The organism is Streptococcus tangpeifui, from assembly GCF_011038795.1.
GTDB lineage: Bacteria > Bacillota > Bacilli > Lactobacillales > Streptococcaceae > Streptococcus > Streptococcus tangpeifui.
Window position 1 is genome coordinate 1 of record NZ_JAAKDU010000011.1, and the last position, 57671, is coordinate 57671.

Here is a 57671-nt window from a genome sequence, read left to right on the forward strand (position 1 = left end):
ATTACTTTTTTTATTTTTATTCCCATTCATAATGCTTGCGAGTCTCTCGCGAAAACTCGCAAATAGCTCGAGTAGTGATTTTGGTGTGGAATTTAGCCTAGAATGAGAGCCTGTTGACATGAACTGTCAATTGGCCAGAGGACTTAAAGCTACTTGGCACAGGATTTCTTAAATTTTATGTGACTGTGTATCTTGTTCTAGCCATTGATACAATCAACCATTGACGTCAAAATCCTTTAAGAGACTCAAGTTGAGTTATGGTAACTGCAGCAAAGTTCAAAAGTCCGTGGAACTCTTACAAAATAAAATAAAAAGGATGATAAATCTTCTTGAAGTGTTGCGCTTCTCTCACAAAATCATCAACCCTTAAGCTGATGTATCCGAAATTTATCGATGAAGTTCTGATGCTCTTTAATATTTAAAATTGAGTTTAAATTTTACAATGGAGTCTTTTATCATTACCCTCAGTTTCATTATTAAGGTAGCTGCCATCCACTTGTGCACCATACTGCTAATATGCCACCAACTTAATGCTGTATAAGCTATATAAAAATAGAAAGAACTCAGGATTGTTGTCCCAAGCTCTTTCTATTTTATACACAAACTAGTTATAAAGACTGCCTCAGAATCCTCGTACAACGACAAAGCAGACTCGGAACCCTATACCTTCGCTTATTTTATCAGCTCAATTTTTTACTTTTAAGTTGGGTTCAAAATACCCACTTTTTTCTTTGAACTACTTAATGATTTTACCTCTTACTTATTTAACGCTGCAGCCATTGTAGCAGCTACTTCATTTTCAAAGTCGTTAGAAGCTTTTTCAATTCCTTCACCAACTTCAAAGCGAGCAAATTCAGTGACTTTAGCGTTTACTGAATCAAGATAAGCTTCAACAGTCTTGCTGTCGTCCATGATGTAAACTTGAGCAAGCAATGTATATTCTTGGTCAACCTTAGTGTTATCTAGCTTGAAGCGATCCATCTTACCTGGAATAATTTTATCCCAGATTTTTTCTGGTTTGCCTTCAGCCTGCAATTCAGCCTTGATATCTGCTTCTGCCTGAGCAAGAACTTCATCAGTCAATTGACCTTTAGAACCATACTTCAAGTGTGGAAGCGCTGGCTTGTTAACCATTGCACGGCTCTCATTGTCCTGGTCAATCTTGTGGTTCATTTGAGCTAATTCGTCATGAATAAATTGTGGGTCCAGTTCCTTGTATGATAAAACTTTTGGACTCATTGCAGCGATGTGCATTGAGATTTGTTTAGCCAAGGCTTCATCGCCACCTTCAATAACGGAGATAACTCCGATACGACCACCATTGTGTTGGTAAGCACCAAAGTGTTGAGTATCTGTTTTTTCCAAAACTTGGAAACGACGGAAAGAGATCTTTTCTCCAATTGTGGCTGTTGCATTAACATAAGCATCAGCCAAGCTTTCACCTGAAGCCAGTTTAATATTTTGGGCAGCATCGTTATCAGCAGGTTTTTGTTCTGCGATAGCTTTAGCTGTTTCATTTACCAATTCAACGAACTGAGCGTTTTTCGCCACAAAGTCTGTTTCAGCATTAACTTCAACAACTGCAGCTACGTTACCAGCCACATAAACACCGGTCAAACCTTCAGCAGCAACACGGTCAGCTTTCTTAGCAGCCTTTGCCATACCCTTTTCACGAAGCAATTCAATGGCCTTATCCATATCACCATCAGTTTCAACCAAGGCTTTCTTAGCGTCCATAACGCCTGCACCTGATTTTTCACGCAATTCTTTAACCAGCTTAGCTGTAATTTCTGCCATGAGTTTTCTTCCTCCAAATTTATATGATGAAAGAAAGGGACGAGGGCTAGGCCGGCCCCGCCCCTTTCGTAGTTTTACAATAATGGGACAATTCAAAGCGATTATCTATGAATCAATTTGAATTGCAATAGTACTAAAATCCTAATGAAAAAGAAACATACGTTAGAGCCCTGCTTTTAAAACTATGCTATTTTGATATAAACAGTCTTAAAAACCAGAATTTTCCCTCAGTTTCCTATCATACAGATTTTTAATGTTTTCTTTACTTGTTATCGCCTTCGACAACTTCAACTAGTTCTTCAAGAGATTCAGTTGAGGCAGCCTGTTCAGCCATCTCTTCTTCAACTGAGTTGTCTTCACCTTGCTTACCTTCAATAATGGCATCAGCCAACTTAGAAGTAATTAATTTGACAGCGCGGATAGCATCATCGTTTGCCGGGATGATTACATCGATGTCATCTGGATCAGTGTTAGTATCAACCATAGCAACAACTGGAATGCCAAGCTTTTTAGCTTCTTTAACAGCAATTTGTTCTTTATGTGGGTCAACAACATACATCACATCCGGAATACGCGGCATATCTTCAATACCGCCCAAGAATTTTTCAAGACGCGCACGTTGCTTGTTAAGAAGGGCAACTTCTTTCTTAGGGAGTACTTCGAAAGTACCATCAGCTTCCATTTGTTTGATCTCTTTCAAACGACGAATACGCTTTTGAATAGTATCCCAGTTAGTCAAGGTACCACCCAACCAACGGTGATTAATATAGAATTGACCAGCACGAGTTGCTTCTTCAGCGATTGCTTCAGCAGCTTGCTTTTTAGTACCTACGAACAAGATAACAGCATCGTTAGCAGCTGCGTCACGAACAAAATCATAAGCTTGGTCTGCTAACTTAACAGTTTGTTGCAAATCAATAACATGGATACCGTTACGTTCTGTGAAGATGTACTTAGCCATCTTAGGGTTCCAGCGACGAGTTTGGTGACCAAAGTGAACACCAGCCTCAAGCAATTGTTTCATTGAAATTACTGACATGAGTAGTTTCTCCTTTTGTTTTTTTCCTCTCTTGGATTTCAACTCGCAAATCCACCTCCAAGGCAACAGAGCCACGATTCATCCAAGATGAGTATTATCGCCGATTGCGACTCTGCTATCATAGCAAAAATCTCACTTATTTGCAAGTTATTAACTATCTTTCTACATTTGGAAATCTTCAAAGAGACTATAAATTTGGTCTCGTTGATGAATAGCCATCTTAAGATAGATATTATGAATATGTGCCTTGACTGTTCCGATGGATAGGTAAAGGCAATCGGCAATTTCCTGATTATTTTTATGCTCGAGTAAGAGTTGACAAATTTCACACTCTCTGTCTGTCAATCTATAGTAACTGAAAAATTGTTCCTCTTTCTTTGTTAATTGATTGATATTCCCATTAGCCAGATGTTTTTTCTTGGGATAATCGAATAAGAAGTAATGATTAGCGATCAGACAAATAAAAATGTCCTCAGAGAAATTTCGATTCTGAATTTTGATGTTCAAGGAGTGGTAGCTATCAACATGTTTAAGGAAGATTCTGGTCGAGGATGGCGCAAGGTTGTTCCCTCGCCTTTGCCTATCTCCATTAAGGAAAGTCCAATTATTGAAGACCTCCTAAATCTTGGAATAGTTACAATAGCTGCTGGAGGGGGCGGAGTTCCCGTTGTCCGAACAGACACAGGAGATCTACAAGGAATAGAGGCCGTAATTGATAAAGATTTTGCCAGTCAAACCCTAGCTGATCTCATTGATGCTGATTTATTAATAATCTTAACTGGGGTGGATTATGTATATATCAATTTCGGCCAAAGTAATCAAATGCCACTGGAACAAGTAACAACATCTGAATTGATGAACTATATTGATCAAGGACAATTCGCTGCTGGCAGTATGCTACCAAAAGTGTCTTCAGCTATTCTTTTTACTGAAAACAATTCTAAGCGACAAGCCATCATTACTTCTTTTCAAAACCTTGGTCCAGCCATTAAAGAAGGGGCAGGAACTTGGATTGTTAAAGGCTAGATATAAATTTAACATTTAAAATCCATCATTGTAATCGTTAATATTCACTCTGCCGTCTACTTGACGAAGTGGCATTTTTAAGATAGAATAGTCTTCGTTATTAGGCGGTATAGCCAAGTGGTAAGGCACGGCTCTGCAAAAGCTTGATCGTCGGTTCAAATCCGTCTACCGCCTTAATATTTATATTCCAAATACCCTAAACCTGTGGTTTAGGGTATTTGAGTCTTGTTTTTTTATTTCTTTTTATTAAGATTAAGTTAAATTTTTGCTTTTTTGCAAATTTTTCTTGCCTTCTATTTGTGCCTCTAGTATAATACAATTTAAGGAGATATAAATGATTATGAAAAAATTGACCTATCTAACCTTGTTAACGGCGGTAGCAACAATTTTAGCTGTTATCATCAATCCTAACCGGGCTAAGACTAGTGCTACTGCTATTACGACTAATCAAGAATCGACTAGTCAGGCAGTGAGTCAACCGGCAGCAAGCAGCAATGAGGCTGTTCAACTGGAGACGACCATTGTTAAAGCTAAGCCTGGTCAATATAAGACCAAGGAGGGAGCTCAAGTTACAGTCAATGAAAATCAAACCCTTAAAGCTAATTATCAAGACGGTTCAGTATTAACTACTTATGCTGATAATACTTATGATTTCAAGACTAAAGATGGGGCTGAAGCAAGAACCTATGCAGATGAAACTTACTTCCTAACCACTGCTACGGGAATTTCTTTGACAACTTACGAAGACGGCTCCTATCAGGTCAACCTAGCAGATGGGACGACCTTGGATCCTTCCAATTCAACAGGACTTACCAGCCTGCAAAGTCAATATAACTTACCCAGAATTGACAATTACAATAAAAAGGTTAGAGACTTGGTAGATGAACTCAACCAACAATAAAATTTAAAAATGCTCAGCTTTTGGCTGGGCATTTTTCTATGATTAAAGTGATAATCTAGAACAAGTCGGGTTAAGTCAGCAAAGCTGCATTAGGTCTTGCGCCTACTGATAGAATCAGCTAAATTAAAATTCTTTCTTCTTGGCATTTAAAAGTGCGATGGCCTGCGATACACAATGAATCTGGGCTGACAGATACTGATGTAACGCTATAAGTCATTAAAAGTTGTTCTTTTAGGGCTCTATAATTTCTGTAGTGGGTAACTCCACTTAGGAAGTTATAGGGCTTTTTGAGTACAAAAAAAGTCCCCCAAGACTTATAATGAAAAGCGTTCAAACAACTCATTAGAAAGACTCTTATGGAACACCTCAATCATACCACACAACTCATCGGAATCAAAGATAAAAATATTACCTTAAATCATGTCATTAAGCACAATACTCATATCGACGTCATGGCAACTCTTGCCTATCCCCCTCCGAAATGCAGACATTGCAGAGGAAAACAGATCAAATACGATTTCCAAAAGCCTTCTAAAATCCCCTTTATCGAAATTGGTGGCTTCCCTAGTCTCATTCGTTTGAAAAAGAGACGATTTCAATGCAAAGTCTGTCGTAAAGTCACTGTATCTGAAACCAATCTTGTTAAGAAAAATTGCCAAATTTCTGAGATGGTGAGACTGAAGGTGGCTCAGCTATTACTCAATAGAGAAGCTTTAACCCATATCGCTTCTAAGTTGGCTGTCTCTACCTCTACCGTCTATCGCAAGCTCAACCAATGTCATTTCCAAGAGGATTACGCCACGTTACCAGAAGTTCTCTCCTGGGACGAATTCTCTTATCAAAAAGGCAAACTAGCTTTCATCGCTCAAGATTTCAAGACCAAGAAAATCATCACTATTCTCGATAACAGAAGACAAGCAACCATTCGAAATCATTTCTTTAAGTACTCTAAGGAAGCCAGAAATAGGGTCAAAGTCGTCACGGTCGATATGTCCGGAAGTTACATTCCTCTCATTAAACGACTATTTCCTAAAGCTAAAATTGTCCTCGATCGCTTTCATATTGTCCAGCTCATGAGTCGTGCGCTCAATCAAACAAGAGTTCAGATCATGAATCAATGGGATAAGAAATCCCTTGAATACCGCGCTCTTAAATATCACTGGAAGCTCATTCTAAAAGATAGCCGGAAACTTTCTTTTAACACTTTCTACTCTCGGACTTTTAGAGAAACGCTGACGCCTAAACAATGTCTCAATAAGATGATAGTCAAGCTAGTCCCTGAACTAAAAGGCTATTATGACCTTTACCAGCTGCTCCTTTTTCACTTGCAGGAGAAGAATACCAAGCAATTTTTTGACCTCATCTATGATACGTTACCGTATCTCAATCACACCTTCAAAGTTGCTTTGAACACTGTCAGTCGCTATAAGGATTTTATTACCAATGCCATTGAACTTTCTTATTCTAACGCCAAGTTAGAAGCTACTAACAAACTCATCAAAGACATCAAGCGCAATGCGTTTGGATTCAGAAACTTCGACAGCTTAAAAAAACGCATTTACCTCGCTTTGAACATAGAAAAAGAGAAGACAAAATTTATCTCCTCTCGTGCTTAGCTATAAGTCACCCACTACGGTTGACAAAGAGCCTCTTTTAGATACAAAGAAAGAACCTGACCAAATGGTCAGGCACTTCCCGGAGATTATGAAAAAGAAAAGTTTATTTAGGATTAACTACAGTATAATTGAGATCACTTAAAATGGCCTTAATAACTGTTACTGAGTGAGAAAAAATTTACCAAATAAGAATTCGTTCCTCTGGAGCTCGCCACATGCCATCACCTTCTTTGATTTCAAAGGTACTAAAGAAGTCATCAAAGTTAGCCACTTGGACATTAGTACGGAGCTTACCTGGAGCATGAACATCAATGGAAATCAGGAGTTGTAGGTATTCTTCCCTTGCCTTCATCCGCCAGATGGTAGCAAAGTTAATGAAATAATCCTTGGCTGAAAAATCTGTATCCTTTTTAGCTGCTTCTAAAGCACAGGCCAGACCGCCTAAGTCAGCAACATTCTCTGAGACAGTTAACTTTCCATTAATCTTGCCGCCAGCAAAGTCAATACCGTCAAACTGTTTAACCACCTTATCTGTGCGCTTTTGGAAAGCTGCATAATCTTCTTCAGTCCACCAGTTCTTGAGACTGCCGTTTTCGTCAAATGAAGCGCCATTGGTATCAAAAGCGTGGGAAATTTCGTGAGCGATGACAGCTCCGATACCACCGTAATTAGCCGATGAGCTTTGCTCCAGTGAGTAAAATGGCGCTTGCAGGATAGCTGCTGGAAAAACAATTTGATTCTGCTGTGGATCATAGTAAGCATTGACCATGTGGGCAGGCATGTGCCACTCACTGCGGTCTACCGGCTGGTTCCACTTGCTCCAAGCATGGGCAATAGAAATTTGAGCCAGCTTTTGAGCATTTTCTACCAGAGACAAGTTTTCATCAATAACCTTTTTCTCGTAGGTTTCTGGTAATTTTTCAGGGTAGCCAATGTGTGGCGTAATAGCATTGAGCTTGGTGATAGCCTTGTCAATCGTAGCCTTTTGGAGCCAATCATTCTTAGATAAACGCTCTTTGTAAACTTCAATCATGGTTGCAACCTTAGTTTCTACGTCGGATTTGGCTTCAGGAGAGAATTTTTCACCAGCATACCAGAGGCCGATAGCTTGATTATAAGGTGTTTGGGCCAAATAGTAGGCTGCTTTTTTCTTGTCCATGGCTTGCGGAGTCCCTGAAAGGGCACGCCCAAAGGCTCCTGACATCACACGAATCTCATCGGTTAGGTAGGAATTATAAGAAAAGGCTGCAGAGCGAACCAAAACAGCCTTAAGGGCCGGCCAGTTAGCTTGACTGTAATAGTCTTTTGCAAAATTAGTCCAGAAGCGTTCTTCAGGTACAATAACTTTGTCTGGAACTTGGCCTAAGATATCCATAAAGATAGCATCTAGAGGCAATTCAGGAGCTAACTTGGTGAAATCGGTCCAGCTGTAAGGATGGTAAAGCTTAGCATACTCTGAAGATTCCTCGTTAGAGAGAATGTACTTGGCCAATTTAGCATCAAGCTCTAAAATCTTGTCCAGCATGTCAGCAATCTCTTGATTTGAGAAACCAAACTTAGGCAGGAGATCTTCTTGGCATTTGCGCCATAAGGCGAGGAGTTCCTTGCCCTTCTCATTACCTTCTGCGTAGTAGGTGGTATCTGGCAGGATAGTTCTTGGTGCTTCTGCCCAGAGAACATTAGTTCTAGCATCCATAAAATCAGGTGAAACACTGAATGGCAAGAGATTGGGATTGCCCTGCATTTCTAGTTTACCAGCGTCTTTGGCGAATTCCGAAAAAGAATTATAATCCTGATACTCTTCAATCAAAGGCAAAACAGGAGCTACACCTAGAGCCTCGCGTTGATCATAGTCGGCTACTAATTTGTGGAACTTAACAAAGTTAGTTAGAATCTGGTCGCTAGGTAAATTTTTACCCGCTAACCACTCATCTGTGGTCGCCAACATCAAAGCTTCAATCTCATCGGACAGATCAGAAAAACCGCCAGTACGGGGCTTATCATCGGGAATCACAGCCGTCTTTTCCCATTCACCATTGACCGCTTCAAAAAAATCATCTTGTAAACGTACCATAATAATCTCCTTTAATTTATCAATGGCTCTATTGTAACAAAAATGTCCCAAAATTAGGACTTTTGATCATTTGTACCTATTACATCTTCTTTGCAATCAAAAATAGACTATAGCCTGTCAGGAGGAATAAACCCAAAACCAAATAAGGGACTGAAATTTGGTGTGTATCGCCTACAGACAAAAGTCCATAAACACCATTGAAAGTAATAGGAATACGATTAACGGCAGCATAAAATAGGACACAGATGAGGACAGACCCTCCCGCTCGGCGTAAAGCGGCTAGCCACAATGCCATAAAGAGCACACTGACAAAAAATACCAAGAAAGAATTTTGCCCTCTATCCAACCACCACAAGGGCAGATGCCAAATCGTCCAAATCACAGCTACCAAGAATGTTGCTAAGGGAACATGCATGACTTTTTCCAATTCCGGCTGCAAGAAGCCACGCCAACCAGGCTCTTCGTTGCCACCTCCAATTAGGGCAATAATAATGATATTGATCGCCCAATCAATCGGCAACAACCATAACGGGGCATGACCGACAGGGTCACCGCCTGATAACAAAAACGAGCTTAAGATCAATAATCCAATAAAAGGTAACAAAAGTTTCCAAGAAGTTATAGTTCCTGAGAATAGAAAACGTGGAAGGTCCCTCCATGTCAGATTAAGAGCAGATTTGGCTCCTAAAAATGGTCCAAAACTGGCTACAATCATCAGGGGCATAAGCATGTAGCCAGTATCATACCCTAATCGCTTCAGCACAATAGCCAATCCCCAAAATCCCCAAGTCCATATAAAAGTCCAAACTAAGTAAGTTTTAACTCGATATTGCATAAGGTTACCTCCTAGCATTTAAGGCAAACGTTTATTGACACTTGTAAGTCGCATCACTTCCATGTTTATATTTATCTATTCATATATAATTTTTTTATATATAAAATATACTGCTATTGTTTGGAGATGTCAATATAAATATATAAAATATTTATCTATTTGGGAGGTTTACTCCAGCTAACAAATAAAAAGAATAGTTCCTGTCTCGAAACTATTCTTTTTACCTTTAAGAAAAGCTTATCCCTAGAGGTAGGAAGCCTTGCATAAAATAAGTGCTCTACACCTCACCATCTTCAAAGATATCTGGTTGGCTAGATTTTTTGAGGTCATGCTTGAGGCGCTGAATCCTGATGATTTGACTCAAAATGAGAAATGAGGTTAAACCACACAGGATCCAAATAAGTGATCGTGGTGGTAGATTCCATAAAGAGTATATTAGACCCAGAATAAACATCATTAATACTGACAAAATTTCATTTAAAAATCTTCGTTTTGAAGCGCTATCTGAGTAAAGCTTGAAATCAGGATCCGTATGTCGGAAATAACCCCACTTATTAAATTGCTCGACACAATCAGCTCCTGTCTCTTGGACAAGCCCAATGTAGTCTGCCACTTCTTTCTTACTCTTGCGGCCAAAGTAATCCAGACGATAAGTATACTGAGAAGGCTGACAAGGCTCAAAGATATACCTATATGCACCCTTGTGCTTTACAAAAACCCAACCGTGCGCACTCATGTTATTGAGCCAGTCTTCTTCTTTTTGAAAATCACCGGATCCAAAAAATTTCCACTTCGTTATTTTTCTCTTCATCTTTCATCTCCTATTTGTTCAAATACTTATGGCCATTATCGACCAGTTCTTCTAAACGATTGATTTCTGCCTCTAAGGTCTTTTTACCTCGTTCAGTAATCAAATACTCTTTTTTCTTGCGTTCTTTGATTTCTTCGGACACGAGGACGATCCATCCTTTCTTTTGCAGGTTGGTTAGTACCCCATAGAGCGTGCCAGCTGCCAACTTGATGCGACCTTTGGACAACTTTCTGCATGATCCCATAGCCATGCTTTGGCTCAAGTAGGACTACAAGATATAGTAAACTGCTTCTGTTAATGCTTGTGTTCTCATATTTCCTCCTTATATCGTTATACGATATATTTGGAAAATAAAAAAGTGCTCTGATTAATTCAGAACACTTTTCGTATATGATTTTCTAGCCTCATTAGAAGTTTACTTCATCTGGTTTTGGTGCTTCTCCTGCTTGGCCTTCGAGGGCATCGATAACTGCCATATCATCAGCTGTTAATTCAAAGTCGAAGACTTGGAAATTTTCGACGATACGATCTTCATGGACTGATTTTGGCAATGGTAAGAATCCTTTTTGCAGGCTCCAGCGAAGAACGACTTGGGCAACCGTTTTATTATATTTAGCTGCTAGTTCTTTGAGGGAGTCAATGCTAAAGATTTTACCAGTTCCAAGTGGGCTGTATGCTTCACTGAGAATGTCATGGGCATTATTGTAAGCCACCAACTCTTTTTGTTGGACACTTGGGCTGAGGTAGATTTGGTTGATGACAGGCTTGATTTTAGCTGTTTCAAGCAGAGCATCCAAGTGGTGCTGTAAGAAGTTAGAAACACCAATAGACTTGATTTTACCAGCTTCTACAGCTTCCTCCATGGCACGCCATGCGCCAGCATTAGCTTCTTTCCAGTTATCACGGAAGGCTTTTGGATTTGGCCAGTGGATCAGGTAAAGATCCAAATAATCGCAGTCTAGCTTAGCGATAGACTCATCGATTGCAGCCTTGGCAGCTTCGTATGAGTGGTTGCTATTCCACAATTTAGTTGTAATGAAAAGCTCTTCACGAGGCACTCCAGCAGCTTTGATACCACGGCCAACTGACTCCTCATTGCCATAAATAGCAGCTGTATCGATGTGACGGTAACCAGCCTCAATAGCAGCTTTCACAGAACTTTCAGCTACATCACCATCCGGTGTCTGCCAGGTTCCAAAACCAATAGCAGGAATTTTTTGACCATTGGCAAGTGTGTAATCAAACATATACATTTCCTTTCTCAACATTAAGATTGCAAGTCTTCAAAAGACTCTAACGACGATAGTAGTGTATCACTTGGAGTTAACTCTAAGTCAAGCATAAGCTATGGGAAGGTTTGTATTGCGAAAAGGTTTTATCAGAAAAATTAGGAGAAACACAAGAATCAATTTCCTATAAGAATAGGTGTCATCACAGTTTCTGTACAATTAATTAGATTTTATATCCAGTTAAAACTGAGATAAATGGTCACGATAGCTGTCTGTCCTACTCTCACTTATGACTTTAATTCTGTCTCATTCTGATAGGAGTGACGTAAATTGACCACCTGTTAAACGGGTGGCCATGGTTACTTTTATTCTTTTTCCTATTTACCTTAGCCTTTGGCTAAAATAGCCAGAGTCTGATAAGGCTTAAGAGTGATAGTCTTTCCTAATCCATCACTTTCATAATTGCTGAGAAGGACCTGACCGTTTTGATATGCACTAGCCAAATCTACTGTCAGCACTTCGCCATAGAAGTTATTGAGAACAAGGAGACGCTCTCCATTAAGCTCACGTTCAAAAGCGTAAATCTGCCGACTGTCTCTATAGGCTGGTCTGTAACTGCCTTCAGCAATCAGCGGCATTTCTTTACGTAGACGGATCAATTCCTTGTAAAATGGATAAATCTTACCAGAAATCTCCTTCTCTACATTAATATCTTGATAAGATTTGCCAATCTTAAGCCATGGGGTTCCAGTTGTAAAACCAGCATTGGCTGAATCATCCCACTGCATAGGGATACGGGAGTTATCACGTGATTTGGCCTTGATAATATCCAAAGCTTCTTCTGCCGTCTTGCCCTGTTCCAGCATCATTTGATAGGCATTGATACTCTCAACATCCACATAGTCATCCATGCTGTCAAAATCGGGATCAAGCATACCAATTTCTTCTCCCATATAGATATAAGGGGTGCCGCGAGAAAGGTGAATGCTGGCTGCTAGCATGGTGGCACCTTCGTTGCGGAAGTTCTTAATATCAATAAAACGGTTGAGGGCACGCGGCTGATCGTGATTATTCCAGAAAAGAGCACTCCAACCATTGGCTTTACTCATTTTTTCGCCCCAAGTATGAAAGAGGTCTTTGAGAGTTTCAAAGTCAAAGGGTATAAGGCTCCATTTTTGACCATCTTTATAATCAACTTTGAGGTGATGAAAATTGAAAGTCATAGACAATTCATGACGGTCTTCGGCTGAATAAAGCAGACAATTTTCAATAGTGGTAGAGCTCATTTCACCCACAGTCATGCTATCATCATCTTGACCAAAGCTGGCTTGATTGAGCATTTTTAAATAGTCATGAACGATGGGTTTATCTGTATAGGCCGGTTTGCCATCATCGACTGGGCAGTCAATCAGGATCTCATCTTTACCGATTAAGTTGATAACATCGAATCGAAAACCTTTGACCCCTTTGCCTCGCCAGAAGTTAACAACCTTGAAGAGCTCTTCACGTACATTGGGATTACGCCAGTTAAGGTCAGCCTGAGTTTTATCAAAAAGATGGAGATAGTATTGACCAGTATTACCAAAAGGCGACCAAGCTGAACCGCCAAATTTAGACTGCCAATCAGTGGGGGTGTCTCTTAGGATAAAAAAGTCTTGATAGTAGGGATCGCCAGCCAAGGCCTTCTGGAACCATTCATGTTCAGTAGAACAGTGGTTAAAAACCATGTCCAACATGAAGTCTATATTGTAAGTCTTAGCAGTGGCTACCATTTCTTCAAAGTCGTCCATGGTTCCAAAATCAGGATTAATAGCGGTATAATCGGAAATATCATAACCATTATCACGCTGAGGACTTGGATAGAAAGGATTAAGCCAAATCATATCAATACCTAGATCGGCTAGGTAAGGTAATTTTTCAATAATTCCTCGTAAATCTCCTACACCGTTACCTGTAGTGTCTTTGTAAGATTTTGGATAAATCTGATAGACGACTTTTCTTTTATCAAATGTCATATATTCCCCTTTTTACATAGTTAGAGAGGTTGAAACAAAAGTCTCAGCCCCTCTATGTTTACAATAACTTTTTAGTCTATTATATTACATTTTCAATGTAATTCTAATAAAACGCACCTACTGAGATAGCCGTTTGAACTTAGACAGTAAATCTCTACTTGTCTGTCAGGAATTTTCGCTAAAGCCAATTATCTCTTTGCGACACAACATTTGGCTTAGGTGATTTTACTAACCAAACGAAATTAACAGAAGAAGTAGACAGATCGCTCTGGTGCCTGTTATCAGTACTGAGTCCTTAAATAGCAAGCTTCTGCGTATCTGCTTTAACTGAACACGGGCTAAAAGCTCAGGATTTAGATAAGCTTCCTTGTGTGTCAGCACACGGCGTCACCTTTCTAAAATCTTCATCACTTTTTACGCCCTTGCGACACGAAGTTTGGTTAGTCGATTTTACTAACCAAACGAAATTAGTAGGAGAGGTCGCCAATTCACCATAGTGATTGGCGTTTGTTATCAAGTGCAAAGCACTTAGATAACAAGCCTCTGCTGTATCTTAATTAACTGAATACACCTACGACTCTGTGAAATTAGACTCGCTCTTCTAGAATCTTTAGAGATTTTTCGTTAAGCTCCCTAAATTCCTTTGGAGTGCTTAATGGCTTTGTATCTTATTAATTGAACACGCCTACACTCCAGTGGAATTAGATAAATGTTGCTTGATTCTTAATGAATCGTCACTCCATTTCCTAAATTCCTTTGGAGTGCTTAACGACTTTGTATCTTATAGTTTACTTGCTGTTAGGATATCATCACCACGTTTGACATCATGTGGTAAGCTGCCTAGAGCATCTGTTTGGAAGTCATTTTGATTAGTCACAATAACCGGTGTTGAAACAGGGTAGCCAGCGGCTTTGATGGTTTCAATATCAAAGCTGATGAGTTTATCGCCTGCTTTGACTTGGTCTCCTTGGTTAACATGAGCCGTGAAACCTTCTCCATCTAAGTTAACTGTATCCATACCAATATGTATAAGCATTTCCAAACCTTGATCAGTCACTAGACCCACCGCATGTTTGGTTGGAAATAGCACAGAAATAGTAGCATCCACAGGAGCAACTAGTTCCCCCTCACTTGGTTCAATCACGACTCCTTGTCCCATTACCCCTTGGGCGAAGACTGGGTCAGGTGCCTGACTTAGCACATCTACTGTCCCTTGAAGCGGACTGTGAACTGTAATCAAGGTACCGCTTTCAACTTCTGTTGTTTTCTTAGCTTCTGCAACGGCATCAACTTGAGGAGCCTTAACAGTTGCATCTTCTGTCTTGGTAAAGAAACCTGCCTTGCGGAAAAATATGGTTACAGCAAACGGGATAACGATAGCGACAATCATCAGGAAGGCAAAGATGATCATATATTTAGCCTGAATAGACAAAATTCCTGGCAAACCACCGATACCGATGGCATTAGCCGTAACATTGAAAGTCGTACAGAGAAGACCAGCGATAGAAGAGCCAATCATTCCGGCGATAAATGGATAGATGTATTTCAAATTGACCCCAAAGAGAGCTGGTTCAGTGACCCCCAGATAAGCTGAGATAGCAGCAGGTAGAGAGATTTGTGCTTCACGTTCATTATGGCGATTCATCCAATAATAAGAAAGAACAGCTGAACCTTGGGCAATATTAGAGAGGGCAATCATCGGCCAGAGACCTGTACCTCCGCTATCTGCCACCAATTGGGTATCAATGGCATTGGTCATGTGATGAAGACCTGTGATAACAAGCGGTGCATAGAGGGCACCGAAGAGAGCACCAAAGAGCCATTTAACAGGACCCGTTAAACCAGCCAGAACGACGAAAGAAATTCCCTTACCGATAGTCCAACCGATTGGCCCCAAAACTGTATGAGCCAAAATCAAGGCTGGCATTAAGGATAAGAATGGTACAAAAATCATAGAGACAACTTCTGGAATATGTTTGCGCCAGAAGCGTTCCAGATAAGCTAGGGATAAACCAGCTAAGAGGGCAGGTAAAACCTGAGCTTGATACCCGACTTTTTCAACGGTAAAGAAACCGAAATCCCAAGTCCATTTAGAAGCAATCTCAGCCGCTGAAGTTGAAGCAAAATCATAGGCATTAAGCAATTGGTTAGGCGAAATCAAACAGATCCCCAAGACAATTCCCAATATTTGGCTGGTCCCCATCTTGCGGCTGACCGACCAAGTAATTCCTACTGGCAGGTATTGGAAGATAGCTTCACCCGGCAGCCAGAGGAAATCATTAATCCCATGCCAGAAGGTAGAAACCTCTACAATGGTCTTGCCATCAAGAGCTGACCACTGAACCCCCTCCAAGATATTGCGGAAGCCGAGAATCAGACCACCAACGATGATGGCAGGTAAAATCGGCGTAAAGATTTCTGCCAGCATGGATAATGATCGCTGCAGCCAATTTTGATTTTTCTGAGCTGCTGTTTTAGCCGCTTCCTTAGAAACACCTTCAATTCCTGAAACAGCCGTAAAATCATTGTAGAAAATCGGTACATCATTACCGATGATGGCTTGAAATTGTCCAGCGTTGGTAAAGGTTCCTTTGACAGCTGGAATGGATTCTAAGCGTTCAATATCCGCCTTACTTTCATCATTTAAGACGAAACGCATACGAGTTGCGCAGTGGGTAACTGCGGCAACATTTTCTTTGCCCCCGATTGCTTCCAGCATTTCGCGGGCATCTTGTTCAAATTTTCCCATGTTGACTCCTTTTATGATAAAGATTGTTTACATACAAATTGAGGATTGTAACAGTAGGGTTATAAGCTATCGAAATCGTCAATAAAGCTATTGCAAGACGAATCCTTATGACCTCTCAGCATGCAGTCAATAGACTACCATGATTAATATCATTTCAACTTCTAACCAACTATTGCTCGCTTGCCAAGCTGACAGCCAAGATAACAACATCAGCGATTGAGTAGTAGTGATTGTTATGCTTGCCCCTTTTTTCTGTTTGCGCTTTCATTTTATCCTATCAGGCTATGCTCATGCAACTTGTCTGGAAAATTTCTTTGATTTTTTAACCTTTTTTCCTAACTTGTATGGTAAACTAAAAACAAGCCGAGTTAATTAGATATACTGTTCTTCTGTGAGAAAAGATTCACTGTCCTAGAATCTTACCAATTTTTCGTCAGGTTTCTTATTTTTCTTGGGAATGTTTAACGGTTTTATATCTTATAGGAGAATTATTGATGAAAAAATATCAAGAAGTTTTTCAAGATTTGGAGAGTAAAATTGCAGAAGGGCTCTATCCCCCTGAGACCGCATTGCCTAGTGAAAATACCCTAACGAAGACCTATCAAGTCAGCCGCGATACGATCCGGAAAGCTTTAAAATTGCTAGAAAAGGCGGGGCTGGTCCAAAAATCTCAAGGAAGACAGACGCTGGTGCTGCGCCATCAACACTTTAATTTTCCGGTGTCTCATTTAACCAGTTACCAGGAGCTAGTCAATACTTTAGGAATGGACTCTCAGACTAAAGTTCTAGCCTTAGATCGACTGATTGTCGATCAAAAATTACAGGAGCTCACAGGTTTTCCCGCCAGCAAACAGGTTTGGCGTATCATACGGCAACGCCTTGTCAATGGCACAGCTTCGGTGGTTGATATTGACTACCTACTGATTGATTGCGTTAAGCAGATGACCAAGGAGATTGCCCAGCGCTCGATCTATGATTACTTGGAGAACCAACTACACCTTTCTATTGAGGGGGCTAAAAAAGAAATTACCATCGAGCAGATGACCAATCAGGATAAAATTTGGCTTGATGTGGGCGCCGAACACCATGTTGTATCTGTCAGATCCCGTGTTTATTTGGCTGACGGCCAGCAGTTCCAATTTACGGAAAGCCGACATTTGCTTGAGAAGTTTCACTTCGTAGATTTTGCTAGGCGGAAAAGACAAGAGCCTTAGAGGTGATATGACTAAGGCAACTCCCCACTCTTACTCATAGAATCTTGTAATCTCTAAAGATCGCATATAGTGTTAACTATTTTAGACGAAACAGTTTGATTCAATGGCTGGGAGTCCTCACATTCTCGGCCTTTTTAAACAGTCCACTGGACTGTTAACTATATACAGGAGAGCAAAAAGCAAGCATCATCACTATTTTATAACGATTTATTAATTTCTGTCCCTCTCCCCGTTCTCATACAATAACACCCCCTAAGCCTTCCTTTATAGGATTAGTTTTCTTTTTGTCAAAAAGTTAGAAATAAATCACATTTTATCTTGTCCCCAACCGGAAAATGTGATATATTTATAATGTAAAGAGGTGAGGTATTTCTAACAAATCCTCCATCAAATCAATTATTTAGAAAGCAGGTGGTTATTATGCAAAAAACTGGTAATTATAAATGGCCTGTCCTTATTTCTATGGCCACTACGACGGCTGGCATCGCCTTTGGGGTTTTCGCTAGCCTCGGTTTCAATCGTCCGCTCGCTTATTTTGTCCTCCTTGCCGCAATCATCGGAGATTTATTGGGTCTCTGGGGATTGAGGTATCAGTTAAGAAAAGACAGGGAGGCCAACCATACTTAAAAATAAGAAATGGCTTTACTGGATCTGGCTCCCCCTCTTAATCCTCGTCTATTTTTTGACTCCGGCCAGTCATCCAGTTTGGATTAAGAGGCTTATTTTTACGCTTGTCAGCCTCTTTGAAATTCTAGTATTTGGCCTTATGTCTAAAGTAAGCCCAATCAGCAGGAAAGAGCAGGGGTTCGGTCTGACAGAAAAAATCTATTTGCCCACAATCTTTTTTGCTATGGCTGTCTACACTTTAGGCATTGGGATTTTAACTCCTGACAGCCAACCTGCTTGGATTAAACAGCTTTTTATTGGCGGAATGTTCTTTTTGCTCTTGCTTCTTGGTGGCTATTTCTGCTTAAAAAAAACCATAGAGCGACCCGATGAGCGCTTTTACCAAGATTTAGCCAAGGCAGCGACTTTATGTCTGGTCTTAATGATCGGCTCGCTCCTTGGTCTGACAATCATCACCAGCTGGTTTCCTTTCTCTCTGACACCAGGAGCTCTGCTTATCTATCTTGGCGCTTTGCTCAACCTTTTTGATGTCTGCTTCTGGATTTTTGAAAAGGGTGATTAGGTATGGCTAAAATTATTACTAATTTAAAAGAAATACGCGAAAAAGCGCAAATGACCCAACAGGACCTAGCAGATGCCGTAGGCGTTCGCAGGGAAACCATCCTGCATTTGGAAAATAATCGTTACAATCCCTCACTGGAATTAGCCTTCAAAATCGCAGAAGTTTTCAACTTACAGGTTGAAGATATCTTTCAAAGAAATAAGGACGCCGATTAAAGGGAGCGGAATCAACTTAAAAAATGAAAATTTTGGTTTTCACCACGTCCTAGTTTTAAGGTGGTGACCTGAAACGGTCTCTCCCCAGACCGTTTCACTCCCACTCTCTGTGCAGGGGTAATACTTCTTGGCGTAGCCAACAAATCTTGCTTCCAACCGTTGCGCCAAGAGTCTATTTTAAAATAAGAATGCTGGGCGAGTTTTGCCCAGCATTTTTTATACATTTAATTAGCTTGATTAGTTGGATAACGCGAAAGATAGCTTGATAAACGAGAAACTTTTCTTTTCAAAATTCTAATCTACTGATTTGAGGGCTTCCAGCATATCGACGTTTTTCAAACGATGATAGACGACCCAGCCCAGAACGATTAAGATAAAGGTAATCACTGCCAGAGGCACTAGATAGACATAAGGATCTACCTGAGTAGGATAAACTGTATCTTGGCTCATCATGGCAATAATCACACCATGGAGATAATAACCACCGACCAGACCTAGAATCATGCCAATCACCGATAGCAAGATGGTTTCGCGATAGATATACATCATGACCTCTCGGCTATGAAATCCCAGAACCTTGATGGTTGAGAGCTCCCGAATTCGTTCGGCAACATTAATATTGGTCAGATTATAGAGGATAACAATGGCTAGAGCAATAGATACCACAATAAGAATCGTCATGGAGGCATTGAGACCATTAACGGCTGTCTTCACCATCGTAATCATGGATGAGTTTTGCGTCAGAGAAGTAACACCTGCTAAATTCAACAAATGACTAGATTGCTTAGAAATATCTGACTGGGAGCTATCCTTCAGCTTAATCAGTTCACCATTATGAGTTGCTTTTTTGCCAAAAACGTTTTGGTAGTAACTATCCGACATAAAGATGTAGTGGCCAACATTCATATCTACTAGCCCCGCTACCTTAATAGTGTAAGAATGGCCCTGATCATCTTTTACAGAGAACGTCTCTCCTTTTTTGACACCATAATAAGCTGCTAATTTTTTGGAGATTAAAGCACCTTTATGATCCAGATCAAGCGATTGATCAGTTTTGGGATCACGCAGGCGGATAAAGGATCCAAAATCTTTTTGGTCCGTTGACATGATGGTAATGCTTTTCTTCTCATCTTGACCGCTGATTTTTTCATCTATGGTTTGCGCATGGAGGGATTGATAGTCCCTTACCTGATCAGAATGCAAGTAGTCATCGACTTGCTGACTCTCGGCTCTGCTGGCCTGTTCATTGCGCAGAATCAGCATATCGTAAGGGGTCAGCTGATTAAACTGGCGCTCTACGATTTTTCCTAAGGACGATTGCAACCCCAAACCTGCAAAGAGTAGAGCTACAGAGCCGACAACACCAAAGATGGTCATGACCATGCGCTGTTTGTAGCGGAAGATATTTCTGATCGTAACCTTTTGGGTGAAGCTCAAGCGCCGCCAGATAAAACTGATTCGCTCTAGTAGAATCTTAGAGCCACTGACTGGGGGTTTAGGGCGCAAGAGCTGGGCAGGTTTCTCTCCTAATTCTCGTCTAGCGACCAGAAGAGCTGGCAAAACGGCACTGATAAGGGCTAAGAGCAGGGATAAAACAGTATAAGACCAGTAAAAATAAAAATGCGGCCGGCCCAATGTTGTCAATTTTGCAGGATTCTGAGTCAAGATATAAGGTAACAGATAATGCCCACCCAGAACACCAATAAGGGTTCCCAATAAGCCGGCAACAAGCCCATAGATGACGAATTTCTTAAGCACATCGCCATCGGAGTAGCCCAGAGCCTTTAGAACACCGGCGTTGTTGCGCTCTTCATTGACAAAGCGAGTCATGGTCGTAAAAGTCACTAAGGCAGCCACCAGATAGAGAACAACGGGAAAGATGTCACCGATGTGATCGATATTACGACTGATATCACCATAGGTCCGATAACCGTTACTTCCGGGTAGAGTCGTACGGCTGTAAGAGCTGTAGCTAGGAGTTGGCATTGCTCTGAGGGCGGCCTGAGCGTTTTGGATACTGGCCTGACTTTTAGCCAGCTTGGTCTTGCCTTGACTTATAGCAGCCTCCGCAGCCTGCAATTGCTGACCGCTTAGGTAAACCAACTGCTGCTCTTGCGCTTCCAGTCGATTCTTAGCTTGGTTGATCTGAGATTGGGATTGAGCAAGAGCTGCTTGTTTGTCTTTTTTAATAGCGGCTAATCGCTGTTTCCCGTTATCCTTCAGGATTTCATCTAGAACTTCCTGTTTTTCCTCCAATTTCTTCTTGTAGGTAGCAGAATAAGGATTCAAGGTTTGTAAATCCTGATAGCGTAAGCGGGCTAGATTGTAAACAGCACTTTCAAAGCTATCTGCTGTCGTGACAGCATAAGCAGCTAAATTGCCATCTCCTGCTGTGGAGGTTCCGAGATTTTTTGTCGACCAAATCTCAGAAGAATTAACAAAACCTACAATCTTGTAAGTTGTATGTTTTAGGATGCCTTGTGATTTTTGAGTGAAGTTAATCTTATCGCCTAGCCGATAATCCTTTTTTAGAGACGATGACAGAGCTATCTGATCAGGCTTGTCAGGCAGTTTTCCTGATACTAACTTGTAAGACGATAATGTATCAGTTTTGGAAAAGATCCGCACTGCATCGTCTTTTCCTTTGATGCTGACATCTGACATGTAGCCATATTCGACCTTGGCTCCTTTGATCTTATCTAGCTCTCGTTGGTCCGTCTGACTGAAGCCAGCGCTAGCAATAACTGAGAGATCCATGGTATGGTGGTTCTGCAAATAGTCACTAGCCGTTCGCTCCATATCAGGGGTAGTCACCTTGAGACCAACCAAGGCAAAAGCGCCTAGGAACATCAGAGTCATAATGGAAATAAAACGACCGCTAGAGCCTGTGAACGACTTCCAAATGTCCTTCCAAAATATTTTCTTCATGATTCGGCCTCCTAGTATTCCAGACTAGCGATATCTTGAGGATAGTCGTTGATTTCAATACTGCTAACCTTGGCATCGTGCATGTGGATAACCCGATCGGCGATCGGGGCTAGAGCTGAATTGTGGGTCACGATGATAACGGTTGCTCCTTGCTTGCGAGACATATCCTGCAGAATCTGCAAGACCTGTTTCCCTGTCTGGTAATCCAACGCTCCCGTTGGCTCATCACAGAGCAAGATCTTGGGATTTTTAGCCACAGCTCGAGCGATGGAAACCCGCTGCTGTTCTCCACCCGAAAGCTGGGCTGGAAAATTATCAAGGCGCTGTTCTAAACCAACTTCTCTTAAAGTTGCAGCAGCATCGCGGGCGTCAGTAACAATCTCTGAAGCCAGCTCGACATTTTCCTTGGCCGTCAAATTTGGGACCAGGTTATAAAATTGAAAGACAAAACCAACATCTGTCCGCCGGTAATCTGTCAGCTGTTTGGAGTTGAAATTAGCTATATCTGTTCCATCAATGATAACCTGTCCTTCGTCATTGCTGTCCATACCGCCTAGGATATTGAGAACCGTCGACTTGCCTGCACCAGAAGCCCCGAGAATAATCACTAATTCCCCTTTTTCAATCTCAAAGGTAATGTCGTTGTTAGCAACAATCACCGTGTCTCCCATCTGATAACGTTTAAAAGAATGTTTCATTTCAATATAAGCCATTGGTAATATCTCCTTTATTAAGATACAAAGGGCCGATTCGCTTGACGAAAATTTCCAACAGAAAAATAAGAAAGTGACTGACGGTGTTTGTCAGTTAGGAAGACTTTATAACCCACTCTTATAATCCGCTAAAGCTGAAATAGTTGCCCACTTTTTGCCCAGCGTCTCAGCCCTGTTTAATTTATTTATCGACCTTAGATATTATAAGAGAACTTTAGCCGCTTTAAAAGCCTTAAAAATTGACACCATGTCAAGCTAGAAGCAGTCCAAAATCCTTATAATATAGGATTTTGACTTCAATGAGTTTCCCAGTTTGGAAGAACATTTGACAGCCTGTCAATTTTTTTATAAGATTGGCTTCATACAAGGAGGGACTATGGTTCAAGGTAGTAGAGAAAGTATCATCAATGCTGTATTTCGCATTGCTTCGAAAAATCCAGATAAAAGCAAACTTACCATGACAGAAATTGCCAAAGAAGCTGGCATGTCGCGACAGGCTATTTACCAAAAACATTTCAGCAGCGTAGATGAGATCTTCGATTATATCCATACGTCCATGACGGAGGAGGTCTTTAAAACTTTTAAACGCAGCATTGCTGATCCTAGCATTCATTCTATCTACGAGGCTGTCGCTAGAGATGTTATTCCTAAAGTCTATCAAAAGCGAATACAGGCACGGATCCTCTATCACACTTCTATTGACAGGAATGTCTTTAATTTTCTTGAAGAGAGTTATCTGCAACTCCTTTTAGAAGCAGATAATATTCACATTATCAATAACAGTCCCTTAATGACACCCAGTATGATTAAAATCGTGATTAACTACATTTTTGCACTGGTCGGCGAGTGGGTAGCTGAGGATTTTCCAGAACCACCGGAGGTTTTTGCCAAGACTTTTCTAACCCTGATGGAGACTGCTCCTAAGGGGCTCGTTGATGCTAAGCCCAAAATAAATAAGAGCTGACTGCTGACGGCCTTCATAGCTTATACTGCTTAAAATTGCGTTCATTATTTATCAAAAAGATTGGAATTTTAAGACGACAAATAGCCTACCAGTAAAGCTGGTAGGCTATTTCTATTTAGGCAGGAATGTCAGTCAATGATTTCATTAATAAACTTTTTATCGTTTAATGATGTTTACCACGTTTTGCTAGCAGACCTGTTGCACCAACAAAAGCGATACCAAGAACCAAGACAATACCGATTGTTTTATGGCCTGACTTAGGTTTTTGAACTTTTTCTGATTTGACAGAATGGGTTTTATTATCCGAACTACTCTTCTTTTTCGAACTGGTAGGAACTGTATTCTTAGCTCCTGGAATTTGCGGAGAGATTGGTTGTCCAACTTCTCCCGGTGTCATCGAATTTTTGGGCATGACTGGCATTTTTTGATTGTCAGCATCGGCTTCTTTAGCCGCTTTCGCTACCTCATCTGCTTGTTTAACAAGCGGGGGTTGATCAGCATCAGCTTGAGGAGCTGGACTAACTGAGTCTGGAGCATCTGGTACTGGGACAGGTTCTGATGGAACCAACTCTGTTAGACCAGTTTCAGGATTCTCCGGTGCTGGCGCTGGTAACGGTTGTTCCCCGCCGTTTTCATTTTGATCTGTTGGAGTATCGGAACCATTCTGACCTGCATCTGCCTCATCAGATTGATTATTACCTTCTGGATTAGGCTGATCGCCATTTGATTGATCCTGAGAATCAGGGTTATTAGGCTCTAATTGAGGTTGATCAGACTGATCTCCTTCTGGATTCGGTTGGGGCTGAGGTTGATTACCTTCTGGCTGACCTGGATTAGCTGGATCCTTATCTGCATCTGGTTTTACGTCAGCTTCTGGCTGGCTATTATCAGGAACCGCAGGTTCATCAGCTGCTGGGCCTTCCTGATTGGCCAAAGGCTCTGATGGCGCTGGCGTAGCAGGCTTATCCGGTTCCTGTTCTGATACCTCTGGATCTTTGGGTTGATCAGATGGGTCATTTTCATCTGGCTGTACAGGCTTATCGTTTGGTTGGCCCATTGGTTGATTTGGTGTATCAGCTTCCGGTTGGTCCTCGGGTTTAGGTACTTCTTCTGTTTGAGGTTGATTACCATCTGGCTGATCTGGATTAGCTGGTTCCTTATCTGCATCTGGTTTTACATCAGCTTCTGGCTGGCTATTATCAGGAACCACAGGTTCATCAGCTGCTGGGGCTGGGGCTTCCTGATTGGCCAAAGGCTCTGATGGCGCTGGCGTAGCAGGCTGGGCCGGATCCTGTTCTGATACCTCTGGATCTTTGGGTTGATCAGATGGTTGATTGGCATCAGGCTGAACAGGCTCATCGTTTGGTTGGTCAGTTGGCTGATTTAGTGTATCAGCTTCCAGTTGCTCCTCTGGTTTAGGTACTTCTTCTGCTTGAGGTTGTGCTTCTGCCATTGGCGCTGGTTGATCGGCTGGAGCTTGAGCAGAAGGTTGAGATGGTTGATCGTTTTCTGTCGGTGCTGGTGTCACACTTGGCTCTACTGGCTTAGGGCTTTCAAGGTGCGCCTGATCATCAACACTATTATTTACAAAGCGAACATTTTCTGTTCCTTGACCGTCAGTAGCACTGTAGGCCTTCGTTACAGAATTTAAAATTTTATTATCAGTGATGACAACATTTTTGATATCTCCTCTCTGGGTTTGGAGATCAATAGCACTACGTGGTTGACGATAAAGGTCACTGGTTGTGCCAGTCTTCCAAAGGAGGTTATCATGAATGTTAATTCCGGTATCATTGGTATCGAAGTTATGACCTGCAAAGACGGTGCTCAAACGAATACCGGCACCGGCAATGTTGTTCTTAATCAGATTGTTAGCAACTTCGTGGCCCTTGCCACCAAAGATACCAATTCCTCCGGCACGCCAGCCAAGCTCGATAGTGTTGTGGAGGAATTTATTATTTTCGGCAATGGTCGCATTAGTCGCACCATCAATACTTGACCAAGTAGCCAAGCCATCATCACCGTTACCGCGGATATTAGAGTTTTCTACAGTTGAATTCTTTGTTCCTTGTGCAAAATTAATACCATCTGCTAGATTATTGCGAATTCGTGCATTTTTCACAACAAGACCGTCGGTATAATGCATATTAGCGGCATCATAGTCACCAATCCACATGCCACATTCGAAGTGTTGTTCCCAAATGTCATGGATCGATGAGTTAGAGCCTAGAGTTCCAGAAATCGCTTTGTAGTTAGCAGCTTCATGATAACGCGAGGTCAGATTCGAATCCATAAAGAAATCGCTCAACTCGATACCATTATCATTGTGGTTAAATTCAAAACCACCTCCACCAGCTTGGTCGCTAGTGAAATGTAGGTGGGTGTGCCAGATGCCCGCACCTGAAATTTTCAAGTTTGAAGCATCTACACCAATTTTTTGATTAAAGTCAAACTGGCCGGCCGGAATATAAACATGACGTCCCGTTGATTTGGCCTCATTAATAGCAGCAAAGAGGGCTTGGCTATCGTCCTGACCATCGTTGGCTACTGCTCCCTTAGAAGTAATGCTAATGGCATTATCGGCTTGGGCGATTGGATCGCCAGCCTGTTCTAGTTCAATGAAGTCAATACCATAGGCAACGTTATCCGCCGAATTTTTGACCAAGGTCAGGGTATCTCCCTTTTTCAGTTGAATATCTTTCAAAAGGGAATGGACCTCGTCAAAACGGAAACGAGCCCGTGAATTAGCTGTTGGACTGTCATTTTCAACATCTGTATCAAGGTATTGCCAAGCTGATGATGAAGATAAATCAAGGTTGGCTACACTGTTCCCATTAACTTGAACATCTAATTGACCAGATGTTCCGTCAGGAATGGTATAGCGAACATTAATAGCATTGGCTGGGGCTTCGACCTGAACAGAGACGGAAGACCCTTGATTCGGTAGTTCGACATATTTCTGATCAGAAGCTTCTCCTGCAGTTGAATCGACATCTGTTGACGCTTCCTCTTTAGCACCATTGGCTAAAGTTCCTTGTTCAGCCTCATAGCCTGTATAAGGAAGATTGGCACCGTAATTAGAACTGTCATAAGTGCTAGAGTCTGCAGTCGCTGGACTGGTTTGACTTTCTGCCTGAGCTGGTGGCGCTGCAGGAGTTACTGCCTCATCAGTGGAGACTGTCGTACCGGCTGTTGCTGCCTGTACTTGGGTCTGGCTTTGACTGTCAGTTACAGCCGCCACATTTGCCGAATTAGCGGTCAGTTCGTCAGCAGAAACGGTCATCATCGTTTGCCAAGATATTCCAAGAGCAAAAGCTCCCATCAAGACTACTAGACTTTTTTTCCTCAATGGCATAAGACCTCCTTTCTTTTGTGCCCGATTTTTAACCGAAACACTGTTTAAAAATTAATTTCTTATCTATCTTGTTTTGACTAAAGTATCTCTAGCCAATTCCCGCAAAAAAGAGGAGAAGTAAGAGCTACCACTCAAAAAACTAGTCCTCTAATCGCTTTAGTTTTTTTCACGTTTTGCCAGTAATCCTGTCAAAGTGAGGAAGACCAGACTCATACCAAAAATAAGACCGCTGGTTTTATCTCCTGTCTTGGGTAACTGTTCCGAAGACTTAGCAGAGGACTGACCAGCAGAAGAGCTCTCACTGTCCATACTTGTTGGAGTTGATGTCTCTAAATTTGGAAGTTGCGGCGTTGTTGGCTGACCGACTTCACCTGGTACTAAAGGATTTTTTGGCAATTCTGCTGAATTTTGATCAGCTGCTGGATCTCCAGACTGACTTGCCTGACCTGAACCACCATTAGGCTGATCCGCTGGGTCCGCTGGAAGAGTTGCAGAACCTTCTGGATTGTCAGCTGGGTCAGCCGGATTGCCTTGTCCTTGAACCTGTAGGGGTTGATTCCCATCTAATTGGCTTCCCTGATTATTAGGAACGGCTGGAGCACTTGGCTCCGGCACTAAATCAGCCGTCTGATTATTATTGTCTTGTCCAGAATTTGGACTTGACATTTCACTCTCAGGACTAGCTGGCTGTGCAGGCGTGGCTGGAGCTGATGGCTCTTCATTAGAGGCTGGAGCTGGATTAACAGCAGGCTGATCGGGCTCTGTAGCAGCAGGCTCCGATGTAGCGGGGTCGGCTGACTGAGCTGAATCCGGTTTAGCAGCTTCTGGTGCTGCAGCTTTATCAGCTGCTGGATCCGCCAAGTTTGACTCTCTTTCCTGCGGTTGCTCTGATTGAGTCGGTGCTTCGGTAAAACTTGGATCTTGAGCTTGAACTGATGGTTCTTGAGGCTTATCAACACCTAATCCTTCTGCCGGAGTAGCTGGGGTTTCAGCTGCTGCTGGTTCCACAGAGAAGTTGCCTGCTGGCGTTACTGTTTTCTCTGCTTGGTTTCCTGCTTCCGGCTGAGGTTCAACCGCTTCTGCAAGAGGTTGACTGGCTTCCTCTTCTGGCTTATCTTGAGTAGCTGGTTGCTCAGTTGCTTCAGGTTGAGCTGAATTTTCTGGAGCAGTTGGACTTGCTACTGGATCCGTTCCCTCAGGTTTAGCTTGAGCTGGAACTTGAGGCTGTTCTACTGGGGTCGCTGGCTGATTTACTTGGCCTTGAGCCGCTTTGTCATCAGTCGCTTTATCAGCAGGAGCCGCTGATTGTTCTTGCTCAGAGTCAGGGGCTGATTTTTCATCTTCAGCTGAGATATAGACAACATCCCAAAGTGTCAATTTAGGAACATTGATAACGAGAACTGGCTTACCGGTTTCGTCAGTTTCTACTGAGGCAGAAACTTTTTGCATATTAGATTTAGACCAGTCATCTGGAGATGTTACGTAGGTTTGATTTGCCATACGTTGGGCATCTTCCATTGATACATCACCAAGAGCATACTTAACAGTCAAGTTTGTTTGCTCATCTGGTGTCTTGTTAGCTTCTGAACCATCTTCATTTTTCCAATCGGAATTAATTCCCATCAGATTCAGAAGTTGAACAGTTCTAAAGTTATTGCCTTTTTTGCCATAAGTCCATACTTGGTGGCCATTAATACCTTTGGCATCAGTTGACAGAAGTTTACCTTCTGAATTATAAGTATTTACTTGGGCATCATCATTTTCAACACCATCACGCAAAATATTTTCATAAGCTGTGATGAATTGTTGATAATCATTATTTTTACGAGTTAATTCGCTTGAAGTCTTCAAGCTTTGAGTTGGGTAATAAGCAGTTTGAAGGACACCAATACCTTGGCCTCCGTCTATTTCGTTCTGCTGATTAGCAAGAGCTGCAAGAGACATGTGATAGCCACCGGCAGCTGCGATCGAAGCGCTGGTCAAAAGAACAGCATCTGTTTGCAAGGCCTTACCAGCCTCTGCATCGCGTTTAGAACCTCCTTTTTCGCTGCCTTCCATATAGGCACCGACAATAAGAGACTTACCTGTTACCTTACGAACCTCATCGACACGCGCCTTCAAATCACCGTATTCGGTTTGATTGCGACCATCCTTGAGAGCTGAACCACCAAATGGCCAGATTTCGTTGTAGATAACATCTTGATTACCGTCTTTAAGGCGGTAGATTTGTTCACCGTTAACATCGTTTACGGTTAAGTAGTAATTTGGTAATTTTTCTTTAATGGCACGAAGGAATTCTGCATACCCTTCTGTTAACCAATGTTTCTTGCTTGGGTCATTGCTATCCTTATCGGCATAGCTGTAAACTTCATTATCTCCAATAGTGTCACCTTGCCAACCATCAAAGCCGCCATTTTTCATAGCTTGGCCCATTTTATCGGCAATGTAGTTTTGCCATTGTTTACTGGTTGGATTGTAGTAACGTTGAATTTGAACATCTTCTTCTTTGCCGTCTTTTGGAATTTTTACGGTATAAGACATCGGCTGTCCCTTGGCACCATAACCACGGTCATCACTGTTATAAGCATATTCCGTTTCTGGTAGGGCAGGAGCTTCACCCGTATTAGTGTTTTCAGCCAAGATCATATTATAAAGCATGGCTACTGCACCGCCTTCATGAACTTGGTTAACAATATCTTTGACAGCTTGGGTCTCAATTTCAGAACCACTCCAAGTATTCCAATCTTGTTTGAAACGTTCTTCGTCACTTGGGAATGGGTTAGTGGCCGTCTTGTAAACATCGTAGAAGAAATATGAATTAATGTTCATATTCTTCAACTTTTCAAGTGCGGCACGGTAGCGATCAGTATCCTTAGATAGAAGGCTATTGTTGGTATCTTGTGAACCACCTACGATACCATAACGAGGAAACTTGGTCCAATCGCTTTCAACAGCAATGGCACGATTGCTTTCACCTAGTGTGTTATTGTTAACATCAGCTACTTTAATTTTAACTAGGTAACCGCGGTTGTTTTCAAATTGCGATGCAGGAATCTTCAAGTCACCTGCTTGCATCTTGTAACCTTCACCGGCTTTCAGGTGTCTCGTGAACTTATAAGTTCCCAACTTATTGTCAACATAATAAACATCAGCATAAACGGTTATGTCCTGCTCTTGATCTGTTGTATTTTTAAAATCAACAGACAGGCTGACATCTTCACCTGGTCGATAACTGGCCTTATCGGCTGATAAATCCAGAATAGCATCACCCGCTTGTGAAGCAATAACTGACCGGGTCGCTGTTACCTGAGCACTAGTGGCCCGAATAACACCTGGTCCTTGATTGCTAGTTGATTGGTTTTGGGCAGCTTCTTGGTTTGAGCCCGTTTGTTCAATTGCTGAACTGGCTGGAACTGACCCTGAAGCTGAATCCTCAGAAGTAATTTCTGGAGGGGTTTGTTTTGCTGGATCTTGCAATTTTGTACTGGAGTCCGAACTGGCAACTTCCTGCTGGGAATTACCTTTAAAACTCACATTGCTAGTGTCTTCTTCTGCTGGCTGAGTCTCTTCTTGCCATTGACTGCGTTCAAGAATCGTCTGCGACGACGCTGGATGGCTAGCTGTGGACGCTTCGTCTGCAACTCGGGGGTGGTTGACAACGTCTTCTGCATGAGCAGAACGAGCTGGCAGAACGAACATCATCCCACAGGCAAGTAAGACAAGCATGCTGGGAAGCGTTAGCATTTTGTTCTCCACGGTCTTTTCTCCTTCTAATTTTTATAATCAAGCGCTTTGTGGTGAGAGCCGCTCGAAAACTCATGAATTGTATTTTACTGAAAATTCAAGAAAACTCAACCCCAATACTTGAAAGCAGTAACTAATTTCATACCCAAAACTATCTTGATTTTACTGACTTTGTCAAATAAAAAAAGAAGCAAGGCCCGCGATGGCCTGCTTCCTCCATTACATAAAACTCAAATTATCTAACTTATTACTATTTTATTACAAAATGTGAACAATTTGGTAGTTGAAATAATTCAATCCCTAAAACACTTGTTAAATCAAGCTTTCTCAGATTTTTAATCTTTTTAGCGATTTTTGCTGTCAAGAAGAATTGTCACTGGTCCATCATTGATCAAAGACACTTTCATGTCCGACCCAAATTCTCCAGTCTCAAGAGGAATTTTTCGGGAAAGAATTTGGTTGAAGTCTTGGTAAAGTTTTCTGGCCATTTTGGGTGGGGCTGCCTCTGTAAAGGCTGGACGATTTCCCTTTTTCGTATTTGCAAACAAAGTAAATTGAGAAACTGAAAGAATTTTTCCCCCAATATCTTTCACCGAAAGATTCATCTTCCCTTCATCATCAGAGAAGACCCTCATATTAAGGACTTTGCGAGCCATATATTCCAAGTCTTCTTGATGATCTTCAGGGTCAACCCCAACCAGTAACAAAAGGCCTGAACCAATTGAAGCAACCATTTCCCCGTCAATACTTACCTGCGCTTGACTAACTCGCTGCAAGACAATTCTCATAATCGTTTATGGCCTCCATTTTAAGTTTTAGGATCTTAGGCAAGAGAATTAGGTATCTACTTAACCATTTGTCCGTTTTACGGAATAGACATCAGGGACTACCTTTATCTTATCGACAACCGTTGTTAAGGTGTTTAAATTAGGGATTTTGAAGCTAACATGAATATTGGCAAATTTCATGTCTTTGGTTGGTTGAGCATTAACAGTTGAAATACTCTTAGTTTGTGTTGATAGGATTTGCAGGATATCGTTTAGGAGCCCCGAACGATTGAGACCATAAATATCAATCTCTGCTAAATACTCTTGGCCCAGTTTGCTGGATTCATCCCACTCAACATCAATCAGTCTTTGTTCGTAACCATCCTGACTTTTAATATTATGGCAGTCTGCGCGGTGGATAGCTACTCCACGTCCCTTGGTAATATAGCCCTCAATCGGATCTCCCGGAACAGGGTTACAGCACTTGGCGATCCGCATTAAAAGCCCAGAAGCACCTTGGATGATGACCCCGTTTTCACTTTTTACCTTGAGAACATCCTTGTTCTGATGCTTGACCTCACCGCCATTGATCAATTCATCAGCCTCTGCCTTGGCCTTAGCTCGCTCTTCTTCACGTCTTTCTTTTTCAGTCAGTCGGTTAAAGACGGTGGTGGCACTGATTTCACCAAAACCAATAGCAGCATAGAGAGCTTCCTCACTGCGGACACTCATTCTAGGCAGAATTTCATCAATATGTTTCTTGTCCAGATATTTATTGGCCACATAACCTTGCTCTTGGAAATAGTCAATCAACAAATCACGTCCCTTGCTGATAGACATTTCTTTATCTTGGTTTTTAAAGAATTGGCGAATCTTATTGCGGGCTTTGGTTGTCTTGACTAACTTTATCCAGTCTCGGCTTGGACCAAAGGAATTCTGATTGGTAACAATCTCAACCACATCACCGGTCTTGAGCTTAGCTGTCAAGGGGACCATACGGCCATTGACCTTAGCTCCGACAGCTTTTTCGCCCACTTGGGTATGAATGGCATAGGCAAAATCAATAGGGCCAGAATCCCGAGGCAGCTCCTGCACATCTCCTGAAGGCGTGAAAACGTAGATACGAGCGGAGAAGATGTCCTCCTTGACTGAGTCGACAAATTCCTGAGCATCTCCGTTAGAGCCTGCCTGCAGTTCAACCAAGTCCTGAATCCAGTTCATCCCAATAGCGGATTCTTGAGCATCGACCTTACCTTTGATACCCTTCTTATAGGCCCAGTGGGCAGCAACCCCATACTCAGCTACCTCGTGCATCTCTTGGGTACGAATTTGAATTTCAATAGGACCCTTAGGGCCATAAACCGTTGTATGAATGGATTGGTAGCCGTTCGATTTTGGATTGGCAATATAGTCTTTGAACCGTCCCGGCATAGGACGCCAAAGCTCATGGATATAGCCCAGCATGGCATATACATCGCTAGGGGTATCCATAATACAGCGGATAGCAATCAAATCATAAATCTGATCGAAGCGTTTCTTCTTATCCCGCATTTTACGGTAAATAGAATAAATGTGTTTAGGTCGACCGTAAATCTTTCCGTGAAGCCCCTGTTCAGCTGTATAATCTTTGATTTTCTCAACAATCTCATCCACTAAACTTTCGCGTTCCCGCCGCTTTTCGTGCATCATGTGGGAAATCTTATAGAATTCTACCTCATTGAGATAGCGAAAGGCTAAATCTTCCAGTTCCCACTTGATAGCACTAATCCCCAAACGGTGGGCTAAAGGGGCATAAATTTCCATGGTTTCACGAGATATCCGTTTTTGTTTGTCAGGCCGTAAATGTTTTAGGGTCCGCATATTATGGAGACGGTCAGCCAGCTTAACCAAAATAACTCGGATATCCTTAGACATGGCCATAAGCATTTTACGGTGGTTTTCGGCCAATTGTTCTTCATGGGATTTGTACTTTACTTTCCCTAACTTGGTAACCCCATCAACAATCTGGCTGACTTTGATTCCAAAATCTCTTTCAAGATCTTCCAGGGTGACCTCTGTATCCTCCACTACATCGTGAAGAAAACCACAGGCAACCGTTACAGCATCCAGCTGTAAATCAGCTAAGATCCCAGCCACTTGAATGGGATGAATAATATAGGGTTCGCCCGATTGCCGCCTTTGCGTTTTATGAGCTTCTGTTGCATAATCCAAAGCCTTTTGAACCAGAGCAACATCTGCCGGTGCCATATAGGTTTTAACCGCATCAACAACTTCTGGTCCCTTTAAATTTGGGTTACTTGCCATTTCGCTACCTCTAACTAAAACTTATTCTCATCACTAGAAAAGCTCGCCAACTTAGCTTGACTAAGCTAGGCTACACCTATTGAAATCAAAAATTAATCACACTTCGGCCATTAAAATAATTAACTCTGGACTAACACCTAGAAGCATTTTGTAATAATATAGCCTTGTCTTTATTGTACTTCATGTCACAAAGTATATTGATATCCATCACCAAATGTCCTATTTTTGATTTTTGCAGAGTATTAAAGCTATTCCTAAGGACTTTAAGTTGCCTTAATTTTAACACTTTTCATATAGGAAGAAAAGGCGAAAAACCGAGAAAACTTTCCAGCTCTAGCTGCTTGATTTTCCTAGATTCGTCAGACCTTTCAATTTATGATAAACTATAAGCAAGAAAGGCCAAGGATTACCTTATGATTGATAGTCAAGACATCTTAGCAAAAATGAATCCTAACCAAAAAATCAACTATGATCGTGTCATGCAAAAAATGGTTGCCAACTGGCAAGCTCAAGAATTGAGACCTAGGATACTCATGCATGTCTGCTGTGCTCCTTGCAGTACTTACACACTGGAATATCTGAGCCAATGGGCGGATATCACGGTTTATTTTGCTAACTCTAACATTCATCCCAAGGCGGAATACCAAAGACGGCAATATGTGGTTGAGAAATTTATTCATGATTTTAATAAAAACACTGGGCAGACCGTCCAATTTTTGGGTGCTCCTTATGTTCCTAATGAATTTTTCCGAACCGTCCACGGATTAGAAAACGAGCCCGAAGGCGGAGATCGCTGCCGGGTCTGCTATGACTATCGCTTAGATAAAACGGCTGAAAAGGCAGTAGAACTTGGTTTCGACTATTTTGGTAGTGCCTTAACCATCAGCCCCCACAAGAACTCCCAAACTATTAATGCGGTTGGACTTGATGTGCAGAAGATTTACGACACCCAATATCTTCCGAGCGATTTCAAGAAAAATCAAGGCTACCAACGCTCTGTAGAAATGTGCAAGGAATACGATATCTACCGTCAGTGCTACTGCGGCTGCGTCTTTGCCGCTAAAGCCCAAGGGGTCGATTTAGTGCAGATCAAAAAAGAAGCCCAAGCCTTTATGGACGGTAAAAATGGCGAAAAGGATTATGCCCATATCCGTTTCACCTTTAACGGAAAAAAGATTTAAAAAAACGCCAGTATGGCATTTTTTTAAATCCTCATTAATTCTGTATAAAAGCTGACGGCACTCAGGGCATATAAGGGAGCCGTTTCAGTCCGCATAATCCGAGGGCCTAAGCCTATCTTGATTGCTCCAGCCTGCTCGAAAGCGTCAATTTCTTTTGGAGAAATCCCACCTTCGGGTCCAAAGATGAAGAGGACCTTACTGCCTGCTGAAACTTGTTCCAATTCACGCGCCAAAGCAGCCTGCTCTCCTTGTTTAGCGGATTCTTCATAGGCGATAAATACCTTATCAAATACCGATAACCGCTTGATAAACTCAGACTTTTGGGCAAATAGCCTAATATCAGGCACTCGATTACGTTTGGACTGCTCAGCAGCACCCAGAGCAATTTTAGCCAACTTCTCTTCTTTTTTAGACAATTTTTTGCCATCCCATTTAGCAACCGACCAATCCGCAGGAAAGGCCCAAATAGCTTTAGCTCCTAGTTCTGTAGCTTTTTGGGTTACCCAGTCCAACTTGTCGCCCTTGGGAAAACCAGAGGCAATGGTAACAGAAACCGGCAGTTCTACATTATCGTCAAACTTCTCTATCAGTTCCAGAGCCTGCTGAGTTGGGCTAATGACTTTGGCTAAGCGCTTAATGCCATCTTCAAAGACTAAGACAACCTGATCTTCTGCCTTCAACCGCATAACCTGAAACATGTGTTTGGCGGTGTCTTTATCTGTGATAACGAGAGGATTTTCCGGTTGACCCTTAATAAAATACTGTTGCATCTAACCTCCAATTACACCTGACAGATCATCGGTCTTTTTGAAAATAAGAGTATGCCATTCGCCTTGAATCATCTGGGTTTCTAGTAGGAAACCACTACTATAGGCAGCTTCTAAGACGAGATCCAGTTTCTCAGCAATAATGCCTGAAAGAATCAGATAACCCTCATCCTTGACCAGACGGTAGGCATCATCGGTTAAGTTAACTAGGATATCCGCTAGAATATTGGCCACGATAACACTCGCTTCCTGCTCAACACCTTCAAGAAGGTTGCCAGTAGCTACATGAATATTACCCATGTCAGGGTTGAGAGCTATGTTTTCCTGAGCTACCCGAACAGCTACATCATCTAAGTCATAGGCATAGATGGCCTTGGCCCCCAGCAGGGAGCTGGCGATAGAAAGAACACCAGAACCTGTCCCCACATCTAGAACTGTTTCACCGCCCCGCAGAACTTGCTCCAAGGCATAAAGACTCATCTTAGTCGTTGGATGGGTTCCTGTCCCAAAAGCCATACCGGGATCTAGCTTAATAATTTTTTCACCCTGAGAGGGTTGGTAGTCCGTCCAACTTGGCACAATGGTTAAATCGTGACTGATACGACTCGGCTGGTAGTACCTCTTCCAGTTTTCCGCCCAATCCGCCTCAGCCAATTCATGATGAGATAGGCTCATCTGACCCGTTTTCAAGCCAAAATCTGGCAGCTGTCGGATAGCTTGGCTGACCTCAGATTTGATAGCTTCGATAGCCATTGACTCAGGATAGTAGGCTGTAATCCTAATCATGTCAGACTGCTCAACCTCTGGGAAGAGCTCACCATACTTGCCAACAGGTCCAAGATAGTCCGCACTATCCTCAATAGCTACCCCTTGACTGCCTGATTCTACTAAAATATTAGCCACCGCTTCCTGAGCCTCTCGATCAACCACAACACTTAACTCTTGCCACTTGTCCATGATAAGCCTCCTTTAATGATTTTACTATTAGCAAACATCAATTTTTTAATTTTCATTGTAGCCATGCTCTCTAGATTTTAAAACTTGTTTCCAATACTTTTCTCTCTCTAATGCTTTTTGTTTCCCAATGTCATTTTTGCTAAAAATTTCCAGAAGAGTGTATTGAAAATTCGTTTGAATGTACTTAAGACCCTTGTTATGTACTAATTCTCTAAGTCCCTTATTAGGATATTGGTTATCCTCACATTCTTCCTTATCGTATCCATCTTTAAGGTAGGCTGACCAACGTCCATAAATCCCATCTTGGCCATACGCTGAACCAACATACAACTTTCCCGTTTTCGTGTCTGTAATAACATAAACTCCATAAATGGAAGATAGAGGGTTTCGCCAACTTGGGTTATTAAAATGTTTCTTTAAGTCTGAATAGGACCGCGATAAATTTTCAAATCCAGGAAAATCAATATTTCTATCAAAGTACGATTGTGAGGAAACTAGCTCAACTTCCATCTCATTATCAATAATGCTTCTATTAGTGTAAAACCAACTTTGCCCCTTATTTTTCCAATTTAATATTAGCCTTTCTTTGTACTTATCAAATTCGGTTAGTCGCTGGGCACTTGCATACTTAACACCGTTTGTGTGCACTCTACTGTCTCTATCAAGAATAAGATAGGCACCTACGAACAACCATTGAGATACTCTACCTCAATAAATTGGAATTGAATATCTTTAGGATTATTTCGGCTTTTTATATCACTGCCTCTACTTAAAATCCAAGGAATAAAATCATCATCCTTGTCATGATATCCCTTCGCAAAATCATAATCAATCCAATTTTTATTAATCCAACTTTTATTAAACCTAATTTTTATCCGTCTCCCTTTATACTCAGGTCGTGACAACAATTCATCAAAGTTAAAAATATCTTTTAACAAAATTCTTTCTCTATTAGCCATTTTATCTTTATTTATTCTCCCAATAATTATCAGTTACGCCTTTCATAGCATCCATCACTACATCACTGGTCACCCTAATACCTCGGATATTCAAAGAACTCTGTCTCGATGAGTTTAGCTCTGCCATGTTCAAAAGCATCAGTATCCCAATGGAGGCCGAATTCTTGGATGGAATCATCGCTGAGGAAGTCCATCAGATCGCTGAGTCCCTCGGTCGCAACAGCATTCAAGGTTTCTGCAAAATAGTTTAAAAATTCGCGCGATAAGCCTTTTTTCGGTTCATAGGGAATCGTCACCAAGTAGTCTTCAGCATCAAACCGTGATTTTTCAGGATTATAAAAGATGACATAGTCTTCGAAGAGGACATCCTGATCTGACAACTCCCCCTTGTCATCAACAGTTTCAATAGCTGCTAAATTTTGTGCTTCTAAGGCAAAAGCCACTTCCACAGCGTGATTTCGCTTGTCCCAATCCATGGCAAAGTCATAATCAAAGTGCTGTTCCAATTCTTCCTCCAGAACTGATAAAAATCCATACTTAGCCATCTGGTCTCGTCTCCTCTTCTTGCTTTATCCTTTTTTGTGTTACAATAATTCTATCATAAAAATCTACAATTAAAAGGAGCTGTGAGTTATGACAGCTAATCTTGCCCTGCGTATGCGGCCCAAAACAATTGATGAAATTATCGGGCAAAATCACCTCGTCGGTGAGGGTAAAATTATCCGCCGGATGGTTGAGGCCAATATGCTCTCTTCGATGATTCTCTATGGACCACCAGGGATCGGTAAGACTTCGATTGCCTCTGCTATTGCTGGGACGACTAAGTTTGCTTTTCGTACTTTCAATGCTACGACTGACAGTAAGAAACGCCTGCAGGAAATTGCAGAAGAGGCCAAATTCTCAGGTGGTTTGGTTCTTATGCTAGATGAGATTCATCGTTTGGACAAGACCAAGCAGGATTTTCTTTTGCCCCTGTTGGAAAACGGCAATATTATCATGATCGGGGCTACAACTGAAAATCCCTTTTTTTCAGTCACACCTGCCATTCGCTCGCGGGTGCAAATTTTTGAGCTGGAACCTCTGTCTAATGATGACATTAAGGTAGCTATCCAGCGAGCTATTTCCGACAAAGAGCGGGGATTCGATTTTGCTATCACCCTAGATCATGAGGCCCTAGATTTTATTGCGACAGCCACCAACGGAGACCTGCGGTCAGCCCTCAATTCTTTGGAATTAGCTGTTATGTCTACTCAAGCCGACGAAAAGGGGCTGCGCCATATTACCTTAGATACAGTCGAGAACAGTCTGCAGCGGTCTTACATTACTATGGATAAAAACGGCGATGGCCATTATGATGTCTTGTCTGCCCTGCAAAAATCTATCCGCGGATCCGATGTCAATGCCAGTCTTCATTACGCTGCCCGCTTGATTGAAGCGGGCGATCTGCCCAGTCTAGCCCGCCGCCTGACTGTAATTGCCTACGAAGATATCGGTCTGGCCAACCCCGATGCTCAAATTCACACCGTAACAGCTCTAGAAGCGGCTCAAAAAATTGGATTTCCAGAAGCACGGATTCTGATTGCTAATGTTGTGGTTGATCTCGCTCTATCCCCTAAATCGAATTCAGCCTATCTTGCTATGGATGCTGCCTTAGCTGATTTACGGAAATCTGGGAACCTGCCAATTCCGCGTCATTTACGTGATGGCCACTACAAAGGTAGTAAAGAATTAGGCAATGCTCAGGATTATCTCTATCCTCATAATTATCCGGAAAAGTGGGTTAAACAACAATACTTACCCGATAAACTTTTAGGGATTAATTATTTTTCAGCCAATGAAACAGGTAAATACGAACGCGCTTTAGGGGCTAACAAGGACCGAATTGATAAACTTTCTGATTAAAGTAAAGGGATTTTCATAAAAAATAGTATTTTCCCCTTGAAAAAAATTTCAAAAATGGTATGATAAGAACATAAAACTGCTGTGGTATACGAATCCACATCACTGTGTTGACCGACTAAATCTTTGTATTTTGGGAAACATAAGTCTTTTTGCAGTATGCAGGCCGTTTCACGCGGAAGCAACTAAGCAAGAGCGAGTTACCCACCTGCTTTAACTTGCGGGTTCAATACAAAACGTGGATCATCGGTACCAATACAGCTCTTTCTCCTTCCTTAGCTCAGTTGGTAGAGCAGTGGACTCTTAATCCATGGGTCGTAGGTTCGAGTCCTACAGGGAGGATAAACTTGACAAGTGAAAGCCTATGAAAATAGGCTTTTTATTGATTAGGGGTTTATGATGAAAAGAAAATTATTATTGCTGTTATGCCTGCTGGCATCCGGCGCTTTTTTGGTAGCCTGTAACCCAAAAAGTCATTCAAGCTCCGATCGGACGAACGTCACCAGCTCGGCAAACGATGGGAGTCCAAGTACTAAGGGAAAGTTTCATAAGAATCGGCGTCCAGATGATCTGCCTGTGGATGCTGATTCTGCTAAAAAAGATAAGATTTATGCAACCGATGGCAGTGAGATTTACTATGAAGGGTCCAGCTCAGGCTTAACCGCTTCTGCCCCTGACTACAAGGGATATACTGCTGATACGGTCAAGCAAATTCTCGGCGACCCTGATTCAATTATTAATGACCGTTCACAAATGGTAATTGCCTTAAAACAAGACGAACCAAAGCGCATTATCAACCTCTTTAAAAATAAAGATATTACCCGTGAAGAGGCTCGAGCCTTCAACTGGAAAGCCGTGGATTTCGCTTTAGGAAATCTTCGCAATTACTATATCTACGAGTATAAAGAAAAGGATATTATTCTTCTCTTCAATGCTGGTAGCAATACCCTCGTCTACGTCACTCCTAATCCTACCTATGTCTACTGGCGATAATTAATACAGTCCCGTCAGGGATTTTTTCTTTTATAATGAAAATAGAGAGTGGGACGAAAGTCTTACCTTTTTACTATTGCTCTCGATTTACCAATTGGCGCAGGGGTTGGCTGATTTTCTTTTTGCCAGAAGCCAAATCAGAAAACTTAGTCAACTGTGCCGGGGGAGACAGACCAAAATTTTTAATTTTTGGATTCTTTCTCACTCCTTACCTATTTTTATCCCACTCTTAAGCTCTTTGAAACTCTATCGCCAAATTTTCAGAATTTTTGGTATAATAATGCTTAAACAAAAAGGAATGGAGACTATCATGACTGCACAGAAAATGAACGCCCAAGAAATTATTGCTTATATTGGAAATGCTAAAAAGAAGACCAATGTCAAGGTAACCTTTGAAGGCCAGTTGGCAGGAAATGTCCCTGAATCTGTAACAAAGCTAGGTAACGTTCTCTTTGGTGACTGGAAGGACATCCAGCCCCTTCTGGTCAACTTGACTGAAAATAAGGACTATGTGGTTGAACAGGATGGTCGCAACTCTGCTGTTCCCCTGCTTGATAAACGTCATATCAATGCTCGGATTGAACCGGGTGCTATCATCCGCGACCAAGTGACCATCGAAGACAATGCCGTGGTCATGATGGGAGCTGTTATCAATATCGGTGCTGAAATCGGTGCCGGAACCATGATTGATATGGGAGCCATCTTGGGTGGTCGGGCAACCGTTGGTAAGAACAGCCATATCGGTGCTGGCGCTGTTCTGGCTGGTGTGATTGAGCCGGCTTCTGCTGACCCCGTCCGGATTGGTGACAATGTTTTAGTCGGTGCTAATGCCGTTGTTATTGAAGGGGTTCAGGTTGGCAATGGTTCGGTCGTTGCTGCTGGTGCTATCGTTACCCAAGATGTTCCTGAAAATGTTGTTGTTGCCGGAGTTCCAGCTCGTGTCATCAAGAAAATAGACACCAAGACACAACAAAAAACGGCCTTGGAAGATGCCTTACGCAACCTCTAAGTCTGTGATAAAGAGAGTTTGCCCACTCTCTTTTTTATGTAAACCTATCGACTGATAAGCTAAAGACTGTTTGAATAACGAAATCTAACCTGTTCAATCAGTTAGGCTTGTCCGTTAATGAAAGGATTCATTTCTATGTTAGATTTAATTAAAATCCGCCGAGAGCTCCATCAGATTCCTGAAATTGGCTTAGAAGAGTATCAAACACAAAAGTACCTTTTGAATAAAATTACTGAAATTACTCACGGCAAGAATTTTGTCGAACAAAGAACCTGGCGAACTGGTATCTTAGTTTTCTTGCATGGCTCTGCCCCTGAAAAAACAGTAGGCTGGCGGACAGACATCGATGCTCTGCCTGTAGAGGAAGCTACAGATTTAGACTTTGCCAGTCAGCATGAGGGACGGATGCACGCCTGCGGTCATGACATCCACATGACCACGGCTCTGGGACTGTTAGATGCTCTGGTTCAAAAACAACCTAAAAATAATTTACTTTTCCTCTTTCAACCTGCCGAGGAAAATTTGGCTGGGGGTAAGCTTATGTACGAGGAAAATGCCTTTGGTAATTGGCGGCCAGATGAATTTTATGGCCTCCATGTTCGGCCAGATTTAAAGGTTGGCGATATTGCTACTAATACTAGCACCTTATTTGCAGGGACCTGCGAAATCCTTGTAACTTTCAAGGGTACCGGTGGTCACGCTGCCTTCCCTCACAAGGCCAATGATGCCCTAGTTGCTGCAGCCTACTTTGTGACGCAAGTTCAAACCATCGTCAGTCGTAACGTTGATCCGATCGAAGGGGCCGTTGTCACCTTTGGGTCGCTGCATGCCGGGACTACTAATAATGTCATCGCTGAAGAAGCGAAATTACATGGGACCATCCGCACACTGACTCAAGAAATGAACTTATTAACTCAAAAACGACTCCAAGAGATTGCAGAAGGGATTGCTAAATCCTTTGGTTTAGAGGTAGCCGTTGAACTGATTCAAGGGGGGTATCTGCCTGTTGAAAATGACCCTGACTTAGCTAAGGACTTGATGGCCTTCTTTGACCAAAAAACAGATGCCAATCTGATTGATATCTTGCCAGCTATGACCGGTGAAGATTTTGGTTATTTACTTCACCAAATTCCTGGGGTTATGTTCTGGCTAGGTGTTGATTCAGCCTACCCTCTTCACAGTCCGAAAATGACTCCTAATGAAGATGTTCTGCCATTCGCAGTCGAGACTATCAGCCAATTTCTGAACTATCGTGCTAATTAAATTCGAGGCTAGGAAAAAGCTCGTCCAGTATATTCCTATTTTGGAATACACTCTTAGCACGGTGGTTAGGAACAAGACTTGTTAGCTAGGATAACTTAGTCTTAACCCTGCACAGTTCATTAGGTACTTTAGCACCAATGAACCCTTGCTGGATGGTTTTCCTTTCGTCACAAGGCTGAAACCAACTTATTCAAGAGGGGATACGATCCAAAATTTTCAATTTTTGGGTCTATCCCCTCCCTTTTTCTTCGATAAAATCTGTCAATTCACAGGAAAAATGGTAAGATAAGAGCATGTCAAAAAATGAGATTCGACAAACTGTTTTAAAGCAGTTAAAAGAGCAAAATAGGGAGTGTAAAGCTGAGATTGACAAGGCTTTACTGGATCAGCTCTTAGCTAGTTCAGAATATCAAGAAGCCAAAACTTTGGCAACCTATCTGGCTTTTGATTTCGAGTATAATACCAAGGCCCTAATTACTCAAGCTCAAAAAGATGGGAAAGCCGTTTTAGTACCCAAAACTCACCCCAAAAGTCAGATGATTTTTACGGAATACACCCCAAAACAACTAAAAATGACTAAATTTGGTCTCCTAGAGCCCATAAATGAACGGCCCGTCGCTAAAACTAGCATTGACTTGATCCATGTTCCAGGACTAGCTTTCAATTCAAAAGGTTATCGTATCGGATTTGGAGCAGGTTTTTATGATCGCTATTTAAAGGATTTCCAAGGTTCTACAGTCAGTACTATCTATCCTTATCAAGAGGTTGATTTTCAGGCTGATCCACATGATGTCCCAGTTAGAAAGGTCTTCACCTATGATCAAAGATTTTAAAAAATATCCAGTCACTTATGCCTTGCTGGCTCTTACTTTATTGGTCTTTTTAGCTCTGCAAATTATTTATTTTGGGAAATCTACGACTGGCCCAGCTATCTACCATTTCGGCGGTATGTTGGGCCGAGCAGTTCAGTACGACCACAAGCAAATCTGGCGTTTGATTTCCCCAATATTCGTCCATATCGGCTGGGAGCATCTAATTTTTAACGGCGTTACCCTCTACTTTGTCGGTCGCATCACTGAAGAGCTCTGGGGATCCGGAAAATTTTTCCTTCTCTACCTTTTAGCAGGGCTGATGGGAAATGCTGCTACCCTATTTTTTACACCGACCGTGGTTTCAGCAGGAGCATCAACCGCCCTCTTTGGACTCTTCGCAGCTATAGTCATTGTTGGCTATATCGGTAATAGCTCTGTTCTGAAACAAGTCGGCAACCAATTCTTAGTTTTAATTGCTCTTAATCTCGCTTTTAATTTGATGGATTTGATGTCAGGACATCCCAGTATAAGCCTCGTCGGGCACCTAGGGGGATTGGTAGGGGGAGCGCTTGTTGCCCTCTTTCTTCCTTTGAAACGCTATCGTTCTGGAATTCCTACTAGTTTGAAAATTACCGCTCTCATTGCTTATTTGGTCTTTTTCGTCGGCATGGTTCTCCTCTCAATTTTCTGAGTAACTAGGCAAGAATATTTATACCTTAACTAATAACACCAAGAAATTTATATAAAAAACAATGAAATTTTTAATTCCTCCTGCAAAAGAAATGCGCACTCATTCTCAAGGTCATCACGTCTCCCTTCCAGACAAAAGCCAACCTATCCTAAAAATCTTGGCTCAAGTTAATCCATCAGAATTAGAAAAAATTTATAAGATCAAGTCCGATGCTGCAAAAATAGAAGCTCAGCACCTGACAGCTTTACAGAATGGAAAGGCACTTAGCTACCCAGCTTTAGAGCTTTTCAACGGTCTTATGTATCGTCAAATTGACAAAGACTTGACCAAACTTGATATTAAGTTTACAAGAGAGCATATTTTTATTACCTCTGCTTTCTATGGTATTATCAACGCTTTAGCTGATATCGCTGAACATCGCTTAGACTTCAACTGTAAAATCCAAGTCAATGGTCGATCTCTGAAAAACTACTGGCGACCTGTCTATGACGATTTCCTCAAGTCTATTATGAATAACGAACCCGTTATTTCCCTTCTATCGAGTGAATTTGAATCAGTTTTCTCACCTCAGTTAGCAAAATCACTCATTAGAATTACTTTTCAAGAGGAAAGCGCTGGACAACTCAAGACTCATTCAACTATCTCCAAGAAAGGGCGTGGCCAGTTATTAAACCAGATTATCAAACAAAAGATTCAAACGACTGAAGCATTGAAAACAGTAAATTTTTCTGGCTTCTCCTATCGCCAAGAACTTTCGACCGATCAGCATTTGGTTTTTATCAAAACAGTCGAATAGAGTAAATCTTACCATTAAACCTTAATTGAATTTATAGTAAAAGCATAAAACTTCTTGAAAGTTTTATGCTTTTATTATAGTCTATATTAAATTATCTCGATTAACTTGTTCGTAAGTAACTTGCCCATCATTAAGCTTATCCCAGATAACAACTCGGTCTTGATCCAAGGATTTCTTGACATCAATAATCCGTTGATTCGAAGAACCTCGGAACTGAAGCATTAAATTCTTCTTCGTGATATCGAAACGGCCATCTACCAAGATATCAATAAGATTCAACAATTCTAACTTATCTGGCGTTTCCAACATGAGTTCTTCCCAGGTATAGCCTGTCCAAGACCAGATATCTTTTTCTGGTAACTCCTTGCGAATGCGCTTGACCAAGGGCAGTAAAATTCCTGTATTGAGGAAGGGTTCTCCACCGAGCAAAGTTAAACCTTGTACATAGGGTTGAGCCAGATCAGTCATGATTTGTTCTTCAAGCTCTTTTGTGTACGGAATACCTGCTCTAAATGACCAAGTTGCTGCATTATAACAGCCTTCGCAATGAAACATACAGCCACTTACATAAAGGGAGTTGCGTACGCCTTCTCCGTCCACAAAATTAAAGGCCTTATAATCAATAATCCGCCCTTGACTGAGCTCCTCTGATTTCCATTCACCCGGTTGGGGCGTATTCCATCTTTCTTCTACCATATTTTTCTCCATTGATTGGGTAGCAAACCGACTACCATCAGTTCTGATCTCCCACCTTTAATAATCACCCTGCTGACTATTGAACCCAGTAGCGCTCCGTCCCTTCACGTACATCCTCCAAGACACCACCATTTGCCAAAATCACCGCACGACTGGCAAGATTCTTCTCGTTACAAGTGACAAGAATTTTAGTGATATTTTTAGAAATCGCTAGGTAGACACCTTGTTCTAGCATAGCCTTAGCATATCCTTTACCACGTTCTGAAGGTCGTACCGAGTAACCGATATGCCCACCATGCTGAAGTAGATACTCATTTAAACGTAAGCGTAAATTCAAAAAACCAACTGCTTTTTCACCCTCAAAGCCAACAAGTTGAATGGTAGGTACCCAACCTTCAGGGATATTCAATCCCATTTCTGCGTCGGCATTATTGAGCAACCAGTTTTCATAGTCAAAGTTTTCAGTATCCCAAAAGCCTCCGTCGTGGGCAGACCTTGTCTCTTCAAACTCTTGCATCATGCCCAAAATCGTTGCTTTGTCGTCTAATGTTGGCCGTCTTAATTCCATAAAACCCTCATTCCTATAGTGGAAGTTTCACGTCTAAAATGCCACTTGCCTTATCCGCCTGATTGATTTGGTGGCAGAGATAATGACTGAGTAAACTGGTCTCTGGCGACACAGGATTTTCACCTGTATCAATCGCTTGCAAGAATGCCTCAATAATCGTCTCAAAACCACGTTTATAGAGGGTGGTATCCCAAGAAGTAAAGTTTTCCCGAGTCTGACGATTTTTTGTAAAAATAGTCAGTTCATCTAAATTTTCCAGATGATAAGTTGCTTGCGGTGTCTGCACTTCCATTACTTCCCGACGGCTGCCCGCTTGCAAATTCATGCTAGCAATGATAGTCTCTTGGTCTGTCTGCAAGGTCACCGTTACTTGACTTAGCAAATTATCCTGCGTTACATGATAGTGAAACTGACCTGCCTGCAATTGTCCATCTGCCAGATAAAGAGCTGTGTCTAGCGGATGAATGAAAAAATCAAACAACTTAAACTGCAATTCTCCCGGTCGATTGACATCATTCTTTTCGACAACAATGCGACGTTTGTCTGCTAGCTCTGTCATTTTTAAAACCCTAGGTGCAAAACGACGATTAAAGCCCGTCATGAGAAAAGTACCCTGTTCATGCGCCAAATCATAAAGTGCCTGCGTCTCTGCAAAATTTTCAGTTAGGGGCTTATCCATATAAACTGGAATGCCCTTTTTCAAAAACTGCTGAGCGATTTCTTGGTGGGCGACGGTGGCGACATGGATAAAGACCCCATCCAAATCGACATCTAGCAAAGCCTCTAAGCTTTCATAGGTTTTAACCTGCTCTAAAAGACTCGCCACCTGCTCCAAAACCGCTTGATTTCGAGTAAAAAGATGCCAGCATACACCCTCCAGCTGACGCATATAGGGTAAATACGCTTTCTGTGAAATGTCACCTAGACCAACAATCCCAATTTGCTTCATCATTATCTACTCCTGTTCAAAAAGGGGGAGTGGCACTGCCAAACTCCCACCTGTTTATTTCTTTTTGCCTGCCTTTTTCAGCAATTCCTGCACACGCGCTTTTTTATCAGGTTTCACGACTGAGTTTTTCTCATGAAATCGGGTCACCTGCGCCTGTCCTTTATAGTCTAGCTGATACTTTCCCATATACAGGTTTCTTACCTTTCCTTATTCTGAAATCAGTGATTTTTCCTGTAAATAATAACGTACTAACTCATCAACAATTTCATCGGGATGATGGCGCCGAATGTTATTGCGAGCATTATTATGACGAGGAATATAAGCTGGGTCACCACTGAGAATATATCCGACAATTTGATTAACGGCATCATAACCAATCTCATTCAGCGAACGAGAAACCAACATCAGATCATCCTTCAAGGTATTGGCATCCTCATCTAGTTTGAATAAAACTGTATCAGTAGTAAAATTCTTGTCTTCTGCCATCCTAGCCTTGCTCCTTCTATCTATTTTAATCTTTGTGGCGACCAGGGTTTTGAATGGTTGAACCATTCATGTGCTTAACACGGGCGGAAATTTCCTTGTGGCGACCATTAACCATTGGCCGAGCTTGAGGATTCCCTAGGTAACCACAAGTCCGTTTAACGACATCGACGGTCTTAGGATCGGTATTGCCACAGTTTGGGCACATAAAGCCACGTTCTGTTGGAGTAAAATCCCCTTCAAAGCCACATTCATAGCATTTATCAATTGGCGTATTGGTGCCAAGATAGCCCACACGGTCATAGGCATAGTCCCAAACGGCTTCTAAGGCCTTAGGGTTTTGTTGCAGAACAGGATATTCACAATAATGAATGAAGCCACCAGAGGCTCCTAGTTCTGGATAGTCTTTTTCGAAATCCAATTTTTCAAATGGAGTTGGATTCTTACGAACATCATAGTGGAAGGAATTGGTATAGTATTCCTTATCGGTAATATCCTTGACTTTACCAAATTTCTCAGTATCCAAACGGCAAAAGCGATCAGTTAAGCTTTCTGATGGTGTTGAATAAATTGAAAAATGATAATCATATTCATCTGACCAAGTCTCGACCAACTTTTTCATTTGCCGGATAATATTCTTAGTGAATTCCTTAGCTTCTGGATTACCTTCCCACTGACCGCCATAGAATACAGTTGCTACCTCATAAAGACCGATATAACCCAGAGAAACAGTTGCCCTGCGGTGCTTGAAGAGGTCATCAACATTGCCAGTCTTACTCAAACGTTTGCCAAAGGCACCGTATTGATAGAGAATTGGAGCATTAGCTGGACTGGCTTCTTTAACCCGCTCTACACGATAAACCAGAGCATCCTTAGCAATCTGCATCCGCTCTGCAAAAATATTCCAGAACTTATCCATATCTCCTTGGGATTCTAAGGCAATCCTTGGCAGATTCACCGTAACCACACCTAGGTTCATCCGGCCAGAATTTACTTCTTGGCCATTTTCGTCTTTCCATCCTTGAAGGAAAGAACGACACCCCATAGGAGCCTTAAAGGATCCGGTCAAATCAATGATTTTATCGTAGGACAGAACATCTGGATACATACGTTTAGTGGCACATTCCAGAGCCAGTTGTTTAATATCGTAGTTAGGTGTGCCTGGTTCTAGATTAAGACCTCGCTTGAGAGTGAAAATCAACTTAGGAAAAATCGCTGTGCGGTGCTCACTCCCTAGACCCTTGATGCGAATTTGTAAAATGGCCTTTTGAATTTCCCGTTCAAACCAATTTGTTCCTAAACCAAAGCCTAATGATGTAAATGGTGTTTGCCCGTTTGACGTAAAGAGCGTATTGATTTCATATTCAAGACTCTGCATAGCATCATAGATGTCCTTTTTGGTCTTGGTCCGAGCATAATCTTCTTGCTTGCCCTCAGCCACCCATTCCTTGGCATCTCTGAGATGTTTTTGATAGTTAAGCTGGGCATAAGGGGCTAAAAATTCATCAATTCGATCAGCTGTACAACCGCCATATTGACTAGAAGCGACGTTAGCAATGATTTGGGAAATCTGTGCAGTCGCTGTCTGGATAGATTTAGGGCTTTCAACTTCGGCATTCCCAATCTTAAAGCCATTGGCCAACATACCCTTGAAGTCAATCAAGCAGCAGTTGGTCATTGGCGTATAAGGGCTATAGTCCAAATCATGGAAGTGGATATCCCCTTTTTGATGAGCATTGGCGACATGAGGCGGCAACATTTTCAGGCCAATGGACTTTCCAACAATCCCAGCTGTCAAATCCCTTTGCGTATTAAAAACATCACTGTCCTTATTAGCATTTTCATTGACAACTGTTTGGTCCTTGTTGATCAACTTATCAATAGTAAAGTTGATATCTGTCGCTTGCGAACGAGCAAAATCCCTCTGGGTACGGTAATTAATGTACTCTTGAGCAATCGCATATTCGTTAGCATTGAGCAGTTCATGCTCAACAATGCTCTGAATCTCGTAAATCTTGATATCAGCCATGAAACGATTAGCAATTTCTGCTACGATACGGTCACAAATGCCTTTTAATTTTGCCTCCATCAATGGTGACAATTCTGAAACATTTTGACTAGCCTTGAGCAGTGCTTGATAAATCTTATCGCTGTCGAACTGAACACGGCGGCCATCACGTTTAATAACTGTGATTTCAGGATCTGTTACGATAAATTCTTTTTCCAATGTAATCATTATTTCCACCTCGCAGTCCATTATAACACAAGGCAAAAAAAAATCAACATGTTGTGGTGTATTTTTTAGACAGACACAATATATTGATTTTATGAATGAAATTACTTTTTTTGATAAATCTTGAAATGATCTGCATTTTCTAGGGAAACTTGCTTATAACTGGACTTCAACAGTCGCGAAATTTCTTTGGGCAGCTCCTGAGATTTATCCACTACAATAAATTTGGCCTGAGCCTGTAAAATATCATCATTTCGCTTCTGACTATTGTCACTTCCAACAGTGTTTACCGTTGGGTTAGGAAATTGTGAAATTGACTGCAATCCAGAATCCAAATAGATTTTAGGAGATTGATCCCAAACGTAAATGCTAGTCTTACTACTAGAGTTTTCTTGCAAGTAACGAGAAATCGCACTGCGTTCTCTATTCATACCTAGTGATAAGACACCAAGCAAAATTGGAGCCAAGATACCTGCTACCATAACTAAGATTGGTAGCTGGAAATGACGTTTGGCAAAAATGCTCCAATAGCTCCCCGCCAATTCACGGTTGCGTTTGCGGCGATGAGCTCCTCTTGTGCTTTTAGTTTCTTGACCAGCCTGCTCATTAATCGTATCACTAATCACTAGAGCTGTTAAAATCAAGCCAAAAGGCAGAGCTAAGAGGAGAGAAAAAACGTAATAAGTCTGCGAAAAAATACCAACCAGTAAAGTTATAATTAGGTTGAAGAAAACCAACCATTTCACCGTTTTAAATTGTAGAACGCGTCCTAAGTGTCCAAAGAAACCAAAGAGCCCTAAGAGCAAACCTGAAGCTGATAGAACTAGGATTTGATAAGGGAGGGTGATTAAGAGAGAGTCCTTGGCCAGAGCAAAGACTTTAAAGTTATAGAAGAGAGCTTGGGAAATATAAGCTGGTAAATTTCCCATATTGAGGACAAAATAACCAACTGTGTAGTAGACCAGAATAGCTCCAAAAATCATACAGAGTAACTGATAGATACCACGCGCAATGTGACGCTGCAGTAAATTATAGATGCCAATAATAATAAAAGAGAGTACCCAAAAAATTAAACTGCGAGGGTCAATTAAGGCCGCTAGGGTGCCAAAAAAACCATAAATGATAAAGGCTTCATCATTAATATGACCCGCAAAATATTTGGTGAGAAACCAAAGGGCATTGAGAATAAAGGGATAGGCCCACTGAATGGGATAGAGACCACCAAAACCTAACGCTATATTGAGTAGGTAAAAAATCACGGTGAAAGTTATACCTAGGCCTTTTTTTTCTGTCAAGAAACTGATAATTTTATAGAAATAAATCCCTGACATATAGAAGGCCAGAAACTCGATAATCATCAACCAGAAACTTGAACCCAGAAAATAACTGAAAGCAATAATGACATAGAAGAGGAAGCCACCTGTTGCAAACGTATTTAGATAAGGGAGATGTCCCTGACTCATCATCTGCCCAGTATAGAGATGAACCATCTGAGTTGGATTAGCAAAATTCGTCAACAAGGGATTGGCAACGGAACTTAAAGCCATTATTAAACTCAAAATCAAAATGTAAAAGCGGTGCGACCCATCTAAATCAATTTTATACGTTTGGCTATCTGTGCTAGTGTGCGTAGCTTGTTTTTCTACTTCTTTAACTTCTCCCTGCTGTCGGCGGCTATACTTTGGTAACTCTTGATCTTGTTTTTCTGCCACTAGAATCTCCTTTTTATTATACGAGGGCATCTAAAAAGCAGAACAGTCGAGAAAGTTTAGTTAGGAAGGGACTCTCCTGAATGAATCCTACCTGCTTTACTTAGAAAGCAGACATCTCTAAAGTTCTATACTCAAGGCCCAAATCAGTTTATTTTTCTTTCTAGTATATCAGAATTTACTCTTTAGTCAATTTTCTAAGGATACGAGCGTAGGTCAAAATATCCCTAAAACAATGCAATTTGCTCCCTTGATAAGTGGCTAAAAATTTCTGCTCTGCCTGTGTCAAATCCTTTACTTGCATAACATTCCTCCACCTGTTTATCCGTAAAGGTAGAAGAAAATTTCAAGACAAAACAATAGGGCCGACCCTCAAAGGTTGCCCTGTTTATTATATATAGCCGGCAAGATACCTATTCTTCATCAAGAAAGCTATTAAAGACTTCTTCAATCATATCCCACTCAGCATCAGATTCTTCTGGGATCGGTTGCAAATCGCCTTCTGTACCATCTTCATTCTCTGTAAATGAATAAGCTTGAATTTCAATTTCACCATTGTCATCCTCTTGTGCGCCAGCTGGTACTAAAAGAACATAGTTTTTACCAAATTCTTCACGGCCATCAATGGTCAAAAGAATTTCAAACAAGGTTTCATTTCCGTGTTCATCAACAAGAGTGATTACCTCGTGATCATGATTGTGTTCATGTGCCATATCTCTTCTCTCCTCTAAAACATACGATCTAAATAATTTTGTAGAATCAGCTGGGCTGCTAGTTTATCAATAACTTTTTTGCGTTTGCCTCGGCTGACATCTGCCTGCTCAACCAGCATCCGTTCTGCCTGAACAGTCGTTAGGCGTTCATCTTGATACTCCACTGGAAGGCCAAATAAGTCGGCAATCTTTTTCCCATAAATCTGACTAGCCTCAACGCGGGGCCCGCTAGTATTATTCATATTCTTAGGCAAACCAACAACAAATTTCTCAACCTTGTATTGTTTGACCAGCTCTTCCAAGCGCTCGAAACCAAATTCTTCCTTAGCTTCATTGATCGGAATAATTTCCAAGCCCTGAGCCGTAAATCCAAGTGGATCGCTGATAGCAACGCCGACCGTCTTAGATCCAACGTCTAATCCCATCAATCTCATTAGACATCTATTCCATTTCCCTTGAGATAGAAGCGAACCAATTCTTCAACAATTTCATCGCGTTCATATTTACGGATTTTATTGCGGGCATCATTATAGCGAGGGACATAAGCAGGATCCCCGCTCAAAACATAACCAACAATTTGATTGATTGGATTATACCCTTTATCATTTAGCGAACGGTAAACGGCCGTTAAAGTATCACTAATTTCTTGTTTACTGCCATCATCAAGATTGAAACGGACTGTTTCATCTGTAAATCCCATGCTTGCACCCTCTTTCTATTATGAGCAATTTGTGCTATTATATCCTATTTCCCTTATCTTTTCAATGAAAATTCACGAAACAAGCATGATTTTCCTACTGATTTGGCTAAATAAGATCAGACATTTTATTGAAAATGAGACCTCTTTAAATTTCTTTGGCCGATAGTGATATTTTCTTAAATCTATTACTTAGCAGCTACTGGTTTGGCACCTGCCTGTGCTAAATCCAAAATATATTCCATTGGTGTAGTGCTATCGAGTTTATCCAGATTAAAGCGGCCATCGCTTGCTTGTGATAGATCTGATTTATCAACTGTTTTCATATCAAAAGTAAAAACGAATTTCATTTGGGAATCCCCCGTCACATCCAAGTCAACCTTAGTTCCATTTACCTTTTTGAGATTTTGAACAATATCCAATCGTCCCATAGCTTCAATCAACTGCCCCTTGACTTCGTCGATAGAGCGACCGCCAATTTCATCCTTAATCTGTTTAGGTAGGGGCTGAAGGACTTCAATCTTAAGCGAAGTGAAATCGTCACCATCATAACCAATGGTCTCCGTCACAGTTGACTCACCATCCGTCCCATCAGGAATCTTGATTTGCATGGCCTTAGTTCCTGTAATATTTTTTACTTCATGCGAAGACTCCTTCTTAGTACTTTGGCTCGTCGAATCAGACTTTGAAGTGGGGTTGGACTGGCTTGTATTTGAACAGGCGGCCAAACTGAATACCAAAAGGGAAGTTGCTATAAATGTATAGATTTTTCTGTTCATGGTTTCTCCTTGGTTGACTAATTTTTCGTGTAGTGGCTCAAGTCCGCTTCTGGTAAGGCTTAGAAGTGATTTTTGCCCATAGCAATATTATAGCTTATTTTAAGATTAAAAAAAAGAGCTTTCGCCCTTCTTTTCAATTTTTTATTAAATTGTTCAACCGGTTTCAAACCATAGCAATTGCAACAAATCCGTTAACCAGCACCTTACAAAACAGCCCGCATTCTTGCTTGATTATTCTCCACTTCACGAATGGCACGAGGCAAGAAGGCACGGATATCATCTTCCTTGTAGCCGACTTGCAGGCGCTTATCATCAATAAGGATCGGACTCTTAAGAATCCGTGGATTTTCTTGAATCAAATCAACCACCTGACTGAGACTTAATTCGTCAATATCAAATTCCAGAGCACGAGCGTAGCGATTCTTTGAGGAAACGATGCTCTCAACCCCATTTTCCGTCTTAGAAAGGATATTGAGAATTTCTTCCTTAGTCAAACCTTCTTTGCCTAAGTTTTGTTCTTTATATGGTAATTGGTGGCTGTTCAACCAAGTTTTTGCTTTTTTACAACTAGTACAACTAGAAATAGTATAAATCTTAATCATGTCACTTCTCTCTTTCTATCACATGATACCTATATTCTAGCATAGCTCCCTAAAACAGAACATAGGTCTTGGGACCTATTTTTGAAAATGTCAACTAAAAAACTTAAACTCTTAATATTTTAAGCTTTTTCCAAGCTTTTTGTCATCTTTGTTTAATCTTAAGGCTGTTTTCTAGAGGTCATCTAGTCAACTCCTTAACATAAAAATCGAGTTCAAGAAAAAAGAAGCCGGATAAAAGCTTCTTTTCTTATTTCTAATGGAATGCTTAAATTCGAGCATCTGTCCGATCATCACGGCCCTTAAGGCTAAAGCTAAACTTGGCGATAAAACAGTCCCCAATCAGATTATTTTATTCTTCAATCTCGATAGCATCGAGATCAAGGGATAATTCTTCTGTCTCTTCCTTCTCTTCTACTTGATCTGGTTGGCTTTCTACAGCCTGATCATCTTCAACGAGGCCGTACTTGATGCGAACTTTCTTATCAATTTCATCAAAGACTTCTGGGTGATCGGCCAAATATTTTTTAGCATTTTCTGACCCTTGGCCAATCTTTTCACCATTATAAGAATACCAAGCTCCAGCTTTTTGAATAATATCGAGATCTGTTGCGATTTTGACTAACTCACCAGTCTGAGAAATTCCTTCTCCATACATGATTTCGACTTGGGCAACCTTAAACGGTGGGGCTACCTTGTTCTTGACGACCTTAATCTTGGTTTCCTTACCGATGCTGCTGTCCTTCTGTTCTCCCGTTCCCTTGATTTGGGTGTTACCACGAACGTCAAGGCGAACAGATGAGTAGAATTTCAGGGCACGGCCACCAGGGGTCGTTTCTGGATTACCAAACATGACCCCAACTTTTTCACGCAATTGGTTGATAAAGATGGCAATGGTCTTGGTTTTGTTAATAGAAGCCGAAAGCTTACGCATGGCTTGACTCATCATTCGAGCTTGGAGGCCAACATGGCTGTCACCAATATCACCATCAATTTCGGCACGAGGAACTAGGGCTGCAACAGAGTCAACAACCACTAAATCAACAGCACCTGAATCAATCAATTTACCAGCAATTTCCAGTCCTTGTTCACCTGAGTCTGGTTGAGACAGCAATAATTCATCAATATTGACACCCAGAGCTGCGGCATAGCTTGGATCAAGAGCGTGTTCCGCATCAATGAAAGCCGCGATACCACCTTCTTTTTGAGCTTGAGCAACGGCATGCAAGGCAACAGTCGTTTTACCTGAACTTTCAGGTCCATAGATTTCAATAATCCGTCCCTTAGGATAGCCACCAACACCGAGGGCAATGTCTAAAGCCAGGCTGCCTGAGCTCATGACTTGCACCTTTTGATCAGCCCTTTCACCCAGCTTCATGATAGCCCCTTTACCAAAATCCTTTTCGATAGTTTTCAAGGCATTATCCAAGGCTTTTTTACGTTCATCACCAAATTTCTTAGTGATTTCATCAGTTTTTTTCGCTTTTTTTGCCACTTGTTTTCTCCTATTTTTAATGTGTATTAGTTATTATACTAAATTTTTCTCCTTTAATAAAGCTTTTCGTACCAGATTAAAGGCATGCAAGACTGCAATCTCACGCACATCGCTGCGGGAACGGCCACTCATTTTTACAAGGTGACTTTCTAAGCTGTTTGCTGTAGCTAGACCAATGAAAACCGTCCCTGCCGGTTGACCTTCCAAGCTATCAGGTCCCGCAACCCCAGTCAGCGAGATAGCTAAATCTGCCTCAGTCTTGCTTCTGGCACCAGCAGCCATAGCTTCTGCTGTAAAAGCTGAAATGACGCCATGAGCTTGCAGGTCAACCAAAGGAATCCCTAGCATTTTGGACTTTTCTTCCATACTGTAGGTGACAAAGCCACCGTTAAAAACAGCTGAAGCTCCAGAAAAGTCTGCTAAACTAGCTTGGAACAAGCCCGCTGTCAGACTTTCTGCTGCCGTGATTGTCTTGCCAGAGCTCTTGAGCAAATCAAAGGTAACTTGGGCCAGAGAATTATCATCCCCATAACCATAAAAATAACTAGATAGGGGTTGATTTTCTAGCGATTGAACCGCCATTAGGGCTGCTTCGAGCTGATCTAATTTTTGCTCTGCTTCTTCTTGACTCCGGGCCTTGGTAGAAAGACGCAGAGTGACTTCCCCTGTCTTTGCATAAGGAGCGATGGTAGGGTCAGTTTGGTTTTTAATGAAATCATCAATAACCGTCACTAACTGGCTTTCACCGATTCCAAAGAAACGCAAAACGCGAGAATAGAGCTGCTGATGATCCTGATCAATTAAAGGCAAGAGTTGCTCCTGAACCATAGGCTTGAGTTCGCTCGGCGGACCAGGTAGGACGATGTAGGTCTTTTCCTCAACTTCAATCAGACCTCCAACTGCAAGACCTGTGCGGTTTTGAAGAGGAAGGGCTCCTTCTATGGTTTGAGCCTGACGTTCATTATTGGACGTCCGCAAGACTGCAGGACGAGCCGCAAAGAAACGATTCAGCTTGTCCATAGCCTGATCATCAAAAACTAAGGGACGCTTGAGAAACTTAGCTAAGGTTTGTTTAGTTAAATCATCATCCGTTGGTCCCAAACCTCCACAGAGCACAATCATATCACTTCGTTGGCTGGCGAGATCAAGAAGAGACAAGAGGCGTTCCTCATTATCACCAACAGCTGTCTGGAAATAAACATCAATCCCCAGCTCGGCAAATTTTTCTGAGAGAAATTGCGCATTGGTATTGACGATTTGCCCTGTTAAAATTTCTGTTCCGACTGCAATTATTTCAGCTTTCATTATATATGGTCACCTACTTATCTATTCGTAAAGTCATCTTATTTTATCAAAAAATTAGTCCAGTGGACCAATTTTCACGAGTTGAAAACTAAAAAATTGAGCGTTTATGTAGCTGTTTTTTCTGATACTAAAAATTAAGGCATTGTCTTTAGGAACAGTAAGTTCTTGACAGTAGGGAGGAAAATCTGTATTGTTAGAGCATTACAAAAGCAAAAGGAGATTAGAATGAGTTTATTAGAATTGCAGAACATCTATAAATCCTACTATTTAGGTAAGGAAGAATTTTCTGTCCTAAAGGGGATTAACCTTACTGTTGACTCTGGAGATTTCATCAGTATTCTAGGTGAGTCGGGAGGCGGTAAATCCACTCTTATGAATATTATTGGTGGACTAGATCGTGAGTATCAAGGCGATGTTATTGTCAATGGTCGCCGACAAAAGGATAAACACGAGACTGCTATGGATGAATACCGACGGCAAGTTATTGGGTTTATTTTCCAATCTTTTAATCTTGTTAACTATCTGAACGTTTTAGATAATGTCTTAGTTAGCCTTAAAATGACTCGTCTTAGTCATAAAAAGCAAGTTGAAGAGGCTGAAAAATTGCTGAAACAAGTTGGGCTTTATGAACAT

51 protein-coding genes, 2 tRNA genes, 1 other RNA gene and 2 pseudogenes (1 of these 56 running past the window's edge) are annotated in these 57671 nt (G+C 41.6%); 20 read left to right on the forward strand and 36 right to left on the reverse strand.

The window, feature by feature from the left end; translation table 11 throughout:
* Positions 1 to 756: 756 nt before the first annotated feature.
* The 3 genes and pseudogenes from tsf to G7Y32_RS08435 all read right to left on the reverse strand — a co-directional run.
* Positions 757 to 1797, reverse strand: coding sequence for a translation elongation factor Ts (tsf, locus tag G7Y32_RS08425; RefSeq protein ID WP_165212857.1), 1041 nt, complete (start codon positions 1795 to 1797; stop codon positions 757 to 759).
* Between the two features lie 262 nt (positions 1798 to 2059).
* Positions 2060 to 2836, reverse strand: a complete 777-nt coding sequence (gene rpsB / locus G7Y32_RS08430; protein WP_165212859.1) for a 30S ribosomal protein S2 — start codon at positions 2834 to 2836, stop codon at positions 2060 to 2062.
* A gap of 162 nt (positions 2837 to 2998) precedes the next feature.
* Positions 2999 to 3364: pseudogene (locus G7Y32_RS08435) on the reverse strand (helix-turn-helix transcriptional regulator); the annotation flags it as partial.
* Between G7Y32_RS08435 and G7Y32_RS08440 the strand changes: the two are divergent.
* The 4 genes and pseudogenes from G7Y32_RS08440 to G7Y32_RS08455 form a co-directional block, all read left to right on the forward strand.
* Positions 3362 to 3862 (forward strand): annotated as a pseudogene (locus tag G7Y32_RS08440) (amino acid kinase family protein); the annotation flags it as partial. The pseudogenes G7Y32_RS08435 and G7Y32_RS08440 sit on opposite strands and share 3 nt — an antisense overlap.
* A 103-nt stretch (positions 3863 to 3965) precedes the next feature.
* Positions 3966 to 4036: transfer RNA gene (locus G7Y32_RS08445), tRNA-Cys, on the forward strand.
* Between the two features lie 160 nt (positions 4037 to 4196).
* On the forward strand, positions 4197 to 4763 hold the full coding sequence (locus G7Y32_RS08450; RefSeq protein WP_165212861.1) for a hypothetical protein: 567 nt from the start codon (positions 4197 to 4199) through the stop codon (positions 4761 to 4763).
* A 356-nt stretch (positions 4764 to 5119) separates the two neighbouring features.
* On the forward strand, positions 5120 to 6379 hold the full coding sequence (locus G7Y32_RS08455; protein ID WP_165212863.1) for an ISL3 family transposase: 1260 nt from the start codon (positions 5120 to 5122) through the stop codon (positions 6377 to 6379).
* Between the two features lie 178 nt (positions 6380 to 6557).
* On the opposite strand, the gene G7Y32_RS08460 is transcribed toward G7Y32_RS08455, so the two are convergent.
* The 7 genes from G7Y32_RS08460 to treP form a co-directional block, all read right to left on the reverse strand.
* Entirely contained in the window at positions 6558 to 8453 is a 1896-nt protein-coding gene (locus tag G7Y32_RS08460; RefSeq protein ID WP_165212865.1) for a M13 family metallopeptidase, read from the reverse strand.
* A gap of 79 nt (positions 8454 to 8532) precedes the next feature.
* Positions 8533 to 9288 carry a CPBP family intramembrane glutamic endopeptidase gene (locus G7Y32_RS08465; RefSeq protein WP_165212867.1) on the reverse strand — a complete coding sequence of 252 codons (756 nt, stop codon included), beginning with the start codon at positions 9286 to 9288 and terminating at the stop codon, positions 8533 to 8535.
* A 277-nt stretch (positions 9289 to 9565) separates the two neighbouring features.
* Positions 9566 to 10099 (reverse strand): DUF2812 domain-containing protein, encoded by a 534-nt coding sequence (locus G7Y32_RS08470; RefSeq protein ID WP_165212869.1) that lies wholly within the window; start codon positions 10097 to 10099, stop codon positions 9566 to 9568.
* 10 nt (positions 10100 to 10109) lie between these two features.
* Positions 10110 to 10343, reverse strand: a complete 234-nt coding sequence (locus G7Y32_RS08475) for a helix-turn-helix transcriptional regulator (RefSeq protein WP_241154225.1) — start codon at positions 10341 to 10343, stop codon at positions 10110 to 10112.
* 163 nt (positions 10344 to 10506) lie between these two features.
* Entirely contained in the window at positions 10507 to 11346 is an 840-nt protein-coding gene (locus G7Y32_RS08480; RefSeq protein WP_398600737.1) for an aldo/keto reductase, read from the reverse strand.
* Positions 11347 to 11714: 368 nt separating this feature from the next.
* Positions 11715 to 13343 (reverse strand): alpha,alpha-phosphotrehalase, encoded by a 1629-nt coding sequence (gene treC, locus G7Y32_RS08485; RefSeq protein ID WP_165212871.1) that lies wholly within the window; start codon positions 13341 to 13343, stop codon positions 11715 to 11717.
* A 781-nt stretch (positions 13344 to 14124) separates the two neighbouring features.
* Entirely contained in the window at positions 14125 to 16092 is a 1968-nt protein-coding gene (treP, locus tag G7Y32_RS08490; RefSeq protein WP_165212881.1) for a PTS system trehalose-specific EIIBC component, read from the reverse strand.
* Positions 16093 to 16586: 494 nt separating this feature from the next.
* Between treP and treR the strand changes: the two genes are divergently transcribed.
* From treR to G7Y32_RS08510, 4 genes are all read left to right on the forward strand, one after another.
* The gene (gene treR / locus G7Y32_RS08495; protein WP_165212883.1) at positions 16587 to 17306 is read left to right on the forward strand and encodes a trehalose operon repressor; all 720 of its coding nucleotides are present in this window, start codon (positions 16587 to 16589) and stop codon (positions 17304 to 17306) included.
* Between the two features lie 420 nt (positions 17307 to 17726).
* Complete coding sequence (locus tag G7Y32_RS08500) at positions 17727 to 17933, forward strand: hypothetical protein (protein WP_165212885.1); 207 nt, start codon at positions 17727 to 17729, stop codon at positions 17931 to 17933.
* Complete coding sequence (locus G7Y32_RS08505; protein WP_165212955.1) at positions 17926 to 18495, forward strand: hypothetical protein; 570 nt, start codon at positions 17926 to 17928, stop codon at positions 18493 to 18495. Before G7Y32_RS08500 ends, G7Y32_RS08505 begins: the two co-directional genes overlap by 8 nt.
* A 2-nt stretch (positions 18496 to 18497) precedes the next feature.
* Positions 18498 to 18710, forward strand: a complete 213-nt coding sequence (locus G7Y32_RS08510) for a helix-turn-helix transcriptional regulator (protein ID WP_165212887.1) — start codon at positions 18498 to 18500, stop codon at positions 18708 to 18710.
* A 294-nt stretch (positions 18711 to 19004) separates the two neighbouring features.
* Here G7Y32_RS08510 and G7Y32_RS08515 read toward each other — a convergent pair whose 3' ends face one another.
* Complete coding sequence (locus G7Y32_RS08515) at positions 19005 to 21641, reverse strand: FtsX-like permease family protein (RefSeq protein WP_165212957.1); 2637 nt, start codon at positions 21639 to 21641, stop codon at positions 19005 to 19007.
* Between the two features lie 8 nt (positions 21642 to 21649).
* Entirely contained in the window at positions 21650 to 22351 is a 702-nt protein-coding gene (locus tag G7Y32_RS08520; RefSeq protein ID WP_165212889.1) for an ABC transporter ATP-binding protein, read from the reverse strand.
* 376 nt (positions 22352 to 22727) lie between these two features.
* Here G7Y32_RS08520 and G7Y32_RS08525 point away from each other — a divergent pair, with 376 nt between their 5' ends.
* On the forward strand, positions 22728 to 23315 hold the full coding sequence (locus G7Y32_RS08525) for a TetR/AcrR family transcriptional regulator (protein ID WP_165212891.1): 588 nt from the start codon (positions 22728 to 22730) through the stop codon (positions 23313 to 23315).
* A gap of 163 nt (positions 23316 to 23478) precedes the next feature.
* On the opposite strand, the gene G7Y32_RS08530 is transcribed toward G7Y32_RS08525, so the two are convergent.
* The 4 genes from G7Y32_RS08530 to G7Y32_RS08545 all read right to left on the reverse strand — a co-directional run bounded on the left by G7Y32_RS08530 (position 23479) and on the right by G7Y32_RS08545 (position 33485).
* Positions 23479 to 26670, reverse strand: coding sequence for a right-handed parallel beta-helix repeat-containing protein (locus tag G7Y32_RS08530; protein WP_165212893.1), 3192 nt, complete (start codon positions 26668 to 26670; stop codon positions 23479 to 23481).
* A gap of 156 nt (positions 26671 to 26826) precedes the next feature.
* Positions 26827 to 30414: a glycoside hydrolase family 66 protein gene (locus G7Y32_RS10470; RefSeq protein WP_165212959.1), complete on the reverse strand. Its 3588-nt coding sequence runs from the start codon at positions 30412 to 30414 to the stop codon at positions 26827 to 26829.
* 344 nt (positions 30415 to 30758) lie between these two features.
* Positions 30759 to 31202 carry a D-aminoacyl-tRNA deacylase gene (gene dtd, locus G7Y32_RS08540; RefSeq protein WP_165212895.1) on the reverse strand — a complete coding sequence of 148 codons (444 nt, stop codon included), beginning with the start codon at positions 31200 to 31202 and terminating at the stop codon, positions 30759 to 30761.
* Between the two features lie 60 nt (positions 31203 to 31262).
* A complete protein-coding gene (locus tag G7Y32_RS08545; RefSeq protein ID WP_165212897.1) occupies positions 31263 to 33485 on the reverse strand; it encodes a RelA/SpoT family protein in 2223 nt (740 codons plus the stop codon).
* Between the two features lie 413 nt (positions 33486 to 33898).
* Here G7Y32_RS08545 and G7Y32_RS08550 point away from each other — a divergent pair, with 413 nt between their 5' ends.
* Entirely contained in the window at positions 33899 to 34666 is a 768-nt protein-coding gene (locus G7Y32_RS08550; RefSeq protein ID WP_165212899.1) for an epoxyqueuosine reductase QueH, read from the forward strand.
* A gap of 23 nt (positions 34667 to 34689) precedes the next feature.
* Here G7Y32_RS08550 and G7Y32_RS08555 read toward each other — a convergent pair whose 3' ends face one another.
* The 5 genes from G7Y32_RS08555 to G7Y32_RS08570 form a co-directional block, all read right to left on the reverse strand.
* On the reverse strand, positions 34690 to 35436 hold the full coding sequence (locus tag G7Y32_RS08555; RefSeq protein ID WP_165212901.1) for a 16S rRNA (uracil(1498)-N(3))-methyltransferase: 747 nt from the start codon (positions 35434 to 35436) through the stop codon (positions 34690 to 34692).
* A complete protein-coding gene (gene prmA / locus G7Y32_RS08560) occupies positions 35437 to 36390 on the reverse strand; it encodes a 50S ribosomal protein L11 methyltransferase (protein ID WP_165212903.1) in 954 nt (317 codons plus the stop codon).
* Between the two features lie 45 nt (positions 36391 to 36435).
* Positions 36436 to 37038, reverse strand: coding sequence for a GIY-YIG nuclease family protein (locus G7Y32_RS08565; RefSeq protein WP_241154227.1), 603 nt, complete (start codon positions 37036 to 37038; stop codon positions 36436 to 36438).
* A gap of 32 nt (positions 37039 to 37070) precedes the next feature.
* A complete protein-coding gene (locus tag G7Y32_RS10425) occupies positions 37071 to 37349 on the reverse strand; it encodes a hypothetical protein (protein WP_241154228.1) in 279 nt (92 codons plus the stop codon).
* Positions 37350 to 37423: 74 nt separating this feature from the next.
* Entirely contained in the window at positions 37424 to 37894 is a 471-nt protein-coding gene (locus tag G7Y32_RS08570) for a DUF3013 family protein (RefSeq protein WP_165212905.1), read from the reverse strand.
* Positions 37895 to 37982: 88 nt separating this feature from the next.
* Between G7Y32_RS08570 and G7Y32_RS08575 the strand changes: the two genes are divergently transcribed.
* The 9 genes from G7Y32_RS08575 (at position 37983) to yaaA (ending at position 44812) form a co-directional block, all read left to right on the forward strand.
* Positions 37983 to 39251 (forward strand): replication-associated recombination protein A, encoded by a 1269-nt coding sequence (locus G7Y32_RS08575; RefSeq protein WP_165212907.1) that lies wholly within the window; start codon positions 37983 to 37985, stop codon positions 39249 to 39251.
* 73 nt (positions 39252 to 39324) lie between these two features.
* Positions 39325 to 39516, forward strand: a non-coding RNA gene (gene ssrS, locus G7Y32_RS08580) — 6S RNA.
* 1 nt (position 39517) lies between these two features.
* A tRNA-Lys gene (locus tag G7Y32_RS08585) sits at positions 39518 to 39590 on the forward strand.
* Positions 39591 to 39665: 75 nt separating this feature from the next.
* Positions 39666 to 40241 carry a DUF4947 domain-containing protein gene (locus G7Y32_RS08590; RefSeq protein ID WP_165212961.1) on the forward strand — a complete coding sequence of 192 codons (576 nt, stop codon included), beginning with the start codon at positions 39666 to 39668 and terminating at the stop codon, positions 40239 to 40241.
* Positions 40242 to 40551: 310 nt separating this feature from the next.
* Positions 40552 to 41250: a 2,3,4,5-tetrahydropyridine-2,6-dicarboxylate N-acetyltransferase gene (gene dapD, locus G7Y32_RS08595; RefSeq protein ID WP_004227667.1), complete on the forward strand. Its 699-nt coding sequence runs from the start codon at positions 40552 to 40554 to the stop codon at positions 41248 to 41250.
* Between the two features lie 135 nt (positions 41251 to 41385).
* On the forward strand, positions 41386 to 42513 hold the full coding sequence (locus tag G7Y32_RS08600; protein ID WP_165212909.1) for an N-acetyldiaminopimelate deacetylase: 1128 nt from the start codon (positions 41386 to 41388) through the stop codon (positions 42511 to 42513).
* A gap of 293 nt (positions 42514 to 42806) precedes the next feature.
* Positions 42807 to 43346 (forward strand): 5-formyltetrahydrofolate cyclo-ligase, encoded by a 540-nt coding sequence (locus tag G7Y32_RS08605; RefSeq protein WP_165212911.1) that lies wholly within the window; start codon positions 42807 to 42809, stop codon positions 43344 to 43346.
* On the forward strand, positions 43330 to 44016 hold the full coding sequence (locus G7Y32_RS08610; RefSeq protein ID WP_165212913.1) for a rhomboid family intramembrane serine protease: 687 nt from the start codon (positions 43330 to 43332) through the stop codon (positions 44014 to 44016). Before G7Y32_RS08605 ends, G7Y32_RS08610 begins: the two co-directional genes overlap by 17 nt.
* 61 nt (positions 44017 to 44077) lie before the next feature.
* Complete coding sequence (gene yaaA / locus G7Y32_RS08615; protein WP_165212915.1) at positions 44078 to 44812, forward strand: peroxide stress protein YaaA; 735 nt, start codon at positions 44078 to 44080, stop codon at positions 44810 to 44812.
* A gap of 81 nt (positions 44813 to 44893) precedes the next feature.
* Here the strand turns inward: yaaA and nrdG are convergent, their stop codons facing one another.
* The 15 genes from nrdG to G7Y32_RS08680 all read right to left on the reverse strand — a co-directional run bounded on the left by nrdG (position 44894) and on the right by G7Y32_RS08680 (position 57038).
* On the reverse strand, positions 44894 to 45508 hold the full coding sequence (nrdG, locus tag G7Y32_RS08620) for an anaerobic ribonucleoside-triphosphate reductase activating protein (RefSeq protein ID WP_165212917.1): 615 nt from the start codon (positions 45506 to 45508) through the stop codon (positions 44894 to 44896).
* A gap of 76 nt (positions 45509 to 45584) precedes the next feature.
* On the reverse strand, positions 45585 to 46076 hold the full coding sequence (locus G7Y32_RS08625) for a GNAT family N-acetyltransferase (RefSeq protein ID WP_165212919.1): 492 nt from the start codon (positions 46074 to 46076) through the stop codon (positions 45585 to 45587).
* 13 nt (positions 46077 to 46089) lie between these two features.
* On the reverse strand, positions 46090 to 47025 hold the full coding sequence (locus G7Y32_RS08630) for a Gfo/Idh/MocA family protein (protein ID WP_165212963.1): 936 nt from the start codon (positions 47023 to 47025) through the stop codon (positions 46090 to 46092).
* A 54-nt stretch (positions 47026 to 47079) separates the two neighbouring features.
* Positions 47080 to 47211, reverse strand: a complete 132-nt coding sequence (locus tag G7Y32_RS10475) for a hypothetical protein (protein WP_277423773.1) — start codon at positions 47209 to 47211, stop codon at positions 47080 to 47082.
* 21 nt (positions 47212 to 47232) lie between these two features.
* Positions 47233 to 47511 carry an IreB family regulatory phosphoprotein gene (locus tag G7Y32_RS08635; RefSeq protein ID WP_165212921.1) on the reverse strand — a complete coding sequence of 93 codons (279 nt, stop codon included), beginning with the start codon at positions 47509 to 47511 and terminating at the stop codon, positions 47233 to 47235.
* Positions 47512 to 47536: 25 nt separating this feature from the next.
* The gene (gene nrdD, locus G7Y32_RS08640; protein WP_165212923.1) at positions 47537 to 49744 is read right to left on the reverse strand and encodes an anaerobic ribonucleoside-triphosphate reductase; all 2208 of its coding nucleotides are present in this window, start codon (positions 49742 to 49744) and stop codon (positions 47537 to 47539) included.
* 101 nt (positions 49745 to 49845) lie between these two features.
* Complete coding sequence (locus tag G7Y32_RS08645; protein WP_494399387.1) at positions 49846 to 51453, reverse strand: DUF2079 domain-containing protein; 1608 nt, start codon at positions 51451 to 51453, stop codon at positions 49846 to 49848.
* A 175-nt stretch (positions 51454 to 51628) separates the two neighbouring features.
* Positions 51629 to 51754 carry a hypothetical protein gene (locus G7Y32_RS10480; RefSeq protein WP_277423774.1) on the reverse strand — a complete coding sequence of 42 codons (126 nt, stop codon included), beginning with the start codon at positions 51752 to 51754 and terminating at the stop codon, positions 51629 to 51631.
* Between the two features lie 109 nt (positions 51755 to 51863).
* Positions 51864 to 52163 carry a DUF1292 domain-containing protein gene (locus G7Y32_RS08650; protein WP_165212927.1) on the reverse strand — a complete coding sequence of 100 codons (300 nt, stop codon included), beginning with the start codon at positions 52161 to 52163 and terminating at the stop codon, positions 51864 to 51866.
* Between the two features lie 14 nt (positions 52164 to 52177).
* Entirely contained in the window at positions 52178 to 52597 is a 420-nt protein-coding gene (ruvX, locus tag G7Y32_RS08655; protein ID WP_004226676.1) for a Holliday junction resolvase RuvX, read from the reverse strand.
* Positions 52597 to 52863: an IreB family regulatory phosphoprotein gene (locus tag G7Y32_RS08660; RefSeq protein WP_002960554.1), complete on the reverse strand. Its 267-nt coding sequence runs from the start codon at positions 52861 to 52863 to the stop codon at positions 52597 to 52599. Before G7Y32_RS08660 ends, ruvX begins: the two co-directional genes overlap by 1 nt.
* A 185-nt stretch (positions 52864 to 53048) precedes the next feature.
* Positions 53049 to 53639 carry an SP0191 family lipoprotein gene (locus G7Y32_RS08665; RefSeq protein WP_165212929.1) on the reverse strand — a complete coding sequence of 197 codons (591 nt, stop codon included), beginning with the start codon at positions 53637 to 53639 and terminating at the stop codon, positions 53049 to 53051.
* A gap of 203 nt (positions 53640 to 53842) precedes the next feature.
* Entirely contained in the window at positions 53843 to 54241 is a 399-nt protein-coding gene (gene spx, locus G7Y32_RS08670) for a transcriptional regulator Spx (protein WP_165212931.1), read from the reverse strand.
* A gap of 349 nt (positions 54242 to 54590) precedes the next feature.
* Positions 54591 to 55733, reverse strand: coding sequence for a recombinase RecA (gene recA / locus G7Y32_RS08675; RefSeq protein ID WP_165212933.1), 1143 nt, complete (start codon positions 55731 to 55733; stop codon positions 54591 to 54593).
* A 33-nt stretch (positions 55734 to 55766) separates the two neighbouring features.
* Positions 55767 to 57038, reverse strand: a complete 1272-nt coding sequence (locus tag G7Y32_RS08680; RefSeq protein WP_165212935.1) for a competence/damage-inducible protein A — start codon at positions 57036 to 57038, stop codon at positions 55767 to 55769.
* A 225-nt stretch (positions 57039 to 57263) separates the two neighbouring features.
* Here G7Y32_RS08680 and G7Y32_RS08685 point away from each other — a divergent pair, with 225 nt between their 5' ends.
* On the forward strand, positions 57264 to 57671 hold the 5' portion of the coding sequence (locus G7Y32_RS08685; RefSeq protein WP_165212937.1) for an ABC transporter ATP-binding protein/permease. It continues 1506 nt past the right edge of the window; the window shows 408 of its 1914 coding nt (coding positions 1-408); the start codon lies at positions 57264 to 57266; the stop codon falls past the right edge of the window.

What these genes read in the sequence shown, in the direction of transcription:
- spx (WP_165212931.1), bottom strand. Translation starts at nt 54,241, where the DNA reads ATGATTAAGATTTATACTATTTCTAGTTGTACTAGTTGTAAAAAAGCA.
- G7Y32_RS08660 (WP_002960554.1), bottom strand. Translation starts at nt 52,863, where the DNA reads ATGGGATTTACAGATGAAACAGTCCGTTTCAATCTTGATGATGGCAGT.
- rpsB (WP_165212859.1), bottom strand. Translation starts at nt 2,836, where the DNA reads ATGTCAGTAATTTCAATGAAACAATTGCTTGAGGCTGGTGTTCACTTT.
- treC (WP_165212871.1), bottom strand. Translation starts at nt 13,343, where the DNA reads ATGACATTTGATAAAAGAAAAGTCGTCTATCAGATTTATCCAAAATCT.
- G7Y32_RS08450 (WP_165212861.1), top strand. Translation starts at nt 4,197, where the DNA reads ATGATTATGAAAAAATTGACCTATCTAACCTTGTTAACGGCGGTAGCA.
- G7Y32_RS08470 (WP_165212869.1), bottom strand. Translation starts at nt 10,099, where the DNA reads ATGAAGAGAAAAATAACGAAGTGGAAATTTTTTGGATCCGGTGATTTT.
- G7Y32_RS08550 (WP_165212899.1), top strand. Translation starts at nt 33,899, where the DNA reads ATGATTGATAGTCAAGACATCTTAGCAAAAATGAATCCTAACCAAAAA.
- tsf (WP_165212857.1), bottom strand. Translation starts at nt 1,797, where the DNA reads ATGGCAGAAATTACAGCTAAGCTGGTTAAAGAATTGCGTGAAAAATCA.
- G7Y32_RS08510 (WP_165212887.1), top strand. Translation starts at nt 18,498, where the DNA reads ATGGCTAAAATTATTACTAATTTAAAAGAAATACGCGAAAAAGCGCAA.
- G7Y32_RS08525 (WP_165212891.1), top strand. Translation starts at nt 22,728, where the DNA reads ATGGTTCAAGGTAGTAGAGAAAGTATCATCAATGCTGTATTTCGCATT.
- G7Y32_RS10470 (WP_165212959.1), bottom strand. Translation starts at nt 30,414, where the DNA reads ATGCTAACGCTTCCCAGCATGCTTGTCTTACTTGCCTGTGGGATGATG.
- G7Y32_RS10480 (WP_277423774.1), bottom strand. Translation starts at nt 51,754, where the DNA reads ATGCAAGTAAAGGATTTGACACAGGCAGAGCAGAAATTTTTAGCCACT.
- ruvX (WP_004226676.1), bottom strand. Translation starts at nt 52,597, where the DNA reads ATGAGATTGATGGGATTAGACGTTGGATCTAAGACGGTCGGCGTTGCT.
- dtd (WP_165212895.1), bottom strand. Translation starts at nt 31,202, where the DNA reads ATGAGAATTGTCTTGCAGCGAGTTAGTCAAGCGCAGGTAAGTATTGAC.
- G7Y32_RS08520 (WP_165212889.1), bottom strand. Translation starts at nt 22,351, where the DNA reads ATGGCTTATATTGAAATGAAACATTCTTTTAAACGTTATCAGATGGGA.
- G7Y32_RS10475 (WP_277423773.1), bottom strand. Translation starts at nt 47,211, where the DNA reads ATGGGAAAGTATCAGCTAGACTATAAAGGACAGGCGCAGGTGACCCGA.
- G7Y32_RS08650 (WP_165212927.1), bottom strand. Translation starts at nt 52,163, where the DNA reads ATGGCACATGAACACAATCATGATCACGAGGTAATCACTCTTGTTGAT.
- G7Y32_RS08575 (WP_165212907.1), top strand. Translation starts at nt 37,983, where the DNA reads ATGACAGCTAATCTTGCCCTGCGTATGCGGCCCAAAACAATTGATGAA.
- treR (WP_165212883.1), top strand. Translation starts at nt 16,587, where the DNA reads ATGAAAAAATATCAAGAAGTTTTTCAAGATTTGGAGAGTAAAATTGCA.
- G7Y32_RS08610 (WP_165212913.1), top strand. Translation starts at nt 43,330, where the DNA reads ATGATCAAAGATTTTAAAAAATATCCAGTCACTTATGCCTTGCTGGCT.
- G7Y32_RS08600 (WP_165212909.1), top strand. Translation starts at nt 41,386, where the DNA reads ATGTTAGATTTAATTAAAATCCGCCGAGAGCTCCATCAGATTCCTGAA.
- G7Y32_RS08455 (WP_165212863.1), top strand. Translation starts at nt 5,120, where the DNA reads ATGGAACACCTCAATCATACCACACAACTCATCGGAATCAAAGATAAA.
- G7Y32_RS08500 (WP_165212885.1), top strand. Translation starts at nt 17,727, where the DNA reads ATGCAAAAAACTGGTAATTATAAATGGCCTGTCCTTATTTCTATGGCC.
- nrdG (WP_165212917.1), bottom strand. Translation starts at nt 45,508, where the DNA reads ATGGTAGAAGAAAGATGGAATACGCCCCAACCGGGTGAATGGAAATCA.
- G7Y32_RS08605 (WP_165212911.1), top strand. Translation starts at nt 42,807, where the DNA reads ATGTCAAAAAATGAGATTCGACAAACTGTTTTAAAGCAGTTAAAAGAG.
- G7Y32_RS08665 (WP_165212929.1), bottom strand. Translation starts at nt 53,639, where the DNA reads ATGAACAGAAAAATCTATACATTTATAGCAACTTCCCTTTTGGTATTC.
- nrdD (WP_165212923.1), bottom strand. Translation starts at nt 49,744, where the DNA reads ATGATTACATTGGAAAAAGAATTTATCGTAACAGATCCTGAAATCACA.
- yaaA (WP_165212915.1), top strand. Translation starts at nt 44,078, where the DNA reads ATGAAATTTTTAATTCCTCCTGCAAAAGAAATGCGCACTCATTCTCAA.
- G7Y32_RS08460 (WP_165212865.1), bottom strand. Translation starts at nt 8,453, where the DNA reads ATGGTACGTTTACAAGATGATTTTTTTGAAGCGGTCAATGGTGAATGG.
- dapD (WP_004227667.1), top strand. Translation starts at nt 40,552, where the DNA reads ATGACTGCACAGAAAATGAACGCCCAAGAAATTATTGCTTATATTGGA.
- G7Y32_RS08555 (WP_165212901.1), bottom strand. Translation starts at nt 35,436, where the DNA reads ATGCAACAGTATTTTATTAAGGGTCAACCGGAAAATCCTCTCGTTATC.
- G7Y32_RS08635 (WP_165212921.1), bottom strand. Translation starts at nt 47,511, where the DNA reads ATGGCAGAAGACAAGAATTTTACTACTGATACAGTTTTATTCAAACTA.
- G7Y32_RS08625 (WP_165212919.1), bottom strand. Translation starts at nt 46,076, where the DNA reads ATGGAATTAAGACGGCCAACATTAGACGACAAAGCAACGATTTTGGGC.
- G7Y32_RS08530 (WP_165212893.1), bottom strand. Translation starts at nt 26,670, where the DNA reads ATGCCATTGAGGAAAAAAAGTCTAGTAGTCTTGATGGGAGCTTTTGCT.
- treP (WP_165212881.1), bottom strand. Translation starts at nt 16,092, where the DNA reads ATGGGAAAATTTGAACAAGATGCCCGCGAAATGCTGGAAGCAATCGGG.
- G7Y32_RS08480 (WP_398600737.1), bottom strand. Translation starts at nt 11,346, where the DNA reads ATGTTTGATTACACACTTGCCAATGGTCAAAAAATTCCTGCTATTGGT.
- prmA (WP_165212903.1), bottom strand. Translation starts at nt 36,390, where the DNA reads ATGGACAAGTGGCAAGAGTTAAGTGTTGTGGTTGATCGAGAGGCTCAG.
- G7Y32_RS10425 (WP_241154228.1), bottom strand. Translation starts at nt 37,349, where the DNA reads ATGGCTAATAGAGAAAGAATTTTGTTAAAAGATATTTTTAACTTTGAT.
- G7Y32_RS08680 (WP_165212935.1), bottom strand. Translation starts at nt 57,038, where the DNA reads ATGAAAGCTGAAATAATTGCAGTCGGAACAGAAATTTTAACAGGGCAA.
- G7Y32_RS08630 (WP_165212963.1), bottom strand. Translation starts at nt 47,025, where the DNA reads ATGAAGCAAATTGGGATTGTTGGTCTAGGTGACATTTCACAGAAAGCG.
- G7Y32_RS08465 (WP_165212867.1), bottom strand. Translation starts at nt 9,288, where the DNA reads ATGCAATATCGAGTTAAAACTTACTTAGTTTGGACTTTTATATGGACT.
- G7Y32_RS08475 (WP_241154225.1), bottom strand. Translation starts at nt 10,343, where the DNA reads ATGGGATCATGCAGAAAGTTGTCCAAAGGTCGCATCAAGTTGGCAGCT.
- G7Y32_RS08570 (WP_165212905.1), bottom strand. Translation starts at nt 37,894, where the DNA reads ATGGCTAAGTATGGATTTTTATCAGTTCTGGAGGAAGAATTGGAACAG.
- G7Y32_RS08545 (WP_165212897.1), bottom strand. Translation starts at nt 33,485, where the DNA reads ATGGCAAGTAACCCAAATTTAAAGGGACCAGAAGTTGTTGATGCGGTT.